Source organism: Polynucleobacter sp. JS-JIR-II-50 (assembly GCF_018687895.1).
Taxonomy (GTDB): Bacteria; Pseudomonadota; Gammaproteobacteria; order Burkholderiales; family Burkholderiaceae; genus Polynucleobacter.
This window is the reverse complement of sequence record NZ_CP061307.1, coordinates 112,146-169,356: the sequence shown is the minus strand read 5'-3', so window position 1 is coordinate 169,356 and position 57,211 is coordinate 112,146. Positions and strand designations below refer to the sequence as shown.

Annotated in this window: 58 protein-coding genes and 1 tRNA gene (2 of these 59 only partly in view); 24 read left to right on the top strand and 35 right to left on the bottom strand. The window is 45.6% G+C overall.

Annotated elements, in window-relative coordinates:
- From FD963_RS00945 to bioB, 15 genes are all read right to left on the bottom strand, one after another.
- Positions 1-122, bottom strand: partial view of a cell division protein FtsQ/DivIB gene (locus FD963_RS00945; RefSeq protein WP_215362534.1) — the 5' end (the start) only. It extends 736 nt beyond the left edge of the window; only the first 122 of its 858 coding nucleotides appear in the window; the start codon lies at positions 120-122; the stop codon falls past the left edge of the window.
- A complete protein-coding gene (locus FD963_RS00940) occupies positions 119-1,060 on the bottom strand; it encodes a D-alanine--D-alanine ligase (RefSeq protein ID WP_215363746.1) in 942 nt (313 codons plus the stop codon). Before FD963_RS00940 ends, FD963_RS00945 begins: the two co-directional genes overlap by 4 nt.
- Positions 1,061-1,124: 64 nt before the next feature.
- Entirely contained in the window at positions 1,125-2,561 is a 1,437-nt protein-coding gene (gene murC / locus FD963_RS00935; RefSeq protein ID WP_215362533.1) for a UDP-N-acetylmuramate--L-alanine ligase, read from the bottom strand.
- Entirely contained in the window at positions 2,558-3,631 is a 1,074-nt protein-coding gene (gene murG / locus FD963_RS00930) for an undecaprenyldiphospho-muramoylpentapeptide beta-N-acetylglucosaminyltransferase (RefSeq protein WP_215362532.1), read from the bottom strand. The genes murC and murG overlap by 4 nt, the downstream gene beginning before the upstream one ends.
- Positions 3,628-4,899 carry a putative lipid II flippase FtsW gene (gene ftsW, locus FD963_RS00925; protein WP_215362531.1) on the bottom strand — a complete coding sequence of 424 codons (1,272 nt, stop codon included), beginning with the start codon at positions 4,897-4,899 and terminating at the stop codon, positions 3,628-3,630. The genes murG and ftsW overlap by 4 nt, the downstream gene beginning before the upstream one ends.
- Positions 4,896-6,476 (bottom strand): UDP-N-acetylmuramoyl-L-alanine--D-glutamate ligase, encoded by a 1,581-nt coding sequence (gene murD, locus FD963_RS00920; protein WP_215363743.1) that lies wholly within the window; start codon positions 6,474-6,476, stop codon positions 4,896-4,898. The genes ftsW and murD overlap by 4 nt, the downstream gene beginning before the upstream one ends.
- A 52-nt stretch (positions 6,477-6,528) precedes the next feature.
- The gene (mraY, locus tag FD963_RS00915; RefSeq protein WP_215362530.1) at positions 6,529-7,698 is read right to left on the bottom strand and encodes a phospho-N-acetylmuramoyl-pentapeptide-transferase; all 1,170 of its coding nucleotides are present in this window, start codon (positions 7,696-7,698) and stop codon (positions 6,529-6,531) included.
- Positions 7,689-9,137 carry a UDP-N-acetylmuramoyl-tripeptide--D-alanyl-D-alanine ligase gene (gene murF / locus FD963_RS00910; protein ID WP_215362529.1) on the bottom strand — a complete coding sequence of 483 codons (1,449 nt, stop codon included), beginning with the start codon at positions 9,135-9,137 and terminating at the stop codon, positions 7,689-7,691. The genes mraY and murF overlap by 10 nt, the downstream gene beginning before the upstream one ends.
- Positions 9,137-10,687, bottom strand: a complete 1,551-nt coding sequence (locus FD963_RS00905) for a UDP-N-acetylmuramoyl-L-alanyl-D-glutamate--2,6-diaminopimelate ligase (RefSeq protein ID WP_215362528.1) — start codon at positions 10,685-10,687, stop codon at positions 9,137-9,139. Before FD963_RS00905 ends, murF begins: the two co-directional genes overlap by 1 nt.
- Positions 10,684-12,456, bottom strand: coding sequence for a penicillin-binding protein 2 (locus FD963_RS00900; RefSeq protein ID WP_215362527.1), 1,773 nt, complete (start codon positions 12,454-12,456; stop codon positions 10,684-10,686). Before FD963_RS00900 ends, FD963_RS00905 begins: the two co-directional genes overlap by 4 nt.
- Positions 12,453-12,719, bottom strand: coding sequence for a cell division protein FtsL (ftsL, locus tag FD963_RS00895; RefSeq protein WP_215362526.1), 267 nt, complete (start codon positions 12,717-12,719; stop codon positions 12,453-12,455). Before ftsL ends, FD963_RS00900 begins: the two co-directional genes overlap by 4 nt.
- On the bottom strand, positions 12,716-13,666 hold the full coding sequence (gene rsmH, locus FD963_RS00890) for a 16S rRNA (cytosine(1402)-N(4))-methyltransferase RsmH (RefSeq protein ID WP_215362525.1): 951 nt from the start codon (positions 13,664-13,666) through the stop codon (positions 12,716-12,718). The genes ftsL and rsmH overlap by 4 nt, the downstream gene beginning before the upstream one ends.
- 12 nt (positions 13,667-13,678) lie before the next feature.
- Positions 13,679-14,107 (bottom strand): division/cell wall cluster transcriptional repressor MraZ, encoded by a 429-nt coding sequence (gene mraZ / locus FD963_RS00885; protein ID WP_068320686.1) that lies wholly within the window; start codon positions 14,105-14,107, stop codon positions 13,679-13,681.
- A 304-nt stretch (positions 14,108-14,411) separates the two neighbouring features.
- Positions 14,412-15,041, bottom strand: a complete 630-nt coding sequence (gene coq7 / locus FD963_RS00880; RefSeq protein WP_215362524.1) for a 2-polyprenyl-3-methyl-6-methoxy-1,4-benzoquinone monooxygenase — start codon at positions 15,039-15,041, stop codon at positions 14,412-14,414.
- A gap of 12 nt (positions 15,042-15,053) precedes the next feature.
- Complete coding sequence (bioB, locus tag FD963_RS00875) at positions 15,054-16,103, bottom strand: biotin synthase BioB (RefSeq protein WP_215362523.1); 1,050 nt, start codon at positions 16,101-16,103, stop codon at positions 15,054-15,056.
- A gap of 89 nt (positions 16,104-16,192) precedes the next feature.
- On the opposite strand from bioB, the gene bioA reads away from it, so the two are divergent.
- From bioA to FD963_RS00855, 4 genes are read left to right on the top strand one after another with little or no spacing between them, the layout of a single operon-like run.
- Entirely contained in the window at positions 16,193-17,539 is a 1,347-nt protein-coding gene (gene bioA / locus FD963_RS00870) for an adenosylmethionine--8-amino-7-oxononanoate transaminase (protein WP_215362522.1), read from the top strand.
- Entirely contained in the window at positions 17,536-18,774 is a 1,239-nt protein-coding gene (bioF, locus tag FD963_RS00865) for an 8-amino-7-oxononanoate synthase (protein WP_215362521.1), read from the top strand. Before bioA ends, bioF begins: the two co-directional genes overlap by 4 nt.
- A complete protein-coding gene (gene bioD / locus FD963_RS00860; protein ID WP_215362520.1) occupies positions 18,767-19,486 on the top strand; it encodes a dethiobiotin synthase in 720 nt (239 codons plus the stop codon). The genes bioF and bioD overlap by 8 nt, the downstream gene beginning before the upstream one ends.
- Before the next feature lie 56 nt (positions 19,487-19,542).
- The gene (locus tag FD963_RS00855; protein ID WP_215362519.1) at positions 19,543-20,739 is read left to right on the top strand and encodes a M20 aminoacylase family protein; all 1,197 of its coding nucleotides are present in this window, start codon (positions 19,543-19,545) and stop codon (positions 20,737-20,739) included.
- A gap of 20 nt (positions 20,740-20,759) precedes the next feature.
- On the opposite strand, the gene FD963_RS00850 is transcribed toward FD963_RS00855, so the two are convergent.
- The 3 genes from FD963_RS00850 to apaG form a co-directional block, all read right to left on the bottom strand.
- Positions 20,760-21,536: an enoyl-CoA hydratase gene (locus FD963_RS00850; protein WP_215362518.1), complete on the bottom strand. Its 777-nt coding sequence runs from the start codon at positions 21,534-21,536 to the stop codon at positions 20,760-20,762.
- A 26-nt stretch (positions 21,537-21,562) separates the two neighbouring features.
- Positions 21,563-22,645 carry a murein transglycosylase A gene (locus tag FD963_RS00845; RefSeq protein ID WP_251367251.1) on the bottom strand — a complete coding sequence of 361 codons (1,083 nt, stop codon included), beginning with the start codon at positions 22,643-22,645 and terminating at the stop codon, positions 21,563-21,565.
- A 178-nt stretch (positions 22,646-22,823) separates the two neighbouring features.
- Positions 22,824-23,198, bottom strand: a complete 375-nt coding sequence (gene apaG / locus FD963_RS00840; protein WP_215362516.1) for a Co2+/Mg2+ efflux protein ApaG — start codon at positions 23,196-23,198, stop codon at positions 22,824-22,826.
- A 49-nt stretch (positions 23,199-23,247) separates the two neighbouring features.
- Here apaG and rpe point away from each other — a divergent pair, with 49 nt between their 5' ends.
- From rpe to trpC, 5 genes are read left to right on the top strand one after another with little or no spacing between them, the layout of a single operon-like run.
- Complete coding sequence (gene rpe / locus FD963_RS00835) at positions 23,248-23,973, top strand: ribulose-phosphate 3-epimerase (RefSeq protein WP_215358904.1); 726 nt, start codon at positions 23,248-23,250, stop codon at positions 23,971-23,973.
- Complete coding sequence (gene trpE, locus FD963_RS00830) at positions 23,973-25,478, top strand: anthranilate synthase component I (protein ID WP_215362515.1); 1,506 nt, start codon at positions 23,973-23,975, stop codon at positions 25,476-25,478. Before rpe ends, trpE begins: the two co-directional genes overlap by 1 nt.
- On the top strand, positions 25,462-26,028 hold the full coding sequence (locus FD963_RS00825) for an aminodeoxychorismate/anthranilate synthase component II (RefSeq protein ID WP_215362514.1): 567 nt from the start codon (positions 25,462-25,464) through the stop codon (positions 26,026-26,028). Before trpE ends, FD963_RS00825 begins: the two co-directional genes overlap by 17 nt.
- Before the next feature lie 19 nt (positions 26,029-26,047).
- Positions 26,048-27,070, top strand: a complete 1,023-nt coding sequence (trpD, locus tag FD963_RS00820) for an anthranilate phosphoribosyltransferase (RefSeq protein WP_215362513.1) — start codon at positions 26,048-26,050, stop codon at positions 27,068-27,070.
- Positions 27,071-27,083: 13 nt separating this feature from the next.
- Positions 27,084-27,887, top strand: a complete 804-nt coding sequence (gene trpC, locus FD963_RS00815) for an indole-3-glycerol phosphate synthase TrpC (protein ID WP_215362512.1) — start codon at positions 27,084-27,086, stop codon at positions 27,885-27,887.
- On the opposite strand, the gene FD963_RS00810 is transcribed toward trpC, so the two are convergent.
- Complete coding sequence (locus tag FD963_RS00810) at positions 27,868-28,437, bottom strand: hypothetical protein (protein WP_215362511.1); 570 nt, start codon at positions 28,435-28,437, stop codon at positions 27,868-27,870. The two genes, trpC and FD963_RS00810, sit on opposite strands and share 20 nt — an antisense overlap.
- Before the next feature lie 103 nt (positions 28,438-28,540).
- Here FD963_RS00810 and FD963_RS00805 point away from each other — a divergent pair, with 103 nt between their 5' ends.
- The gene (locus FD963_RS00805; protein WP_215362510.1) at positions 28,541-28,891 is read left to right on the top strand and encodes a hypothetical protein; all 351 of its coding nucleotides are present in this window, start codon (positions 28,541-28,543) and stop codon (positions 28,889-28,891) included.
- A gap of 72 nt (positions 28,892-28,963) precedes the next feature.
- Here the strand turns inward: FD963_RS00805 and ychF are convergent, their stop codons facing one another.
- Entirely contained in the window at positions 28,964-30,058 is a 1,095-nt protein-coding gene (gene ychF / locus FD963_RS00800; protein ID WP_215362509.1) for a redox-regulated ATPase YchF, read from the bottom strand.
- A gap of 40 nt (positions 30,059-30,098) precedes the next feature.
- Here ychF and FD963_RS00795 point away from each other — a divergent pair, with 40 nt between their 5' ends.
- From FD963_RS00795 to FD963_RS00780, 4 genes are read left to right on the top strand one after another with little or no spacing between them, the layout of a single operon-like run.
- A complete protein-coding gene (locus FD963_RS00795) occupies positions 30,099-31,373 on the top strand; it encodes an FAD-dependent monooxygenase (RefSeq protein ID WP_215362508.1) in 1,275 nt (424 codons plus the stop codon).
- Positions 31,366-32,082: a DsbC family protein gene (locus tag FD963_RS00790; RefSeq protein WP_215362507.1), complete on the top strand. Its 717-nt coding sequence runs from the start codon at positions 31,366-31,368 to the stop codon at positions 32,080-32,082. Before FD963_RS00795 ends, FD963_RS00790 begins: the two co-directional genes overlap by 8 nt.
- 5 nt (positions 32,083-32,087) lie before the next feature.
- On the top strand, positions 32,088-33,869 hold the full coding sequence (locus FD963_RS00785) for a M61 family metallopeptidase (protein ID WP_215362506.1): 1,782 nt from the start codon (positions 32,088-32,090) through the stop codon (positions 33,867-33,869).
- 6 nt (positions 33,870-33,875) lie between these two features.
- Complete coding sequence (locus FD963_RS00780; protein ID WP_215362505.1) at positions 33,876-34,625, top strand: uracil-DNA glycosylase; 750 nt, start codon at positions 33,876-33,878, stop codon at positions 34,623-34,625.
- On the opposite strand, the gene FD963_RS00775 is transcribed toward FD963_RS00780, so the two are convergent.
- A complete protein-coding gene (locus FD963_RS00775) occupies positions 34,614-34,910 on the bottom strand; it encodes a hypothetical protein (RefSeq protein ID WP_251367250.1) in 297 nt (98 codons plus the stop codon). The two genes, FD963_RS00780 and FD963_RS00775, sit on opposite strands and share 12 nt — an antisense overlap.
- A gap of 1 nt (position 34,911) precedes the next feature.
- Here FD963_RS00775 and hemA point away from each other — a divergent pair, with 1 nt between their 5' ends.
- The 5 genes from hemA to FD963_RS00750 all read left to right on the top strand — a co-directional run bounded on the left by hemA (position 34,912) and on the right by FD963_RS00750 (position 39,886).
- A complete protein-coding gene (hemA, locus tag FD963_RS00770) occupies positions 34,912-36,228 on the top strand; it encodes a glutamyl-tRNA reductase (protein WP_215362504.1) in 1,317 nt (438 codons plus the stop codon).
- Positions 36,229-37,308 (top strand): peptide chain release factor 1, encoded by a 1,080-nt coding sequence (gene prfA, locus FD963_RS00765; protein WP_215362503.1) that lies wholly within the window; start codon positions 36,229-36,231, stop codon positions 37,306-37,308.
- A gap of 45 nt (positions 37,309-37,353) precedes the next feature.
- Positions 37,354-38,166: a peptide chain release factor N(5)-glutamine methyltransferase gene (gene prmC, locus FD963_RS00760; protein ID WP_251367249.1), complete on the top strand. Its 813-nt coding sequence runs from the start codon at positions 37,354-37,356 to the stop codon at positions 38,164-38,166.
- 108 nt (positions 38,167-38,274) lie between these two features.
- The gene (gene grxD / locus FD963_RS00755) at positions 38,275-38,583 is read left to right on the top strand and encodes a Grx4 family monothiol glutaredoxin (RefSeq protein WP_072583421.1); all 309 of its coding nucleotides are present in this window, start codon (positions 38,275-38,277) and stop codon (positions 38,581-38,583) included.
- Positions 38,584-38,611: 28 nt separating this feature from the next.
- Positions 38,612-39,886, top strand: a complete 1,275-nt coding sequence (locus FD963_RS00750; RefSeq protein WP_215362501.1) for a DNA recombination protein RmuC — start codon at positions 38,612-38,614, stop codon at positions 39,884-39,886.
- A 90-nt stretch (positions 39,887-39,976) separates the two neighbouring features.
- On the opposite strand, the gene FD963_RS00745 is transcribed toward FD963_RS00750, so the two are convergent.
- The gene (locus FD963_RS00745; protein ID WP_215321330.1) at positions 39,977-40,561 is read right to left on the bottom strand and encodes a phasin family protein; all 585 of its coding nucleotides are present in this window, start codon (positions 40,559-40,561) and stop codon (positions 39,977-39,979) included.
- Between the two features lie 196 nt (positions 40,562-40,757).
- On the opposite strand from FD963_RS00745, the gene FD963_RS00740 reads away from it, so the two are divergent.
- Positions 40,758-42,080, top strand: coding sequence for an MFS transporter (locus tag FD963_RS00740; RefSeq protein WP_215362500.1), 1,323 nt, complete (start codon positions 40,758-40,760; stop codon positions 42,078-42,080).
- 117 nt (positions 42,081-42,197) lie between these two features.
- On the opposite strand, the gene FD963_RS00735 is transcribed toward FD963_RS00740, so the two are convergent.
- The 9 genes from FD963_RS00735 to petA form a co-directional block, all read right to left on the bottom strand.
- The gene (locus tag FD963_RS00735) at positions 42,198-42,770 is read right to left on the bottom strand and encodes a class I SAM-dependent methyltransferase (protein ID WP_215362499.1); all 573 of its coding nucleotides are present in this window, start codon (positions 42,768-42,770) and stop codon (positions 42,198-42,200) included.
- Positions 42,770-43,504 carry a glycosyltransferase gene (locus tag FD963_RS00730; protein WP_251367248.1) on the bottom strand — a complete coding sequence of 245 codons (735 nt, stop codon included), beginning with the start codon at positions 43,502-43,504 and terminating at the stop codon, positions 42,770-42,772. Before FD963_RS00730 ends, FD963_RS00735 begins: the two co-directional genes overlap by 1 nt.
- Complete coding sequence (locus FD963_RS00725; protein ID WP_251367341.1) at positions 43,467-45,314, bottom strand: tetratricopeptide repeat protein; 1,848 nt, start codon at positions 45,312-45,314, stop codon at positions 43,467-43,469. Before FD963_RS00725 ends, FD963_RS00730 begins: the two co-directional genes overlap by 38 nt.
- A 106-nt stretch (positions 45,315-45,420) precedes the next feature.
- A tRNA-Thr gene (locus tag FD963_RS00720) sits at positions 45,421-45,496 on the bottom strand.
- Positions 45,497-45,514: 18 nt separating this feature from the next.
- Positions 45,515-45,922 carry a ClpXP protease specificity-enhancing factor gene (locus tag FD963_RS00715; RefSeq protein ID WP_215321326.1) on the bottom strand — a complete coding sequence of 136 codons (408 nt, stop codon included), beginning with the start codon at positions 45,920-45,922 and terminating at the stop codon, positions 45,515-45,517.
- 29 nt (positions 45,923-45,951) lie between these two features.
- Positions 45,952-46,563 carry a glutathione S-transferase N-terminal domain-containing protein gene (locus FD963_RS00710; protein WP_028819209.1) on the bottom strand — a complete coding sequence of 204 codons (612 nt, stop codon included), beginning with the start codon at positions 46,561-46,563 and terminating at the stop codon, positions 45,952-45,954.
- Between the two features lie 99 nt (positions 46,564-46,662).
- The gene (locus FD963_RS00705) at positions 46,663-47,436 is read right to left on the bottom strand and encodes a cytochrome c1 (RefSeq protein ID WP_371818478.1); all 774 of its coding nucleotides are present in this window, start codon (positions 47,434-47,436) and stop codon (positions 46,663-46,665) included.
- 41 nt (positions 47,437-47,477) lie between these two features.
- Positions 47,478-48,878 (bottom strand): cytochrome bc complex cytochrome b subunit, encoded by a 1,401-nt coding sequence (locus tag FD963_RS00700; protein WP_215362497.1) that lies wholly within the window; start codon positions 48,876-48,878, stop codon positions 47,478-47,480.
- A gap of 10 nt (positions 48,879-48,888) precedes the next feature.
- Positions 48,889-49,491 carry a ubiquinol-cytochrome c reductase iron-sulfur subunit gene (petA, locus tag FD963_RS00695; protein ID WP_215362496.1) on the bottom strand — a complete coding sequence of 201 codons (603 nt, stop codon included), beginning with the start codon at positions 49,489-49,491 and terminating at the stop codon, positions 48,889-48,891.
- A gap of 137 nt (positions 49,492-49,628) precedes the next feature.
- On the opposite strand from petA, the gene mscL reads away from it, so the two are divergent.
- The 3 genes from mscL to FD963_RS00680 are packed head-to-tail and all read left to right on the top strand — an operon-like array spanning position 49,629 to position 53,482.
- Positions 49,629-50,051: a large conductance mechanosensitive channel protein MscL gene (gene mscL, locus FD963_RS00690; RefSeq protein ID WP_215362495.1), complete on the top strand. Its 423-nt coding sequence runs from the start codon at positions 49,629-49,631 to the stop codon at positions 50,049-50,051.
- 1 nt (position 50,052) lies between these two features.
- Positions 50,053-52,284, top strand: a complete 2,232-nt coding sequence (locus FD963_RS00685; RefSeq protein ID WP_215362494.1) for a glycosyltransferase family 41 protein — start codon at positions 50,053-50,055, stop codon at positions 52,282-52,284.
- A gap of 10 nt (positions 52,285-52,294) precedes the next feature.
- A complete protein-coding gene (locus FD963_RS00680; protein ID WP_215362493.1) occupies positions 52,295-53,482 on the top strand; it encodes a Do family serine endopeptidase in 1,188 nt (395 codons plus the stop codon).
- A gap of 17 nt (positions 53,483-53,499) precedes the next feature.
- Here the strand turns inward: FD963_RS00680 and FD963_RS00675 are convergent, their stop codons facing one another.
- From FD963_RS00675 to FD963_RS00660, 4 genes are read right to left on the bottom strand one after another with little or no spacing between them, the layout of a single operon-like run.
- Complete coding sequence (locus FD963_RS00675) at positions 53,500-54,234, bottom strand: amino acid ABC transporter ATP-binding protein (RefSeq protein WP_215362492.1); 735 nt, start codon at positions 54,232-54,234, stop codon at positions 53,500-53,502.
- A 34-nt stretch (positions 54,235-54,268) separates the two neighbouring features.
- Positions 54,269-54,937 (bottom strand): amino acid ABC transporter permease, encoded by a 669-nt coding sequence (locus FD963_RS00670; protein WP_215362491.1) that lies wholly within the window; start codon positions 54,935-54,937, stop codon positions 54,269-54,271.
- Positions 54,938-54,960: 23 nt separating this feature from the next.
- Positions 54,961-55,749 carry an amino acid ABC transporter permease gene (locus FD963_RS00665; protein WP_215362490.1) on the bottom strand — a complete coding sequence of 263 codons (789 nt, stop codon included), beginning with the start codon at positions 55,747-55,749 and terminating at the stop codon, positions 54,961-54,963.
- A gap of 59 nt (positions 55,750-55,808) precedes the next feature.
- Positions 55,809-56,744 (bottom strand): amino acid ABC transporter substrate-binding protein, encoded by a 936-nt coding sequence (locus tag FD963_RS00660; RefSeq protein WP_251367247.1) that lies wholly within the window; start codon positions 56,742-56,744, stop codon positions 55,809-55,811.
- Between the two features lie 213 nt (positions 56,745-56,957).
- On the opposite strand from FD963_RS00660, the gene FD963_RS00655 reads away from it, so the two are divergent.
- Positions 56,958-57,211: the beginning of a tetratricopeptide repeat protein gene (locus tag FD963_RS00655; RefSeq protein WP_215362489.1), read on the top strand. 1,414 nt of this gene lie beyond the right edge of the window; the window shows 254 of its 1,668 coding nt (coding positions 1-254); the start codon lies at positions 56,958-56,960; its stop codon lies off the right edge, out of view.

Sequence of the window (57,211 nt, the reverse complement as noted above, 5' to 3'; positions counted from 1 at the left end):
AGCATCACCACGAAGCCGCGCAGCAGGAAACGACTCAGCCTCTCCATGCGCTCCGCATGATTCCAAAGCGGAGACATCAACATAGAGAAAATTTCACCGAAGCGATCCATGAAATTGCTCATGCAGCAGTACCCTCTTTTTGCTGCAACGTTTGACTGAGCAACCAAAGCACTAAATCTGCATACTCAATACCAGCAGCCTTCGCAGCCATTGGCACCAAAGAGTGAGAAGTCATTCCAGGGGAGGTATTCATTTCCAATAAGTAAGGCTTGCCGGTCTTTTGATCCAGCATCACATCAGCGCGACCCCATGTACGACAACCCAAAGCCTTATATGCAGCCAAAGCTAATTCCTGAACGGCAGCATTCACCTCAGGCGCAAGCCCAGTAGGGCATAAGTACTGAGTTTCGTCAGAGAAATACTTATTATGAAAATCGTAATTTGCTTGTGGTGGAATGATTTTGATCACCGGTAAAGCTTCGGCCGTCTTGCCTTGACCAACTAGCGGACAAGTTAACTCATCGCCAATGATGCAAGTCTCTGCAATCACTTTTTTATCTAATCCAGCGGCAAGCTTGTAAGCAGCCGGCAACTCTTCTGCGGACTTCACTTTTGTTAAGCCCAAAGAGGATCCTTCATGGGCTGGCTTCACAATCATAGGCAAACCAAGATGCTTCACGACCGCATTCCAGTCGCTATCAGCAGTTAATTCCTCATACTCAGGAGTCGCGAGTCCATTACTAATCCAAACTTGCTTGGTGACAATTTTGTCGATTGCTAGAGCAGAGGCTAAAACGCCACTGCCTGTGTAAGGCAACCCTAACAACTCCAGCAACCCTTGGATGGTTCCGTCTTCACCAAAGCGGCCATGCAAGGAAATGAATACGCGATCGAAGTTTTCTTTAGCCAATTCTGTTGGGCAACGTAAGCCTGTATCAAAAGCGTGAGCGTCGACACCTTTTGATCGCAATGCTTCCAATACGCCATTACCTGACATGAGAGAAATTTCCCTCTCGCCAGATTTACCACCCAGCAAAACGCCAACGCGACCAAAAGACATCGGCTCTAAGCTAGCTAAGCCAGACTGAACGCGTTCACCCCAAGAGCTCAAATTAGCGCCTACCTTAGACATGCTTCGCCTCCGACAACGTATGTGGCAAAGCAGAAATTGATCCTGCACCCATCGTGATTAATACATCTCCATCTTTTAAAACTTGACTCAACTTTTCTGGCATTTCTGCAACATTTGCAGCATAGGCAACTGCGCACGAATCTAATAAGGCTTTGGAATGCTTATCTTCAGCGGTAGCAGCCTTCATCAAACTCTTACTATCAGCCCCCGGAATTTTTGCTTCGCCCGCTGGATACACATCAGTCAGTACTAAAGCATCAAAATTTTTGAGCACTTGAACAAACTCGCCAAAGCAATCACGCGTTCTAGTAAAGCGATGTGGCTGGAATGCCAAGACCAAGCGACGATCTGGGTAGGCACCTCTTGCCGCAGCCAAGGTTGCAGCCATTTCTACGGGGTGATGGCCATAATCATCAATCAAGGTAAAGCTACCACCAGCTGCCAGAGGAATCTCCCCATAACGTTGGAAGCGACGACCAACTCCGCTAAATTCTGAGAGAGCCTTAGTGATCGCTTCATCACCCACACCCAACTCTGTAGCGATACCAATTGCAGCCAAGGCATTACGCACGTTATGCAATCCAGGTAGGTTCAATGTGATATTGAGTGGCCCAGGCTTATTACCATGTCTGCGCACCGTGCGACGATCAACTGTGAAATGCATCTGTGTGCCATCTGCGCGTACATTGCTTGCGCGAATATCCGCATCCTCTGACAGACCATAGCGAAGTACTGGCTGAGATACAAATGGAATGATGTCGCGCACATTGGCATCATCGATACAAAGCACTGCCACACCATAGAACGGCATACGCTGAATAAACTGTACAAATGCCTGCTTTAATCTGGCCATATCGTGCTGATAGGTATCCATATGATCAGCATCAATATTCGTTACCACTTCCATAGCTGGAAATAATTGCAAGAAAGAGGCATCTGATTCATCCGCCTCAACCACAATAAAATCTCCCTGGCCCAAGCGCGCATTGGCGCCTGCGGAATTGAGTTTGCCGCCAATCACAAATGTAGGATCTAGACCACCTTCAGCTAAAACGGATGCAACTAAGCTGGTAGTAGTTGTTTTGCCATGCGTGCCAGCAATTGCAATGCCCTGCTTTAGACGCATCAACTCACCCAACATGACTGCCCGCTGAATCACCGGCACCTTTGCTGCGCGTGCAGCCAAAACCTCTGGGTTATTGCCTGCAACAGCAGTGGAAATCACTACCGCCTCCGCAGTACCAATATTTTTAGGGTCATGCCCAATATGAATGACTGCGCCCAACTCTTTTAGACGCTTTGTAACTGCTCCATCAGCTAGGTCAGATCCTGAGACTTGATACCCCAAGTTCAATAGCACTTCAGCGATGCCACTCATGCCAGCGCCACCGATACCGATGAAGTGAATTTGCTGAACGATATGTTTCATATACCTACCCCCGCGCAATCGGCGCATACCTCAGCTACACGCTGGGTAGCATGAGGCTTTGCTAAAGCATGCGCACGTAATGCCATCTCTTTTAATTCTGTGCGATTGAAGTTTTGAAGCATCACCGCTAAATCTTGGGGGTTCAGCAATAGCTGCGGCAACAAAATAGCTGCATTCGAATTTGCCAAAAACTGTGCATTCGCAGTTTGGTGATCGTCAATCGCAAATGGAAATGGAATAAGACAAGAGGCGATGCCACAAGCTGCTATTTCAGAAACTGTCATGGCGCCTGAGCGACAAATCACCAAATCGGTCTGTGCATATGCAGCAGGCATGTCATCAATAAAAGGGCGAATATCTGCGGTTACACCTAAGTCAGCATATCGCTTCTGTAGATCTGCTAAATGCTTATCGCCCGCCTGATGAATCACCTTGGGACGTGACTCAGCCGGAATCAACGCTAGAGCAGCTGGAATGTTTTCATTCAGGGCTGCGGCTCCCAAGCTGCCGCCCACGACCAAAATAGATAAGGGTCCTTGACGCTGATCATAACGAGCTGCGGGTGCAAGCATATGATCAAACTCTTCGCGGATCGGATTGCCAACCCACTCTGCCTGCGCCATCGTCTCTGGAAACCCAGTTAAAGTCCGCATGGCAATTTTACTCAGCGCACGATTAGCGCTACCAGCGACTGAATTCGCTTCATGCAAAACCAATGGACGCTTCAAAAGCTTAGTGATCAAACCACCAGGGAAAGTAATGTAGCCGCCCATACCTAAAACCACATTAGGTTTTAGGCGACGCATAATCTTCCAACTTTGATAGCAAGCGCGCATAAGATTAATAGGCAACATCAACTTTGCTTTTAATCCCTTGCCACGTAGACCACCGAACTCGACCGCCTCAAATGGGAAATCACAAGACTTCACGAGGCGATACTCCATGCCAGCTTGATTACCCAACCAAGAGACCTTCCAACCGCAAATCCGTAAATATTCAGCGACAGCAAGGCCCGGAAAGATATGTCCACCAGTACCGCCAGCCATCACCAAGATTGAGGGTTTAGTCAAAGCTTCCCTCCACGCATGAGGATGCGATTTTCAAAATCAATACGCAGCAACATTGCAACGGCAACCGCGTTCATCAAAATTCCTGAGCCGCCGTAACTTACCAATGGCAAGGTCAAGCCCTTCGTTGGAAGCAGGCCAAGGTTTACGCCCATATTAATGAAGGCTTGCCAACCAATCCAAATGGCAACCCCTTTAGCGGCAAGACCTGCAAAGCTACGATCCAACTGCAAAGCAGTGCGGCCAATTAAGAAGGCACGACGTACGATCCAATAAAACAAGAAGATCATTACCACCACACCAACAAATCCCAACTCTTCGCCAATCACAGCCATGATGAAATCGGTATGCGCTTCTGGTAAGTAGTGCAATTTTTCTACACTCCCACCAAGCCCTGTACCGAACCATTCACCGCGACCAAATGCCATCAATGAATGGGTTAACTGATAGCCTTTATTGGCGGCGTTATCTACTTGCCATGGATCCATAAAGGCCAGCATGCGTCCACGACGAAATGGAGAGAGCGCAATCATGGTTGCACCACTCATCAAACCAACGAGGATCAAGCCGCCAAATAATTTAGCATTGATGCCGCCCAAAAAGAGAATGCCGAACGCAATCAAAGCAACCACTACGAATGCACCCATGTCTGGCTCAGCCATCAACAGACCGCCAACCAGGGCAACTGCAATACCCATTGGTAGCATACCCTTCACAAAGGAGTGGAGATATTCCTGACGTTGTACGGTATAGCTTGCAGCAAATATCACAGCAGCAAATTTCATCAACTCGGATGGCTGAAAGTTCATCAAGCCCAAAGGAATCCAACGCTTTGCACCATTCACGCCCTTACCTACACCAGGAATCAAAACGGCAATCAGCAATAAAACGGTAAATCCGAAAATGACTGGTGAATAACGATCCCATACTTTGGTAGGAATCTTAAAAGCCCAGATACCGACACCAATCGCAATCACCAAAGAAATCACGTGACGAATGAGGAAGAAGTTACTACTGTAATTTGCATACTTCGGTCCATCGGCCAAAGTAATAGAGGCGGAGTACACCATTACAAGACCAATCAACATCAGAGACAGAATTGCCCATACGAGCAACTGGTCATAGTCCATCATGCGTGAACGGGTTTGCTCTACGCCTGAAACAGCATCACGCAAACCAGTGCGGAAGTTATCAATTCCACCTCTTGAAAAATTCCAGAAACGATTCAGCCCAAGTCGATTTTCAGGAAAGAATTTTTCTTTTAAGTTCATACCTGAACCCCTTCAAAACGCATGCCCAACTCTTCAACCTCTGCAGCAAATACTTGGGCACGCTCAACATAGTCACGGAACTGGTCTAAGCTTGCGCAAGCTGGAGACAACAACACCAAATCTCCGGATACGGCATGATTAGCGGCAGCTTGAACTGCAGAAGTTAAATCGCCACAATTTGTACTTTGAATTCCAGAGCCAAGAGCCTCACCAATTGCAGCGCCATCTTTGCCGATTAAGAAAGCGCCCTTTACAAAACGTAAAGCGGGTTCACGTAATGGACCGAAATCCTGACCTTTGCCATCGCCACCAGCTATTAACCAAATGCGCTTGCCAAACTCGTTACTGCCCAGGCCATTCAATGCAGCGACAGTCGCACCAACATTAGTACCCTTGCTGTCATCTACATACTCAACATCTTTAACAATCGCAATACTTTGCACACGATGCGGCTCACCATGGTAATCACGTAAGCCATGTAACAGTGCGTTCATAGGTAAATTAGCAGCACGTGCTAAGGCTAGGGCTGCAAGCGCATTTAATGCATTATGTCGGCCACGTATTCTTAAGGCGTCAGCTGGGATAAGACGCTTGAGGCGTAACGGCTCCTCTTCAATAACTGCAGATTTGCGACGACGCTTAGGCTTGGGCTCAACATCTTCATCTACCTCAGCCCATACCAGCCAATCAATTCCACCCGCACGTAAGTCATGCTCAATTCCAAAAGCGCCTTGCTCGTCTGGGCGATTAGAGCCAAAGGTCACAATGGCTCTCTCTGCTTTTTGCTCTTCAGACAGCAGCCCCATCACAAGAGAATCATCGCGATTCAAAATACAAACTGTATCAATACCAAATATCCGTGACTTAGCTTGCGCATATCCTTGCATATCGCCATGCCAATCTAAATGGTCTTGGGTAATATTCAATACTGTTGCTGCCGTAGCATTCAAAGTATGGGTATAGACCAACTGAAAGCTAGATAGCTCCAAGACCCAAACATCCGGCATATCTACGATTTGATCGGCAATATCTAAGCAGCTCATGAGCTTATCTAATGCTGCAGGACTAATATTTCCTGCAACAGCAACTTTCTTACCGGCGCGCTCACAGAGTTGTCCGGTTAATGCGGTAGTCGTTGTTTTACCGTTGGTGCCAGTGACAGCCAATACTGCAGCTGCATAACTCAACTCTTGAGCTTGCGCCATACGACTTAAAGCAGAAATTGCGCGAGCAAAAAATTCAATCTCACTCCACACATCAATTTCAGCCTGTTCAGCCTTAACCAAGAATGCATAAGTTGGGTCTTGCACCGGAGAAAGTCCCGGGCTAATACCAATTACATCAATATTGTTGAGCAAGCTCTCATCTAAAGGACCAAAACAAATATCTTTGAGGCCCGCAGTCCGAAGCTCTTCCAGCCAGGCATTTTGACGCTCAGTAAAAGAGGATTGCTCGCGCGTATCCGCTAAGCGAACTTCGGCACCATTTCGCAGGCACCACTTCGCCATAGCTACACCAGACTCACCCAATCCCAAGATAAGAAATCGGTTTGGAGCTTGGTAACCTTCATCACTCATGAAAGCTGCATTTGCAAAGGTATTTTCTAAAATCAACATATTTACTTTTGGATCACCGTAACTTCAAGCTAGATAAGCCAATTAAGACTAGGAGGATGGTAATAATCCAGAAACGCACAACCACTTGCGTCTCCTTCCAACCACCCAATTCAAAATGGTGATGTAATGGCGCCATCCGGAAAATACGACGGCCCTCTCCAAAATGTTTTTTAGTGAGCTTGAACCAAAATACTTGGAGCATTACCGAAACAGTCTCGGCAACAAAAATGCCGCCCATCACAAACAACACAATTTCTTGACGAACAATCACGGCGATAGTGCCAAGCGCTCCGCCCAAAGCGAGTGCGCCAACATCACCCATAAACACTTGTGCTGGGTGTGTGTTAAACCAAAGAAAGGCTAAGCCAGCACCGCCCATAGCACCACAGAAAATCATGAGCTCACCAGCACCTGGTATGTAAGGAAAGAGTAGATACTTTGCATAAATCGCATTACCCATCACATAAGCAAAAGCACCTAAAGCAGCGCCCACTAAGATCACCGGCATGATGACAAGACCATCAAGACCATCGGTCAAATTCACTGCGTTACTACTGCCCACGATTACTAAATAGCTCAAAATAATGAAGCCCATCACACCCAATGGATAACTCACTTCTTTCATGAAGGGCAGCAGTAAATTGGTTTTTGCAGGCAGATCTAAAGCAAATCCACTTCTTAACCATTCATAAAATAATTGCAATACTTTTAGGTTATTTACTTCAGAAACCGAGAATGCAAGATAAATAGCGGCAAATAAACCAATTAAGGTTTGCCAGAAGAACTTCTCTCTTGAAGCCATGCCTTTAGGATCTTTGTAGACCACTTTGCGATAGTCATCTACCCAGCCAACTAAACCAAAACCAAAAGTCACAATCATCACAATCCAAATAAATCGATTGCTGAGATCGGCCCACAACATGCATGAGATAAAGATGCCGATCAAAATCAAAACACCACCCATAGTTGGGGTGCCTGATTTCACTAAATGGGTTTGTGGTCCATCTGTGCGGATTGCCTGGCCCATTTTCAGAGCACTTAATTTGCGAATCACCCAAGGTCCAGCCGCCAAACCAATCAATAGTGCAGTCACCGTTGCCATCACCGCCCTGAAAGTGATGTAATTAAATACTCGGAAGAATCCGAAATCATCTTGCAACCATTGCGCCAACATTAAGAGCATGTTTTAGCCTCCTCTAACAAGGCCTGCACTACACGCTCCATGCGCATAAACCGTGAACCTTTAACCAAAATATTTAAGTGTTGATTGCTACCGCTGGACTGGGCATGCAAAGCATCTCTTACCTGCATGATGAGGCTATCCATATCGGCAAAATGCGTTGCGCTAGATGCAGCCGCACTATTACCAACAGCCCCATTAAATCCCTGAAGAGCAAATTGGCATTGCTCCCCCAAAGCAAATAGTTTTGAGATTCCTTGCTCAGCAGCATAGGCACCTACCTCACGATGGAACTCGGGGCCCTGATTGCCAACCTCACCCATATCACCCAAGATCAACCAAGATAAATTACCGGATTGTTTTAAGGCATCGATAGCGGCCCTTACAGAATCTGGATTGGCGTTATAGCTATCGTCAATTAAGGTGTGATGTGAATCAATCACCTTTGCCTGCATGCGCCCATTTACTGGCGAGAATGACTCAAGACCCTGCTTAATTTTTTCGAGGCTTATACCTGCTGCAATACCAACCGCACTCGCCGCCAAGGCATTGCGAACATTGTGACTGCCCAAAGTATTTAATTGAACCTCGATAGTCCCTTGTTCGGTTTTTATGTGAACGAGCCCATTATTTAATAAGCTTCCAGTCACTGCGGCTGCCGTTGTGGTGTGCGCAGATGACAACACAAAATCGATAACCTTGCGGCCTGCGGCAGCCTGGTGCCAAACACTTGAAAATTCTGAGTCTGCTGGGAATACTGCAATACCATCGCTTGGCAAAGCACGAATAGCATCTGAATGCTCTTCTGCAACTGCCGCCACCGTAGCCATAAACTCTTGATGCTCACGCTGGGCATTATTAATTAATGCGATATTTGCCTGCGCAATCGCAGCTAACTGCGCTGTTTCACCAGGATGATTCATGCCAAGCTCAACCACAGCAAGGCGATCCGTTGCACGCAATTTCAACAGCGTTAATGGCAAACCAATATCGTTATTCAGATTTCCCTTGGTAACTAAAGTGTGCTGCTCACCAACTGCTGCTTTAAAAATTGAAGCGATCATCTCTTTAACGGTGGTTTTACCGTTGCTACCAGTAACCAGCGCCAATGGAATGGGATGATTAGCCCGCCATGCTTTTGCTAAATTTCCCAAACCAACACGGGTGTTTGAAACGCAAATAGCAGGTAAATCCGGCGGACATTTATCTTGCGCGCTAATTAGAACAGCGCTAACTCCTGCCTTAGCGACATCGGATAAAAAGTCATGTGCATCAAAGCGCTCACCAACTAAAGCAACAAATAATTCATTACGATCGATCTGGCGACTATCAGTACCCACTCTAGAAATAGTAACTGCCCGGGCAGCTTGTGCAGAAGTATTCAGTAATTTACTTCCAGGCAACATTGCCTGTGCTTGTGCAAGGGTGGTCATGATTGACATCAGACTCCACCTCCAGCGGCTAAGCGAATATGCTCTTGATCAGAAAAATCAAATTTCTTACCATTAGTTTCTTGAGTAGTCTCATGACCCTTGCCAGCAACCAACACAATATCCCAAGCATCCGCACGACGAATTGCAGCCATGATGGCAGATGCACGATCAACAATGACTTGAACGTTCTTTGCATCCTTGCTAATACCACTGCGCACCATCTCCATAATGGCTTGTGGATCTTCTGAACGAGGATTGTCACTTGTAATCAGAATATGGTCGGCATTGCGCTCTACTACAGCACCCATTAGCGAACGCTTGCTAGCATCGCGATCACCGCCACAACCAAAGACGCACCAAATTTTTCCACCGCGCTGCTTAGCAATGGGGCGCAATGCTTGTAAGGCTTTCTCTAAAGCGTCGGGGGTATGGGCGTAATCCACAACCGCTAATAAACCCTCTGTCTTTTGAGATTTCCCCAAAGGAATTAACTCCATACGACCAAGCACTGGATTTAATTGACTCACTTTTTGAGCGGCTACTTCAAAGCTCAAACCCTGTGAAAGTAATACCGTCCAAACTGCAAGCGCATTACTTAAATTAAACTCACCGAGCAAAGGAATATGCAATTGAACACTTCCCACTCCATCAAAAATGAAGCTTGCGTTGTAACCCGCTCCACTCAGCAAAATATCTTTTGCATAGATACGAGATAAACAATCACCAAATTTTTCAAATCCTTGGAACGCAGATTGAGATAGCGCATATGCCCAGACCTTCAAGCCCTCTTTTGCCAACAAGTTCATGGCAAGCTCACGACCAAAAGCATCATCCAAATTAACCACTGCGTGCTCAAGGCCGGTTTGCTGAAATAATTTAGCCTTTGCTTCAGCGTAATCAGCCATGCTGCCGTGGTAATCCAAATGATCCTGCGTCAGATTCGTAAATACTGCACAGTGAATATCTATTCCAGCGATTCTCTCTTGATGCAAAGCATGCGAAGATACTTCCATCGCAACTTGTTTAGCTCCAGAGCTGCGCAACTCTGCTAACTGCGTTTGTAATTTAGGTGCATCTGGAGTGGTATAGCCAGTTTGAACCAATGCACCTGGGAACCCAGTGCCTAGGGTGCCTAAAACTGCAGTGCGATGACTACTTGTATCTAAGGCTTGGGCCAACCATTGCGTGATGCTAGTTTTGCCATTAGTACCAGTAACGCCAATGATTTTTAATGCTCTACTCGGATGACCATACCACTGTGCGCATAGCTCACCTGCTTTTCTAGCAAGATGTTCAACCGCAAAACATTGCGGATGATCTAAATATTGCTGATCTGCACCCGCTGGATCGAAGACCACTGCAGCTGCACCACCCTCTAATGCCGCATCAATAAATTGACGGCCATCGCGCAAGGCATTGCCATGACCTACGGGATATGCAAAAAAGATATCGCCAGACTGAATCTGGCGACTATCCACACATACTTTTGCGGAGGAGTTCGCTAGAGTATGTAAGTGGTCAATCAAATGATTGGTGTCTATTTTCAAATCCACCCTCATCGCTTCAAAACCACATGTTGAGCGTGTGCAGCTACCGGCCGAATTTCTTCTGGAGCTTTATCTTCCAACACCATTTGCTTAACTTTATTGTCTGGCAAGACATTCAATGAACGGAGCGTCTCCCCAACAATTGTCGAGAATACAGGTGCCGCAACATCACCGCCGTAGTGACTTCCGCCAGTAGGCTCATCAATCATTACTGCAACCACAATACGTGGCGCACTAATAGGAGCAAGTCCAGCAAAGTAAGCACGATAAGAATTGCCATATCCTTTGCCAACTAATTTGTGAGCAGTGCCTGTTTTTCCGCCAACCCGATAACCTTCAGCCTGCGCTTTGACTGCAGTTCCCCCAGGCTCAGTAACTGCTTCCATCATGTTGCGCATTTCAATGGCAGTTTTTGGTGAGAGCACTTTAACGCCTGGCTTGAATTCAGGACTACGCTCAATCGTAAGAGGAACTAATTCACCATCACGCGCAAAGACTGTGTATGCGCGCGCCACCTGAAAGAGTGACGCAGAAATACCATAACCAAAAGCAATACGGGCTTGATCGGTAGGCATCCATTTTTTGAAAGGATGCACTGTGCCCGCAACAGCACCAGGGAAACCAATTTTTGGTGCCTGCCCCAAGCCAACAGCAGTATAAAAATCCCACATTTCTTCAGCAGAAAGATTATTCATGGCAATCTTTGCAGTACCGATATTGCTAGACTTTTGAATAATTTGTGCGACTGTTAGATTTCCATAAGGATGGGTATCTGTAATAGGCTTAGGACCCACTAAATACTTTGCACCAATCACCATATTGGTATCAGGCTTGACTACGCCTTTTTCCAAAGCAATTGAAATGGTTAGCGGCTTCATTGTTGAGCCAGGTTCAAAGGTGTCAGTCAATACGCGATTACGTAATTGCTCGCCCGTTAAATACCTTCGATCATTTGGGTTGTAGCTTGGGTAATTTGCCAATGCCAGAATCTCGCCCGTTTGGGTATCGAGCACTACAGCGCCACCCGCTTTCGCATGGTGCTTTTCAACTGCGTCTTTAACAGCGTTATAGGCCAAGAACTGAATCTTGCTATCAATAGATAGGTTTAAATCTTTTCCATTTTGTGGCAACTGTAAGATCGCAACATCCTCAACAACACGGCCCAAGCGATCAACCACCACACGTCTTTGACCAGGATGACCAGCAAGCTCATTCTCACGGGAAAGTTCCATGCCTTCCTGACCTTTGTCATTCACATTCGTAAAGCCAACCACGTGCGCCATTGCCTCGCCTTCTGGGTAGAAGCGACGATATTCATTATTCAAACCAATGCCAGGGATCTCTAGCTGCTTAATTTGCTGCGCTACAACTGGATCTACTTGACGCTTTAAGAAAACCTGTTTCCGCTCTTCTTTCAATTTTTTGCGCAGATCGGATTCACTCATTTGCAAAAGACTTGCTAATTTCTGCACTTTATCTGTAGCCAAATCATCTGGAACGGTGTCGTTATAGGCAATCACCGACTTGGCTTCCAAGCTCGTTGCAATCACTTGTCCATTACGATCCAAAATTTTTCCGCGACTAGCGGGTAGCTCCAACTCGCGCTGAGTGCCACGCACACCCTTGGCTTCGTAGAATGCATTCCCTGGTCCCTGAATCCAAAATGCGCGTAGCAGCAACATCATGAATACAAAGAACAAAAGGAATAGCATCAAACGCGACCGCCACATTGGCAAGCGCAAGACTAAATTTGGTGTCGTAGAGAAGCCAACCGGTCTCATTTCGCCTCCTTCAGATACAAGGTGCGCTCAGGAGAAATCGGAGACATATGCAATTGATTGCGAGCAACGTCGCGAATACGTGCAGACTTTGATAAATTCCGCTGCTCATACTCTAAGCGTAACCATTCTTGGTTTAACTTGCGCTCTTCTATCTGTGCGCGCTCTTGAAGGATGAATAATTTACGTGCACGCTGTTGAGCAGCAACCAGAGATAAAGCGCAAATTAATAGCAATGCGAGCAAAGTCAAGGTAGCGCGATTCATCCTGACACTCCCATGCGCTTTTCAGCTACGCGCATGATTGCTGAGCGGGCCCGAGGATTCTCAGATACCTCAGCATCACTTGGCTTAACGCGGCCAATAATTTCTAGGGCGCTTTGTGGCAAATCTTTTTCACGCAATGGCAAACCGCGGGGCACTTCGACTTTTGCATGCGCTTGCATAAACTGCTTCACGATGCGGTCTTCTAGCGAATGAAAACTAATCACCGCAAGTCTTGCGCCGGGCTTTAATAATTTCAAAGCTGCTTTTAAGCCAAGCTCTAAATCTTCTAACTCGCGATTAATAAAAATACGCAATGCTTGAAAGGTTCTTGTGGCAGGATCTTGACCGACTTCGCGCGTGCGTACTACGCTCGCAACTAGAGTTGCTAACTGGGTGGTCGTTTTGGGGCAAAGGCCTTCTTCTCGCTTGGCCACAATAGCTTTTGCGATCTGAAATGCAAAGCGCTCTTCTCCGTAAGTCTTAATCACGTGAGTGATTTCCTCCGGTGATGCCTGCTCCAACCACTCTGCTGCAGTTAAACCATGATCGGTATTCATGCGCATATCGAGCGGGCCTTCTCGACGAAAAGAAAATCCCCGGTGCGCCTCGTCCACTTGGGGCGAACTGATTCCCAAGTCCAACAAAATTCCATCGACTGATTCCACTTCCGCGTACTGATCCATCTGCGCAAAACTGTCGTGCACGATTTTCAAACGTGGGTCGTTGATTTTTTGCGCCACTGCAATCGCATCCAAATCTTTGTCGAAAGAAATCATGCGCGCCGAAGGATTCAACCCCTTGAGCAAAGCTTGTGTATGACCGCCGCGCCCGAAGGTTCCATCGATCACCAAAATTTTGTTTTCTGTATTTTGATTCTGAATCAGTGGACCGCCAACTAGCGCCGTCACCGCCTCGGCCAGTAACACTGGGCGATGAGTTATGTTCATGGCACCCTGTCATCAAAAATTAAATTGCTTGAGCGCTTCAGGCATGCCTTGCGCAATCGCAGCCTGTTCTTTTGCAGCGTATGTAGCTGCGTCCCACAACTCCAAGTGACTTCCCATACCGAGCAAAATCACTTCTTTTTCAATTCCGGCAGCAGCACGCAACTCTGGACTCACTAGCACGCGACCTGCACTATCCAAATCCATTTCTGCTGCGTTGCCTAAAAAAATACGGCGCCACCAATGGGCATCCATCGGAAGTTGCGCAACTCTTGCTCTGAAGGTTTCCCACTCAGGCCTTGGGAAGAGAAGTAAGCAGCCATCGGGGTGTTTTGTAAGCGTGATGCGGCCCTCGCCTTGAACCAACAAGGCGTCACGATGCTTAGCCGGCACAGACATGCGGCCTTTTGCATCTAAATTGAGAGCTGACGCACCTTGAAACACCATTTACCCCACTTTTTCACACTTCCTCCCACTTTAGAGGATCGCACTAAGAGGGTCAAGTGTTTTTAGGAGTTTTTTTAGGAATTTCTCTAGTGTTTACAAACACTTAGCGTCATGTGTTGAGAAAATGGTGATACTAAAATAGCTACTTGAAACAATGGCTTGGAAAATATACTTAAGAATAGATCTTAGCTATTTAGCTAGATAATGCCCAAATATACTGTATTTAAAAACAGTAATGCTTAAGAAAATATATCAAAAATTAATCAGAAATAGATTTTGAAAATGAAATCAGATTTCCGTATTAAATTTTATAAGCAGTGGTGGTCATTACCTTGGATATCGCCTGCATTATTTTTTGAATCGGTTCAGGTAAATTTGCACCGCCAGCATTTTTTGCAGCTTGTCCGTGAGCAATTTCATCGATGCGCATTTGATCGACAATTGCACGCGATCGCTGATCTTCTTTTGGTAATTTTTCGAGATGACTTTCTAAGTGATTCTCGACTTGTTTTTCTGTTTCAGCAACAAAACCCAAGCTCCACTTATCGCCAGCTAAGCCAGCTGCCAGGCCGATCGCAAAGGATCCTGCGTACCAAAGTGGATTAAGATAACTAGTATGTGATCCTAGCTCTTGAAGACGAGTTTCACACCAAGCAAGGTGATCCATCTCTTCTTGCCCAGAGTGGTCTAACATCTCCTGAATTTCTGGATTTCGAGCAACTAATTTTTGTGATTGATAGAGTGCTTGTGCACAAACCTCACCCACATGATTGACTCGCATGAGTCCTGCTGCATGTTTGCGTTCGATAGCATCCAAACCAGAATTACCCCCAAAATCAGATCCTGGGGTGGGTCTATGGGCATGAGCACCGCCGACCACCGACCGAAGGGCGGTGTCAAACTCCAGAATGAGGCGATCTATTGGGGACATGCGCGTGGAAAACTAAACCAAAACCTCTGCTTTGCAGCTTTGTTTGGTCTTTAGGCCCAGCTCTGCCAATAGCTCACGGTCTTGTTCTGCCTCAGGATTGCCGGTAGTGAGTAGTTGCTCACCATAGAAAATCGAATTAGCTCCCGCCATGAAACACATAGCCTGGACTGCTCTACCAAGCTCCTGGCGACCAGCAGATAAACGCACACGGGCCTTAGGCATAGTGATCCTAGCAACCGCAATTGTTCTTACAAACTCGAGTGGGTCTAAGGGCTTTTGCTCAGCTAAGGGCGTACCGGCTACTGGCACTAGATGATTGATAGGAACGGATTCTGGATAAGGACTCAAATTAGCCAAGCGCGCTAAGAATGCAGCGCGTTGCTCTCTAGACTCGCCCATCCCCACGATTCCACCACAACAAACAGACATACCGGCGGCACGGACATTGGAAATTGTATCCAAACGGTCTTGGTAGCCTCTGGTTGAGATCACAGAACGGTAAAAATCTTCGCTCGTATCTAAGTTATGGTTATAAAAGTCTAGGCCAGCCTCTTGCAGTGCCTGGGCTTGATCTGCCTCCAGCATCCCTAAGGTGGCACAGGTCTCCAGACCCAAGGCTTTTACGCCCTTAATCATGGCAGTCACTTTTTCAATATCGCGGTCTTTGGGTTCGCGCCAAGCGGCACCCATACAGAAACGGTTAGAACCAGCCGCTTTAGCAGCTTTGGCAGCCTCTAAGACCTCTTCTAAGCCCATTAACTTCTCAGCCTTAACATCGGTGTCATAACGAGCAGCTTGCGGGCAATAACCACAATCCTCAGGACAGCCGCCCGTCTTAATTGACAGCAAAGTGGCTAATTCCACATCACCTTCTGGGAAATAGGCTTTATGAGTCTCTTGAGCCTTCAACATCAATTCATTCAAAGGGAGCGCAAATAAGGCTTCAATCTGAGCCACTGACCACTCGCCAGATGCCTCTACCCCTACGTTTATGCCCTGATGCAAATCCGCTTTAGATTTGAATTGGGTTAAGGGTTTTTCAATGGTTTGAGTGTCCTGCATGGGTAAATTCCAAAAAATGAGGGGATTCAAGTCATAAACATAACAGATACAGGCCTGAATTTGGAAAAACTAGTGGTCAAATATCAAACATGAAGGTTATTTCTGATTTAAATCAAGCTCCCCTCGTTGATCGCAGCCTTGCAGCCGTCTGGCACCCATGCACGCAGATGAAACAGCATGAGTCCTTTCCGCTGATTGCCATTACAAAAGGTAAGGGCGCTTGGCTCTATGACGAAAACGGAAAGGCCCTACTCGACTCCATCAGCTCTTGGTGGACCAATTTATTTGGCCACTCCAATCCAAGAATCAATCAAGCCATTACCACGCAACTCGAAAAAATTGAGCATGTGATGCTCGCTGGATTTACACATCCGCCTGTAGTGGAGTTATCTGAAAAACTCTCCGCACTTACCAACCACCATTTAGGCCATGTCTTTTACGCTTCCGATGGCGCGTCTGCAGTAGAAATAGCACTCAAGATGAGTCACCACTATTGGCAACTCAATGGCAAACCACAAAAGAAAAAATTTGTTTGCTTAGAGAATGGCTACCATGGAGAAACGCTTGGTGCATTAGCGGTAACTGATGTTGCGATTTTTCGAGAAGCCTATGGATCTCTCTTGCAAGATGTATTCACCATTGCATCGCCTGATGCACGCAAAGCAAAAACTAATGAGAGCGCAGAAGATGTAGCAAGAAATGCAGCAAAACAACTCGAAGAATTATTTGTAAAAGAACATGACAATATTGCTGCCATCATTGTCGAACCTTTGGTGCAGTGCGCAGGGCAAATGGCCATGCATTCTCCTGAATATCTTCGTTTAGTCAGGGATTTATGTGATCGCTATGAAGTACATTTGATTGCAGATGAGATTGCGGTAGGCTGTGGGCGTAGTGGTAAGTTCTTTGCCTGCGAACATGCGGGTATCTGGCCAGACTTCTTGACCCTCTCTAAGGGTATTAGCGGCGGCTATCTTCCGCTATCACTCTGCCTTACGACAGACCAGATATACCAAGCTTTTTATGGTGATCAAATCGAGCAAGGATTTTTGCATTCTCATTCTTATACTGGCAACCCACTAGCCTGTGCTGCTGCACTAGCTTGTCTAGAGATTTTCGAAACTGACAAAGTATTAGAAAAAAATATTGAGCGCTCAAAGGATTTAGCAAATGCATTTGCTTGGGCAAAAACGAATTCACGCATTGAACATTGGCGCCAACAAGGAATGATCTTGGCATTTGATATTAAGCATGAATTTCTTAAAAACCCTAAGACATTTTCGAGGTCGATGTTCTCAAACTGTTTAAGCCAAGGTGTATTGATCAGACCAATCGGCAATACTATCTACGTCATGCCGCCCTATATTTTGTCTCCACTAGAAACCATGCAACTAGGTAATGCTGTGCAAGTTGCCCTTGAGAAAACCTTGGCATGACGAACGCACATCAGGCCTTAAAGTTAGCGCAAGAGCAAATTGCAGAACTTGACTCACAATTGCTCAAACGCAAACTCAGGGCAACAGAATCTCCATGCGATACCAAAGTTTTAGTCGATGGACGCGAGCTGAAAGCGTTTTGTAGTAATGACTATCTAGGACTAGCAAACCATCCTGATTTAATTCAAGCACTTACTGAAGGCGCTCAGAAGTATGGGGTAGGCAGTGGCGCCTCCCATCTCATTAGCGGCCACAGCAGGGCTCATGAGCTGCTTGAAAACCAGTTAGCCTCTTTTCAGAAGCAGCACATTCCAAACGCGCGCGCCCTATTTTTTAGCACTGGCTATCTCTCGAACCTTACTGCCATCACAGCCCTGGCAAGACTTGCGCCACAAAAATCCACCAGCATTTATTCGGCAAAGCTAAACCATGCCTCTTTAATTGATGGGGTTCGTTTGGCGGCTGCGCAAACTCAAGCAAATGTCGCTCTGTTTGATCACACACAACTTGATTCATTAAACGAATTACTGAAAACAGATCAACATCCACTAAAGATTATTGTTACTGATGGCGTCTTTAGTATGGATGGTGATCTTGCTCCAGTAAAAGAATTATTAAAACTTGCTGAGCAATACGATGCACTGTTACTTGTGGATGATGCTCACGGTTTTGGAGTATTGGGCAAACAAGGTCATGGCATTTTGGAGCAGGAAAATATCTGCTCTGATCGCATTATTTATATTGGTACTCTTGGAAAAGCTGCAGGTGTCAGCGGCGCTTTTATTTGTGCGCAAGCGACTTTTATTGAGTGGCTTACTCAAAAGGGGCGCCCTTTTATTTACAGTACTGCAACGCCACCTGCGATAGCGCATACGGTCTCAAAGAGCTTGAAAATCATTGAGGGGGACGAGGGCAGTAATCGCCGCACTCAACTCAATAAACTCATTCGCATCTGGCAAGATGAAATGCAATTTTCTCAATGGGAAAAGGTATCCTCTTGCACTGCCATACAGCCCGTCATTTTGGGCAGTAATGCCAATGCTCTGCTCGCCGCTAAGTTACTTGATGAGGCAGGTTATTGGATTCCTGCTATTCGCCCTCCTACCGTACCCAATGGCAGTGCAAGATTACGCATTACGTTCTCTGCTAACCATGGCGAAGCAGATGTGCGTCTACTCATTGATACCTTAAAGACCATTGAGCAAACAGTCATTCAAAAGGGCTCTCATGAGTAAGGCCACAGGCTTCTTTGTCGCCGGTACAGACACCGAGGTTGGAAAAACGCTGGTGAGTGGCGCTCTCATTCTGAAATTGCGCGAACAGGGAATGAATGCGATTGGCTTTAAACCGGTTGTTGCTGGAACTTATCAAGATGCACAAGGCCACACCCTGAATGAAGATTTAGAGACACTGCGCATCGCCTCAAACCTCAGCTCCGAAGAGTTGAGTTTGTGTCCTTATGTATTGGATCGGCCGGCTGCTCCACATTTGGTAGCGGCTCATCAAGGGCTACAACTTGAAATGACTGTGATCTTGCAGAGTTTTCAAAATGTTCAAAGCCAGTCAGATTGCGTTGTGGTTGAGGGTGCCGGTGGTTTACTTATCCCACTAAATGACCGGGAAGATTTGGGAACTTTCTCCCAAGAAATTAAATTACCCATCATCCTAGTGGTGGGCATGAAATTAGGTTGCATTAATCACGCCCTCCTGACCTATGAGGCAATCAAAGCGCGCAACTTAAATATTGCAGGATGGGTAGCTAATACCCTATCCACAGAAATGCCTTTGCTTGAAGAAAATATTCAGACTCTGCAAGCCAGAATAGACACCCCATTTTTAGGCCTCATTCCAGCACTTCCAAAAGAACTCCAAAAAGCCGATAACAACCCATATTCAATTGAAGCCTTGAGTTTTGCTGCAAAGCACATTCAATTACCCAACAATTAATTTGCGGTAATTTAGCCCAAAAGGCATGTCCAAAGACTTTCGGATAAGATGAAGGGATGCATTTATCCCCAGAAATTATTGACTCCGCGGAAGCTATTCAAGAAATTCGACGCAATATTCATGCGCATCCTGAATTGCGTTTCGAAGAAAATCGCACTGCTGATCTAGTTGCAGAAGCGCTTTCTAGCTGGGGAATTACAGTCTATCGCGGCATGGGAAAAACGGGTGTCGTAGGTCGTTTAGATGGTGACTTAGGCCCCGGAAAAATGATTGGTTTGCGCGCTGATATGGATGCGCTTCCATTGCAAGAGCACAACAACTTTGCTCATGCTTCAACAAACCCCGGAAAAATGCATGCTTGTGGACATGATGGCCATACCGCAATGCTGCTTGGTGCTGCACAGTATTTATCAAATCACCGCGACTTCAAAGGCACGGTGATTTTTATTTTCCAGCCAGCAGAAGAAGGTGGCGCTGGTGCAAATGAAATGATTAAGGATGGACTTTTCAAAGAGTTTCCATGCGACGCAGTATTTGGCTTGCATAACTGGCCTGGCTTGGCAGAAGGTCACTTTGGTGTGACCTCCGGCCCAATGATGGCCTCAAGCAATACTTTTGAAATTACCATCACCGGCAAAGGCGGTCACGCCGCTCTACCCCACAATAGCGCAGATCCAGTATTTGCTGGCGCCCAAGTAGTGCTTGCATTACAAAGCATCATTACACGCAATAAGCGTCCTGTAGATGCTGCTGTTTTATCGATTACGCAATTTCATGCGGGCGAAACGAGTAATGTCATTCCGGATAGCGCCTTCATTGGCGGTACTGTACGTACATTTACTTTAGACGTCTTAGATTTAATCGAGCAACGTTTACGAGAAATCGCTCATAGCGTTGCAGGCGCATTTGATTGCCAAGCAGAAATTACGTTTTCCAGAAATTATCCGCCCCTCATTAATCATGCCAATGAAGTGGAATTCGCTACCGAGGTCATGAGTGAATTGGTTGGCAAGCAGAATGTAAATGCTTCAATTGATCCCACAATGGGCGCGGAAGACTTCGCATTTATGCTGCTAGAAAAGCCGGGCTGTTACGTATTTTTAGGCAATGGAGACGGCGATCATCGCTCGGTAGGGCATGGCATGGGCCCATGCCACTTACATAATCCCTCTTACGACTTCAATGACTCTTTAATTCCAGTCGGCGTGAGCTATTGGGTCAAACTAGCTCAACGCTTCCTAGAAAAAAATTAAATTCTTTTCAATTAGTTGAATTAAGAATTTGTAAATTTGGCTGGGCGTTTTTCCATGAATGCAGCCATACCTTCTTTCTGATCATTCGTTCCAAAGCAGGCATGAAAGAGGCGGCGCTCAAAATGAATACCTTCAGATAAAGTGGTTTCATAAGCAGTATTGATACTTTCTTTCACCATCATTGCAGTTAACAAAGGCATATCTGCAATTCCTTTGGCGATTGCTTTAACTTCTTTCAGCAACTCTGCTTGTGGGAAGATCCTGGCAACCAAACCGGAGCGCTCAGCTTCAGCGGCATCCATCATGCGGCCCGTCAAAGCTAGATCCATCGCTTTGGCTTTGGATACCGCGCGCGGTAAGCGCTGTGTACCGCCAGCGCCTGGAATAATGCCTAGCTTGATTTCAGGTTGCGAAAACTTTGCGTTATCTGCTGCCATGATCGTGTCGCACATCATGGCCAACTCACAGCCGCCGCCAAGCGCATAGCCAGAGACAGCAGCAATTACAGGCTTGCGTACTTTTTTGATCTCTTCCCAATTGCGGGTAATGAAATCGCCGCGATAAACATCCTTCAAACCATACTTAGCCATTGAAGCAATATCTGCTCCAGCAGCAAATGCCTTTTCACTGCCAGTAACGATCATGCAACCAATATTGTCGTCCGCATCAAATGCCAATAATGCAGCACCAAGCTCCTCCATGAGCTGGTCGTTCAAGGCATTTAACACCTCCGGGCGATTCAAAGTAATAGTGGCAACCTTACCATCCACTTCAGTCAAAATAGTTTTGTAGCTCATGAATTTCTTTCGGTGAAAAGTATTAATTAACGTGGCAACAACAACCACATCCTGCCATTTTGTTTCATACGACCTGCCATCTCTCCAGCAGCATCTCCGGACCCCCAATAGTAGTCGGCCCTGACGCCACCCACAATTGCTTTGCCCGTATCCTGTGCCATCACTAGCTTTAGCAACGGCTGACTACTTAATGGTTTGGTGGCTGCTAAAAAGACAGGTGCACCCAGTGGCAAGGCTTGTAAATCTACTGCAATACTGCGCTCAGCTGTGAGCGGAACACCGAGAGCGCCATTAGGGCCCAAATCAGCAGAGACGTTACCGGGTAACTCTTTAAAGAAAACAAAACGGGGATTGGCGTTCAACATTTCATTCACTTGGCCAGGATTACGTTTTGCCCATTGTGAAATTCCTTGCATCGTTGCCTCACTTCGCGTGATGTCTTTACGATCAAGCAGCCACTGAGCAAAGGATTTAAAAGGCTGATCATTGGTGCCCGCAAAACCCAGACGCAGGATGCGTCCATCCTCAAGACGAATTTTTCCAGAGCCTTGAATTTGCATGAACGCTGCTGCTACTGGATCCTGCACCCAAGCAATTTCAGAGCCCTGCAACACACCAGAACTCATTAGCTCGGCACGGCTTGGGCCTGGGTTAGGCTTAGACTTGCGCCAAGCATTAGGGTAGCCGTAGAGCGGCACTTTATAAGTGCTTGTTCGAGTTTGTGAGCCATTCATTACCGGTTCGTAATAGCCTGTGATTAAGCCCGTGTCACTACCGGAGCTATTGCGAATTTCATAAGCTTGAAAATTATTTTCAAAATATTGACGAATGGCCTGCGTATCATGGCTTGATACATTGCCAGCCTGGGTACACACTGAGCGCCAGTTCACATCACCACTTTTCTTACGTAAAGCATCACAACTTTTTAACCAAGCAGGCCAGGCCTGAGATAAGTCGTCATCTTGCCACCCCGGTAAGGCTTGCCAAGAGATAGCGCTAAAGCTTGCAATTGAGGAGCTATAGCTTGATGGCGCAGCACCAGAACCGCTTGAGCGATAGCCTGCTCCCCGAGTGGGCGGCGTAGAGCATCCAACAATCAAGCTAGCCATAAGGATAGCGAATACACTTAGCGGAACTAATTTAAATTTAGAAATCATGATTGCCAATTTACTCGATGAATACCCGATGCTACTGTTTGCTTTCGAGGGCGCCGTTGCCTTAGGACTTTTGTTATTTATTGTCCTTTGGACGGGCAAGGGTAAAAAATAGTATCCCCACTGCCCTACATTAATGCAGGGTGCGCGGCATCACCAGGACAAACTCTGGGATGGGGGCCTGAAAGAACTGGGCATCTTCAGTCACACAAAAATACTCCCCGCGCATTGTTCCCGCAGGAGTGGGCAAAGTTGCCCAGCTGGTGTACTCAAAATGCTCTCCGGAGCGCAATAGCGGTTGCTGCCCAACAACGCCTAGGCCTCGAACCTCCTGGACATCGTTATCCCCGTCTGTAATGAACCAATGGCGGGCAATCACCTGAATACTGGCCGTCCCCGTATTGCGGATGGTCACCGTATAAGCGAAGGCAAATTGGCGGTTATCGGGGTCAGATTGCTCAGGAAGGTACTGGGCTTTGACCGTAATGCTCATTTCGTGGGGATTCATGGACGAATTCTGCTCCATCCTAAGGCCAACTGCAAGCTAGAATCTAGGGATGGAAAGCCAAAAATCATCCTCAAATAGTCAATTTGTTATTGCCCCATCCATTTTGTCGGCTGACTTCGCCTGTCTTGGCAAGGAAGTTCAAGACGTTTTAGTGGCGGGCGCCGACTGGATTCACTTTGATGTGATGGATAACCACTATGTGCCCAACCTGACTATTGGCCCCTTGGTTTGCGAGGCTATTCGTCCTTATGCAAATAAAGATGGCAAACCTGCGGTGATCGATGTGCATTTAATGATCGAGCCGGTAGATCGCATCGTCCCTGACTTTGCCAAAGCAGGCGCCAATTTAATTAGCTTTCATCCCGAAGCAAGTCCTCATGTCAATCGCACATTGAACTTGATTCGCGATCAAGGATGTCAAGCAGGTCTTGTTTTGAATCCAGCTACGCCCCTGGATCATCTCGATCACACTTTGGAATTACTCGATCTGGTTTTGCTGATGTCAGTCAACCCAGGCTTCGGTGGCCAGTCATTTATTCCGAGTACCCTCAATAAGATTGCTCAAGTACGCACACGCCTCGATCGCTATCAGGCTGAGACTGGTCGACATATTCGTCTTGAGGTAGATGGTGGAATTAAAGTCGACAACATTGCAGAAGTAGCACGAGCAGGCGCCGATACTTTTGTTGCAGGCTCAGCAATTTACGCACAAGAAAATTATGCAAAAGTAATTCAAGCAATGCGCACTGAATTAGGAAAGTCAGGAAAAGCGTAATGCAGCTTGAAGAATTTAATGTCCTAGCAAATCAGGGCTTCAATCGAATTCCTCTGATCAAAGAGGTTTTGGCAGATTTAGAGACCCCCTTATCCCTCTACGTCAAGCTGACTCAAGCGTTTGGCAAGACCAATACTTACTTACTGGAGTCTGTTTTAGGTGGCGAGCGTTTCGGCCGCTTCTCCTTTATTGGCCTACCTGCCAAGACTATTGTCAGAACTGTTGGCACCCCTTCAACACCAGTCAACGAAGTAGTAACCGATGGAAAAGTAGTTGAGACAAATACTGATAATCCACTCGATTTTGTAGATGCGTATTTCAAGCGTTTTAAGGTGGCTTTACAAGCCGACATGCCCCGCTTTTGTGGTGGTCTTGCCGGCTACTTTGGTTATGACACCGTTCGTTATATCGAGTCACGTTTAGCCAAACATCAACTACCAGATGAATTAGGTGTACCCGATATTCAACTTATGTTGACTGAAGAGTTGGCAGTGATTGATAACGTTGCCGGCAAAATTTATTTGATTGTCTATGCAGATCCGAGCCTTACTAATAGTTTTGAAAAAGCGCAAGATCGCTTAAAAGAATTACTTGCCTGTCTTAGCAAGCCAGCAAATATGCCGGCATCTTTACCAAGCGCTAAAACAGATCTCATTCGTAAATTCAAAGCAGCAGATTTTGAGAAAGCAGTACTCAAAACTAAAGAATATATTTTGGCCGGCGATTGCATGCAGGTAGTTATCGGTCAGCGCATTAGCAAGCCATTTACGGACTCGCCATTAGCTCTCTATAGAGCTTTGCGCTCGCTCAACCCATCGCCATACATGTACTTCTATGACTTTGGCGATATGCAAATTGTTGGCTCATCTCCTGAGATTTTGGTGCGCCAAGAAAAACGGGCTGCCGAGAAGATTGTGACTATCAGACCACTTGCTGGCACCCGTCCTCGCGGAGCCAACCCAGAGGAAGATGAGCGCTTAGCCAAGGAGCTCTTGGCTGATCCTAAAGAAATTGCCGAGCATGTGATGTTGATTGATTTAGCCCGTAATGACGTGGGTCGCATTGCCAAAACTGGCTCAGTCAAAGTCACTGACTCCATGTCTATTGAGAAGTACTCCCACGTACAGCACATCGTGAGTTCAGTAGAGGGCCATCTTTTGGACAATATGAGCAATATGGATGTATTGCGAGCGACCTTCCCGGCTGGCACCCTATCAGGCGCGCCAAAAATTCGGGCGATGGAAATCATCGATGAGATGGAAATTGTGAAGCGTGGTGTTTATGGTGGCGCAGTAGGTTACCTGTCTTTCTCAGGTGATATGGATGTGGCCATTGCCATTCGTACCGGCGTGATCCGTGACGGCATGCTGCACTCTCAAGCAGGGGCCGGTGTAGTTGCTGACTCTGACCCCACTGCCGAATGGAAAGAAACCGAAGCTAAGGCACGTGCAGTATTGACTGCAGCAGATTTAGTACAAGGAGGACTCGATGCTCCTAATGATTGATAACTACGATTCATTTACCTACAACCTCGTTCAGTACTTTGCGGAACTTGGTGAAGAGGTCAAAGTCTTTCGCAATGATGAAATTGCTGTGGAATATATTGCCAAACTGAATCCAGCGCGCATTTGCATCTCACCTGGGCCATGCAGCCCTTCTGAGGCAGGTATTTCAGTCGAAACCATCAAGCGTTACGCCGGTCAAATTCCGATCCTCGGCGTTTGTTTGGGGCACCAAGCTATTGGTGAAGCATTTGGCGGCAAAGTCATTCGCGCCCAAAAAGTCATGCACGGCAAGACCGACAGCATTCATCACACAGGTGTGGGTGTATTTAAGAATTTGCCCGATCCATTTAAGGTGACTCGCTACCACTCACTGGCGATTGAGAAAAGTTCTTTACCTGCAATGCTAGAAGTGACTGCCACCTCGTCTGATGGCGAGATCATGGGTGTACGTCATAAAGAGCTCGCAGTTGAGGGCGTGCAATTCCATCCAGAATCCATTCTTTCCGAGCACGGCCACGCCCTACTCAAGAATTTTTTACAAAACAAATAAACAGTCTGCCAATAGCGCTATGTCCATTACTCCGCAAGAAGCCCTCCAACGCTGCATTGAACATCGTGAACTGTTTCATGATGAAATGACAGCCATGATGCGGCTCATCATGAGCGGTGAAATGGCGCCAGAGTTGGTGGCAGGATTATTGGTTGCCTTGCGCACTAAAAAAGAAACCGTTGGTGAGATCGCTGCTGCCGCACAAGTGATGCGAGAGTTTGCTACCTCAGTAAAAGTGGATGACCGCAAGCACTTGGTGGATGTGGTGGGCACAGGCGGCGATGGCGCTCACACCTTCAATATCTCAACTGCTGCCATGTTTGTTGCAGCAGGTGCTGGTGCGAAGATTGCCAAGCATGGTAATCGCAGCGTCAGCAGCAAATCAGGCAGCGCAGATGTATTAGAAGCGCTTGGCGTAAATCTGACTCTTTCCGCCGAGCAAGTCGCCACGTGCATCTCAACAGTAGGTGCAGGCTTTATGTTTGCCCCTAACCATCATCCAGCGATGAAAAATGTTGTGCCCATTCGCAAGCAACTCGGCGTCCGGACTATCTTCAACATCCTTGGCCCACTCACTAACCCCGCTGATGCCAAGCGAATTTTGATGGGCGTATTTCATGCTGACCTGGTTGGTATTCAGGCACGCGTATTACAAGCATTGGGAATGGAGCATGCTCTCGTTGTTTATGGGCGAGACGGCCTGGATGAAATTTCCTTAGAGGGCCCAACCTTAGTTGGCGAACTCAAAGATGGCGTGGTTCGTGAATATGAAATTCATCCAAAAGATTTTGGATTAAATACTGCACCCACCAACGGCTTTAAAGTAGCCAATGCTGAAGAGTCCAAGCAGATTGTCTTGGATGTGCTCGATGGCAAACTAGGACCCGCAAGCGATATCGTCTGCCTTAATGCTGGGGCCACGCTCTATGTAGCTGGAGTAGCAAAAGACATTGCTAGCGGCATTGCCCTAGCCAAAGCAGCCATTACCTCTGGAGCGGCACGTCAAAAGTTAGATGCTTTTGTTGCAGCAACCCAATCTTAATAATTGATTATTCATGAGCGATATCCTCGATAAAATTGTTGCCACCAAAAAAATTGAGGTGGCTAACTGCCTGCAGAAAATGTCGCTTGCCAATCAACGCGAGCTAGCTGAGGCCAATAATCGTGATGCTCTTGTAAAGCCAAGGGGCTTTATTCAGGCTATTGAGAACAAGATTTCTGCTGGCAAAGCAGGAGTCATTACTGAAATCAAAAAGGCAAGCCCAAGCAAAGGCATCTTGCGCGAGATTTTCGTGCCAGCAGATATTGCCCGGTCCTATGAAAAGCATGGGGCCGCATGTTTGTCAGTGTTAACGGATGTGGATTATTTCCAAGGATGCAATACGTATCTGCAAGAAGCTCGATCCGCATGCAACATCCCAGTATTACGCAAAGACTTCACCATAGACCCTTACCAAGTTTATGAAGCGCGTGCGATTGGCGCTGATGCAATCCTGTTAATCGTGGCTTGCCTAGAATTAAATCAAATGAAAGAGCTTGAGGCCTGTGCACATGAGCTCGGTTTAGATGTATTGGTTGAAGTTCACAATGCCCCAGAATTAGAACAAGCGCTAGAACTTAAAACATCATTACTTGGCATTAACAATCGAGACCTAAAAACCTTTGAGGTGACACTGCAAACCACCCTCTCTCTAATGTCTATGGTTCCGAACAATAAAACCTTAGTGACAGAGTCTGGCATCTTGAGTCGCGCTGATGTAGAACTTATGCGTAACAATCAAATCAATGCATTCTTAGTTGGGGAAGCATTTATGCGCGCCACAGATCCAGGCGCAGCCCTTAGCGAGCTGTTTGTCTAGTTTTTCGTAACAGATCTAGGCAGCATTTGATCAAAGAGATCAGCAGCAGAGAGCCCAGCACATCGCCAATAAACATCACCAAGAAGTGATTCATACTGCCCGTATCATCCAAGCTCATCGTAGCGAACCACCACTGATGCAGCCCCGCTGAAAGCAGGGAATAAATCAAAATACAGGCAATAAGTTTGGGGAAGTTGAGATTACTTAAGTCTGACTCAAGGCGAAGATTGCTAAAAACAAAAAATCTAGCCAAAAAAGGCGCAAACCCAGAAATTAATCCAACCCCAGTACATACGGTTAAGTCATGCAGAAAATCGCCGTAATAGCTAATTAAAAATGAGGCTATAGCAATTCCAATAGCGCCAGGTAAACCAAAAATCAAAGTCAAAAATAAGCGTAGGCCAGCAGGCAGATAAATCCAACTCACCCCTAAGCTAAAAGTGATATCACTTGTTAGCCAGTTGTTGAAATAAAAAAGAAATGTGTACGCCATCGCACTAATGACGCATCCAACAAACCACTCTGAAGAAATTGCAAATAATTTAACCATTGCAAGCAGTATGGATTAATTTTTATTGATGCGCATCAATTGCCAAACTCAGACTAAGAGAATACACTAGTCCCAGCCCTAGAGCTATTAAAAATAAATAAATATGTCATCTACTAAACCGTCATCCTATATCAAGTTCCTCAACTTAATTGATGCTCTCGATCGCATCAATCCAGGGAAAAAACTTGATTGCATCGAAGAGAGCTTGCTCGATAAGATTGTTTCTTGTGCCCATGCCAAGCAATCAATTTTGGTTGGTGATCTGATCTCCATTTCTGATCTTGGCTCACAAGCTACATTGCATGGTCGCCTCAAAAATCTTAGTGCCTTGGGCTATATCAAAATGGCAGCCAATGCTGATGGTCGCAAAAAAGAAGTATTGCCCACCAAGATTGCTCTGAAGCGCTATGAAGAAATTTCTAAATGTTTAGAGAAGGCAGCAAAAGCCTCGTGATCAGATAGAACCTGACTGCATAAGCAAAAAGCCCTGAAAAGGGCTTTTTTATTGGGCAAAAATAAGAATGCTTTAGACGTTAAACAGGAAGTTCAGTACATCTCCATCTTTAACAACATACTCCTTACCTTCAGCGCGCATCTTACCGGCCTCCTTAGCACCAGACTCCCCTTTGTACTGCACAAAATCTTCGTAGGAGATTGTCTGAGCACGAATAAAGCCACGCTCAAAGTCAGTATGAATCACGCCGGCAGCTTGAGGCGCTGTATCACCAACATGGATAGTCCATGCACGAACCTCTTTAACTCCTGCGGTGAAATAGGTTTGCAAGCCAAGCAATGAATAGCCCGCACGAATCACGCGATCTAAGCCTGGCTCTTCCATCCCTAAGTCTGCCAAGAACTCAATCTTGTCGGCCTCTTCTAAGTCAGCGATTTCCGCTTCAATAGCGGCGCATACAGCAACAACTGGAGCATTTTCTTTTGCCGCATGCTGCTTCACAGCCTCGAGATGTGGATTATTTGAGAAGCCATCTTCTTTGACGTTCGCAACATACATCGCAGGCTTAGCAGTAATCAAACACAACGGTTTAATCAATAATTTTTCATCATCATTGAGATTCAAACTGCGCACTGGCAGAGCAGAATCTAAATGAGTTTGCACTTTAGTCAGAACGGCAACCAAAGCAGCAGCCTCTTTATCATTGCCAGACTTAGCGGCCTTGCTTGAGCGATTCAGAGTTTTCTCAACCGTTGCCAAGTCCGATAAAGCCAATTCGGTATCAATCACACCAATGTCAGCAATAGGATCAATTTTCCCAGCAACGTGGATGACGTTGGGATCCTCGAAACACCGGACGACATGGGTAATAGCATCAGTTTCACGAATATTCGCTAAAAACTGATTGCCAAGACCTTCACCTTTTGAGGCGCCAGCCACTAAACCAGCAATATCGACAAATTCGACTGCTGCAGGCAGGATGCGCTCAGGCTTCACGATCTCAGCCAAGGCAGCTAGACGGGGGTCAGGAACCTCAACAACGCCCACATTAGGCTCAATCGTGCAGAAAGGATAGTTTTCCGCTGCGATTCCAGCCTTGGTAAGCGCATTAAAGAGGGTAGATTTGCCGACGTTAGGCAGGCCGACGATGCCACATTTCAAAGACATAGCGTTATTGTAAAGGGGCCGGTTTCGATATCATCGAGTTATGTCAGAAGTTCGCCCAAATCACGTGCCCAAGTCCACCCCCCATTCCACCCAAATCCGCACAGTAGATGTTGTCGTAGTCGGCGGAGGCATTACTGGTAAGGCTTGCGCCCTAGGTCTAGCCCAACTTGGCCTTCAAACCATTGAAATTGCCCCCGATTTAGGGCAAAACGTTCCAAGCCCGCAAGGCACTCAATGGGGCCAAAGAATCTACGCTTTTTCGCCTAGCACCCAAAAATTACTGGCTCATTTGCATATTTGGGATGCAATTGATCACAACCGCCTGCAAGCAGTCCGAGACATGCGCATCTACGGTGATCGAGGTGAAAAGAATGACCATCTCCATCTTTCTGCATTTGAAGCAGGCACTCCACAACTTGCCTGGATTGGAGAAGCCAATTTAATTGAGCACACCATTGATCAAGCTTCGCGTTTTCAGAATAAGTTAGAGCGTATCAATGATGTTGTGGAAAAAATTCAGGTAGATGCAGATGGAAGTACTCTGCATTTAAAAAACGGTGGGTGCATTCGTGCACAACTCGTAATAGCAGCTGATGGTGCCAACTCACCAATTCGCAATGAATTGGGTATTAGCGCAAGTGAAGAAAGTTATTCACAAAGTGCAGTAGTTGCCAATTGGCTTTGCGACTATCCCCATTTAGAAACTGCCTTCCAATGGTTTTTGCCGGGCGGCGATATTGTTGCCATGTTGCCCTTGCCAGGAAAACAAGTATCGATGGTTTGGTCTACTTCCCCAGAACATGCGGCTGATTTATTAAAACTAGATCAAGCGCAATGGCTAGATCAATTCTCTTCTATAGCTAATGGTGCGATTGCCAAACAATTAGGTGCGCTGACTCTGAACTCAGTGCCAGCAGCTTTCCCGTTAAGAAAGATTCGAGCCAAACGATTTATCGGGCCAGACTCCTCTCCGAAGGTTGTGCTCATTGGTGATGCCGCCCATGTCATGCATCCACTAGCTGGGCAAGGCCTGAATCTAGGGCTGCGAGATGTTGCCGTACTACTGAATATTTTGGGCAAGCGTGAATCGTTCCGCGCACCTAGTGACTTGGTATTGCTTCGACGTTATGAACGACAACGACAAGGCGACACTAGCGCTCTCTTATGGGTTACCGATAAACTCAAAAAATTATTTTCTGCAAGTAGTAGCACTGAACGCCAGCTCCGCAATTGGGGTTTAGGTCTCGCGAACAAAAGCCACTTTATAAAACAGCGCTTAATTGAACGCGCTTTAGGAGAAATTGATTTTGAATAAATTGTTATCTGCGATTGCATTCATTGGTGCCGCCCTGCTCTGCACTACCCCACTTCACGCACAACAAGAACAGCAATTAAAGACTGAGATCCAAAAGAAGTTAGGCACTAATGCCAAAGTGAAAAGTGTTTCACCAGCCCCAGTTTCTGGACTTTATGAAGTATTGGTTGGCAATGATATTTTTTATACTGATACTTCTGGGAAGTATCTGATTCAAGGGGAAATCATTGAGCTCGCATCCGGTAAAAATATTACCGAGCAAAGACAGGCGGACTTAAATCGTATTAAATGGAGTGAATTGACACCTGCTAATGCGATTAAAAATGTTCGTGGCAATGGTAGCCGCCAGCTGGCAGTCTTTTCCGATCCAAACTGTGGCTACTGCAAGCGCCTAGAAAAATCCCTACAGCAGCTTGATAACGTCACCATCTACACGTATCTAATTCCAATCTTATCGCCCGATTCTGCACAAAAGTCGAAGCAAATTTGGTGTTCTTCTGATCCCTATAAGACGTATATTGACTGGATGGTGAATGGCATATCACCAAGTGGCAAGGGAGAATGCAGTACACCACTGGATAAAAATATGGCTTTCGCAAAGACCTATGGAATCACGGGCACGCCGACTTTATTCTTTACTGATGGCAGCCGTTTCCCTGGCGCGGTACAAATTACCGATATCGAAAAGAAATTTAGCTCCCTGAAATAAATATCATGAACCACGCCGACTTACCCGCAATTCAATATACGGTCTGGCCGGCAGACCTGCATGGCCATTACTTTCGCATCAAGCTGCATATTGCCAACCCTGATCCCGATGGTCAGGTGCTACAAATGCCAGCTTGGATTCCAGGTAGTTATTTAATTCGTGATTTTAGTAAACATATCGAATCAGTTGAGGCGTTTTCAGTAGAGGATGCCAAGAGAAAAATAACCCTCGAACGGATTGATAACGACCATTGGCGCTTACCGCAATGCAATGGTCCGATAGAGGTACTCAGCACTGTTTATGCGTTTGATTCTTCAGTGCGTGCAGCCTATCTGGATACCGAACGCGCATTCTTTAACGCTACTAGCCTATGTCTAGCCGTCAAAGGGCAAGAGCATTTACCTTGCTCACTCGCTATCGCCGCGCCAGAAGTTGCCTTTGCTGATCACTGGACAGTTCAAACTACCTTGAGAGCTGCCAAGACGGATGAGCGTGGATTTGGTTTTTATCTGGCACAAAATTATGACGATCTATTGGATCATCCTGTAGCTATGGGTGAATTCCAACTGGTGCACTGGAAGTCGAATGGTGTACCTCATCGCATGGCAATACAGGGCTGCAATCATATTGTTGATGCCAAACGTCTTGCGCAAGATTTACAAGCAATCTGCGCCAGCACCATTGATCTCTTTGAGCCAAAATCCAAGCGCGCTCCTTTCAGTGAATATCTTTTCTTAGTTAACGCGGTATTAAATGGCTATGGCGGCCTTGAGCATCGTAATAGCACCGCACTACTCTGCAGGCGCGATCAAATCCCCCAAGAAAATATTCTCTTTGAAGAATCCACGTATAGAGAATTCTTAGGCTTGTGTAGTCACGAGTATTTTCATGCATGGCTAGTGAAGCGCATTCAGCCAAAAGCCTTTCAACCGTATGATCTGACCAAACGTAATCACACTCGCTTACTGTGGGTGTTTGAGGGCTTCACCAGTTACTACGATGATCTCCAACTACTGCGTAGTAAACGAATTGACCTTAAGACTTATCTAAAACTCGTTGCGGATAACTGGAACGGGATCTTGCGCGGTCCTGGGCGCCACAAGCAAAGCCTAGCTGACAGCTCTTTTGATGCCTGGACCAAGTATTACCAAGCGGATGAGAACACGCCAAATTCGGTTGTCAGCTACTACGGCAAAGGCGCCCTAGTTGCACTTGGTCTTGATCTGCAGATTCGGGCATTCACTAAAAATAAACAATCTCTAGATGACCTCATGCGCCTACTTTGGAATAAACATGGCGTCACCCTTGACGGCATTACAGAAGATGGACTAGATGCTTTGATTTTTGAATTTCTAGGTAATGGTTTTAACAAAATCTGGAATGAGATGAAGGCCCGCTATATTTTTGGCACAGAAGATATTCCGCTGCAAAAATGGATAGGCTCAAATCTCATTTCCGTAAAAACAAAATCGCAATCCACGCTGGAAAAGCTCAAGCTACAGTTTGGGATGCGCCATACAGATCTCAATGGCTGGCTTAAGGTTACCCATGTGCTGGAAGGCGGGATTGCCCAAGCAGCAGGCTTATCAGCCGGTGATTTACTGGCCAGTATTGATGGGCAGCGCGTCACCGGCGCCCGCTGGGACAGGATCTTAGGCAGCCTATCCGAAAACTCGCATACCCGCATTACTTTCTATCGCGATGATCTAGAGCACGAGCGCATGGTTTCAATGCAATCCGCCCAGCTACCTGTGCAATATGAACTAACCCCTAAGAAAGATGTCTGATCGAAATTGAAAGCACTATTTTCAAAAGACGATATCCCAAAAGATTGGCAAGAATTACTAGGGAATTACTTCGAGTCAGCAGATTGGTGCTCACTTGAAAAAAATTTACGGACCGCTCTTGATACTGAAGTTGTTCGACCAGAGCCTCAGAACTTTTTTAAAGCCCTCAAACTTTGTCCTGTGAATTCTGTAAAGGTGGTGATCTTGGGTCAAGACCCTTACCACTCGCCAGGGCTGGCGCAAGGGCTAGCCTTTTCGATACCTGCTGAGATTGCAGTCAATTCACGAGGATTTCCCAGCTCACTACGCAACATCAGTAAAGCATTGGCATTAGAAGGTTTTGGGTCTTTACCAAATGGCGATCTACATAACTGGGCCGAGCAAGGAGTGCTACTTCTCAATACAGCTTTGAGCGTCAAACTCGGCGAGGCCGGCAGTCATACGGGTCTGGGATGGAAAAGCTTCATTGATCATTTAATCAGCGCTTTATCCAAAACAAGGCCACATGTTGTCTGGATGCTATGGGGTGGTCATGCCCAATCTAAGCTACCACTCATAGAAAGCGGTCAGAATCCTTTGATCTTGCAATCTTCCCATCCATCTGGACTTGGCGTATACAAGACGAATAAGCCTTTTTTGGAGCCTGGTGGCAAGGCCAGTTGCAATCACTTCACTACAGTCAATCAATGGCTGATTGAGCAAAAGAGCGCACCTATTCAGTGGGTGGAGAACAGTCAGGCCGACTTATTTAGCTAAAGCAGTAAAAACACATCCGACTGCACAGGCAGCAAAAATAGCGCTGGCCCACTCTAAGATTTGCCCGGATTGGAAAAGCTCCCAGTATTGCCCTGCATACGAGCTAGCAACCGCTGCAATAGACCCCAGTAAGAAGGCCATCAGAATCCTGCCGGGCTTGACCCCGCCAGAAGCTCCGGGGTAAAAAATCCAGGCTGACACCCCAGAAACACCCCCAATCACCAGAAAAGCCAAAAACCCCATTGATACCCCCATTAATGCTGCCATCAAATCTATAATTGCCATTATGAAGTTGTTGACACTCGGCATCAATCATCACACAGCGCCGGTCGCCATTCGGGAAAAGGTCGCCTTTGACCCTGAATTTCTTCAAGAAGCGTTGCACGATCTTCGCCAACATTTAGTTGGCGCGAATCAGGCCGGGCTTCCCGAAGCCACAATTTTGTCAACTTGCAACCGCACTGAGGTCTACTGTGCCGCAAATGATGCCAGCGCCGCAGGTCTTCTGCATGAAGCTACTTTCGATTGGTTAGCCAAAACTCAACAGCTTGCACCAAGCAGTCTTGAGCCTCACATTTACTCATTACCGCAATCAGATGCAGTGCGACACGCCTTCAGAGTTGCGTGTGGTTTAGATTCCATGGTGATTGGTGAGACACAAATCTTAGGTCAAATGAAAGATGCGGTTCGCACTGCAAATGATGCCGGCGTATTGGGAACCTATCTCAATCAACTTTTCCAGAAAACGTTTGCAGTCGCTAAAGAAGTACGCGGCTCGACTGAAATCGGTGCGCACTCTATTTCAATGGCTGCAGCCTCTGTTCGTCTCTCAGAACGTATCTTTGAAAAAATTGCAGATCAAAAGATTTTATTCATTGGTGCCGGTGAGATGATCACTTTATGCGCAACCCATTTTGTTGCGCGCAAACCAAAGAATGTGGCGATTGCTAACCGCACTATTGAGCGCGGTCAGGAGCTTGCAGATTCTATTTCCTCGCAAGACGTTGAAGCTGAATCTTTCAAGCTCTCGGAGCTCCCGGGGCGCCTGCATGAGTTCGACATTATTGTCTCCAGCACTGCCTCATCCCTACCCATTATTGGTCTTGGTATGGTGGAGAGCGCTCTAAAACAGCGTCGCCACAAGCCGATGGTGATGATTGATTTAGCAGTGCCGCGAGATTTTGAACCTGAAATTTCTCGACTAGATGATATTTATCTCTATACCGTTGATGATTTGGGAATGATGATTCAGACTGGTGCCAACTTACGTCAAGCGGCTGTAAGCCAAGCTGAAGCGATCATCGAAGATCGTGTTGGTAACTTTATGCATTGGATGCAGGGTCGTAATGCGGTTCCAGTAATTCAGGATATTCAGCAGCAAGGTGAACGTTTGCGCCAACTCGAACTCGAACGTGCGATGAAACGCTTGATGCGTGGTGATGATCCACAAGAAGTTCTCAATGCCATGGCACAAGGCCTGACTAATAAATTTCTGCATGGCTCACTCCATGCACTGCAACACTCTAATGGCGCTGAGCGTGACGCCTTGATTAAGTTGTTACCCAAACTATTCGCCTCGCATTCCAAGCCAGAAGACCATTAGATGAAGCCCAGCATGCGGGCTAAGCTAGACCACCTAGACACGCGCTTAGCCGAACTTAACTCCTTATTAACCTCCGAAGAAGCAACCAAAGACATGGATGCTTATCGGAAGCTCACGCGTGAACATTCTGATATTGCTACCGTAGTAGAGCAGTTTGGCCTCTACAAGCAAGCTGAGGCAGATGCCCAAGCGGCAGAGGAAATGCGCAAAGATCCCGAAATGAAGGACTTTGCTGATGATGAGCAGAAGCAGGCTTTAGCTACGATGGAAGAGCTTGAGGGCACACTACAAAAGCTCTTACTTCCTAAAGATGAAAACGATGATCGTAATGTTTTCTTAGAGATTCGTGCGGGCACTGGTGGCGACGAAAGTGCACTCTTTGCTGGTGATCTGCTACGCATGTATAGCCGCTTTGCTGAACGCCAAGGCTGGAAAGTAGAAATGGTCAGTGCCGCTGAATCTGATTTAGGTGGCTATAAAGAAGTTGTTCTTCGCCTCGTTGGTCAGTCTGTTTACTCACGACTCAAGTTTGAATCTGGTGGTCATCGTGTGCAACGTGTTCCACAAACAGAAACGCAGGGTCGCATTCATACATCAGCCTGCACTGTGGCAGTTATGCCAGAAGCGGATGAACTTGAGGCAGTCAAAATTAATCCCGCAGAGTTGCGCATCGACACCTTCCGCGCTTCAGGTGCCGGTGGTCAGCATATTAATAAAACAGATTCTGCCGTGCGTATTACTCACTTACCTACCGGCACTGTAGTTGAATGCCAAGATGATCGCAGCCAACACCGCAATCGCGAACAAGCCATGAAGGTATTGGTTTCTCGCATCATGGATGCTAGAGAGCGTGAGAAACATCAGCTTGAGGCACAGACCAGGAAGTCCCTTGTTGGATCAGGGGATCGCAGCGATCGCATTCGTACCTATAACTTCCCGCAAGGTCGCATTACCGACCACCGCATCAACCTGACGCTTTATAAAATTGATGCCATGATGGATGGCGATATCGATGATCTTTGTAATGCTCTTGCATCTGAACATCAAGCAGAGTTACTTGCTGCTCTTGGTGACAATTAAGCGATCACGCAAACCGTGAATCAGGATTTGAGCCTACGCTCTCTATTGAGCGATTCAGCACTCTCCCCTGCTGAGACAAAAATTCTGATGGCTTATATCCTTGAAAAGCATTACCAACTTCCACGCTCTGCTTTGCTATCGCGTGATGATCTAGAGCTCAATGCTAGAGCGCTTGAAGAGTGGAAAATGCTTGAATCCAAGAGAATCCAGGGTGAGCCGATTGCCTACCTGATTGGTAAAAGAGGCTTTCACAATATTGAGCTCTATGTTGCTCCTGGAGTACTGATACCGCGCCCCGAAACTGAGCTCTTAGTAGAAATTGGTTTGCATGAAATCAAACGCTTGAATACTCCGACCAAAATTCTGGATTTAGGGACGGGCTCGGGTGCCATAGCTTTAGCCATTGCGCATGAAGCGCCAGACGCGCAGCTTACTGCAACCGATCAAGCCATGGAAGCCCTAGATATTGCCAAAATAAATGCCAAGCTCTTAAATATGAAGTCTCGAGTACAGTTTTTTCAGGGAAGCTGGTACGAGGCAATAGAAGCTGATAACTCTTTTGACGTCATTCTCAGTAATCCGCCATACATCACATCCCAAGATCACCACCTAAGTCAAGGCGATCTGCGTTTTGAGCCGATTTCCGCCCTAACTGATCATGGCAACGGACTCACCTGCCTAGAAAACATTATTTCAGGCGCGAAATACCATCTAAATACCAATGGCTTACTTGCCGTTGAGCATGGCTTTGACCAATCAGAAGCGGTTGTAGCCCTCATGAAGCAAGCGGACTTTCAGGATATTCAAACCCATTTGGATTTGGGCGGCCATTACCGTGTCGTCTCAGGCAGAAAATAGGTTGAAATAACCTTTTTTCACATTAAGTCTTAAAATCAATAAAACCTTATTTTCAAACCGTCTTTGCAATAAGACTGCCGCAGTAGACACTTAGTAGAAAGAATATATATGGACTCACAAGCTCAAATTAAAGAAATCGTTACTAGCCACCCAGTTGTATTGTTTATGAAGGGAACTGCGCAGTTTCCACAATGCGGTTTTTCTGGAAATGCCATCAACATCTTGCGTGCTAGTGGTGTTGAAAACCTCCATACCGTGAACGTCCTGGAAGATGCTGGCATTCGTCAAGGCATTAAAGAGTTTGCAAATTGGCCAACAATTCCCCAGCTCTATATCAATGGTGAATTTATTGGTGGCTCTGACATCATGACCGAAATGTTCCAGTCTGGCGAACTTCAAAAACTCGTTAAAGCTTAATCAAGAGTTTCGTTAAGACTTTGACTCTGTGACTTTTGATTTAAGCTCTCTTCTATTATTTGGCCTGCCATTTGGAGTTTGTGCAGGCCTTTTAGTTTATGCGTTAAACCTGCGCTCTACCCTTGCTCGTGTTGAGCTGCAAGCTCAAACAGAGCTTGCCCTAGGACTCAGCTTACGTACCGAGCGTGACCAAGCACTACAAAATGCGATTCGCCTTGAAGCAGAGCTAGACTCTGAACGCAAACAAGGTCTAGGCCGAATTGAATCACTCAATGAAGCTAAAGAAGCTTTGACAAATCAGTTCAAAAATTTAGCCAACGAGATCCTGGAAGACAAGTCTAAGCGCTTTACCGAACAAAATGCAGCGAGCCTAGACGCCCTATTAAAACCCCTGCAAACCAAACTCACTGAATTTAAAGAGCAGGTCAGCACTTCTTATAGCAATGAGGCTCGCGAGCGCCATGCCCTCAAAAGTGAAATCGAGCGCTTGGCTAATCTCAATCTGCGCATGTCAGATGAAACACGTTCTTTAACCCAGGCATTAAAAGGTGACTCCAAGGTTCAAGGTAATTGGGGTGAGCTAGTATTGGAATCCATCCTCGAATCCTCTGGCCTTCGCAAGGGCGAAGAGTATCTCGTGCAAGACAGCCACACCCAAGCTGATGGCTCGCGCCTGCAGCCTGACGTCGTAATTAAACTGCCTGAAGGCAGAAGTCTGGTTGTAGATAGCAAGGTATCGATTACAGCCTATGCCCGTCATGCTGAAACTACAGACCCTACAGTTGCTGAGCAAGAACTAGCGGCGCATATCCAATCACTGCGTCAGCATATTCAAGGCCTTTCAGGGAAGAATTACAGCTCTCTCTATGGCGTAGGCTCTGTTGATTTTGTTTTAATGTTTGTACCGATAGAACCCGCGTTCTTACTGGCATTAAAGACGGCGCCCAACCTATATCAAGAAGCTCTGGCAAAAAATATTGTGTTGGTATGCCCAAGCACTCTCATGGCGACGCTACGAACCGTTGCCCACTTATGGCGACAGGATCATCAAAATCGCAATGCATTAGAAATCGCAAAACAATGCGGCAATCTTTACGATAAGTTTGTAGGTTTTGTAGATGACTTAGAGAAACTTGGTCAACGATTAGATCAAGCGCAAACCAGCTACCACGATGCATTCAATAAACTAAAAACCGGCAAGGGCAACCTCATCCGCTCTGCTGAAAAGGTGCGGGAACTAGGCGTGAAGCCCAGTAAGAATCTATCTCCACCCCTGATTGAGTCCTCTGCAGATTTTGAATAATTTAGATAATTAAAAACCCCGCCCAGTTTGCACTAGGCGGGGTTTTTAGTTTTAAATCTATTACTTAATACTTAATTAATTCTTAATCAATTAAGCAGCTTTACGGCTACGTGATGCAGGTGTAGCAGCTTTCTTAACTTGAGCGATTTGACCTTGTACAGTTTCGATTGCTTGATCAGCAGTTTTTTCTGCGGTGGCAAAAGCTTCTTTGCTTGCAGCGCGGAATTGCTCAAAACCTTGCAATGCGCTACCGTATACAGTCTTGAATGAAGACAAGAAAGTTTCTGAACCGGCAGGTGCATTAGCGGCAACAGTATTGATCCAATCTTGGAAACCATCTTGCAACTGGTCGATGCTTGCATCAACTACGTTTACAAATTCTTTATTACTATCGCGCAATACTTTGCTAACTTTCTTTTGGTAAGCAACAGCTTGGTTGCCAGCAGATTGCAAAGTTTCAGCATTTAACATCTCAGTAACTTGCTTAGGATCTTTAGCTGTCAATACTTGTTGAATACCGTCTTGAGCGTTAACCAAAACATCTTTGGAAGCAGCGTAGTTCAGTTCAGCCAATTTTTGAGCATTTTCCAAAGCAGCTTCGCTCAAAGAAAATGTAGCCTCGAGGCCTTTGCTGTTAATTTGGGACAATTTAGCGGTGATTTGATCTTGGTTCATGTATTTCTCCAGAAATTAAGTGGTACAACTTGTCAATTAAGCACACGATTTAAGAGATGGAAAACTGTAGATACCTTAAATATTGCACTGCACCATCAAACTGTAACTGAAGGGATAGGGCAAATCAAGAAGTTTTTGCTGCTGTGCAACAAATATATTCAAGAAATAAAATAAACACAATATAATCAATAACTTAATGTCAAAACAGAATTCCCACTCCTATCGAAAAGTCGCTATAGCAGCCTGTTTTGGCACTTTTTTAGAGTGGTATGACTTCCTGACATTTGCAACGCTGGCAGTCGTTTTTGCGCCGCTCTTCTTTCCCTCAGCAAACCCCAATACAGCCCTTTTAGCGAGCCTAGCGACTTTTGGCGTTGGAATGGTAGTTAGACCTATTGGAGCAGCCCTATTTGGCTCTATGGGCGATCGGATCGGCCGTAAACCCGTTTTCATGATCACCATTGCGTTAATGGGGCTGGCAACTGTGAGCGTCGGCTTTTTACCCACTTATGCTCAGGTCGGAATTTGGGCGCCTGTCCTGTTGGTTGCCCTACGATTGCTTCAAGGGCTCTCTGCTGGCGGTGAAATTGGGGGAAGTGCCGTCTACCTCACCGAACATGCCGGTGCCAAGCACAGGGGATTTAAGACTAGCTTCCTCCAACTCATGGGCCCTCTTGGCATTCTGTTCTCCACCTTGCAAATTGCATTACTCAGAAGCCAGCTATCACCAGAAGAATTTCAATCTTGGGGTTGGCGTGTGCCATTTTGGATTTCGATTGCGCTTTTGCTAATTGCCTTTAAAGCAAGGATGGCTTTAGAAGAAACGCCTGTGTTTTTAGAGTTAATCGAAAAAGGTCATAAAACGGAATCGCAATTACTCAATAACTTTAAGGATCCAGAAATACGAAAAAGGATGTTGTTACTTTTCCTATGCGTTTCCTCAAGCGGTGCAATCTTATTTTTCTGCGTACAGGTCTACACCTCTATCTTTCTAAAAACAACAGTGCAGATTCCAGCAATACTGGTTGATCAACTCAGTATCTATGCCACCATTGCTCTCTTACCGCTGACTATTTTTGCAGGCTGGCTCTCCGATAGATTGGGCAGAAAACCGGTTGTACTGACCGGCTTGATATTAGGTGCCCTATTCATTCTTCCGGCCTTTCATTTATTGGAAGCCCTCGGCGTAGGTGTAAATGAAGGTAGCTCAGCTTCAGCAATAGCCATCGCATTTACGCTAATTGGTCTATCAGGAATACTCGCACTAGTAGTGGGCCCACAAACGGCACTACTGGCAGAGTTATTCCCCGCTAAATCTAGAAATAGCGCAGCAACTCTTCCGCATAACGTGGCAGCAGGTTGGATTGGTGGTCTTTTACCTTTTATTGTTACTTGGTTAAATCAGCAATGGGGAAATAGTATTGCTGGACTTTGGTATCCAACTATCTTTTTAGCAATTAGCGCTGTAATAGCAGTTAAGTATTTGCCAGAAACTAGATCTAAAGTCTTAAGCGACTAACAATACAAGTTAGTAGTAGCCTTTATTTTTTAATGGCCCGAATAACATATTGAAGTGGGATTGCGTCTGAAATCGCAACTTCCGGATCCGCCCCCGCCGCTTTCGCCATCTCACCTATCATAGGCAAAAACGCTCTCGCCCTAGCTCATCAAATATGCGAGGAACTCCCTCTTGAATCTCAAAGCCTGCCTGATGAAACATCTCGATAATAGTTTGCCTAGTGAACCATCTTAAATGGGTTCGATCAAGAATTCCATCATCCTCATAACGAAAATCGCCAATACTCAATCTAGCCTGAACAGACCAATGTTGTGCATTAGGAATGCAGGCCACCACTACACCACCTACGGGAAGACATTGATAGATATGCCCGAGTACTTTCCAAGGGTTAACCAAATGCTCAAGGGTATCCCCAAAAACCCAGCAATCCTTATCCCCTTGAGAATTCCAAAACACATCATCGGCTTGCTCAATATTTAAAACTAAGGCCTCATCGCAATATCGCTTAGCCAACTCAGCATAAGAAGGTTCAATTTCAACCCCTAAATAAAATGCAGATGGAGCAATTTTCTTAAATTCTCTTGCTAATGCCCCAGAACTACAACCAATCTCAATTACTCTTTTTGAGGTTATCGGAATTAATCTCAGTAAGTCGGGATTATGGGCGTCATGAATAGGTGTTTGTGACATTAAGAACCCCACTTTTCAATATACTTTTGATATAACTCGTTCCACCCTTGAGAGCCAAAGCCACCCCCACTTTCATGCACCAACGATAAAGGGATTGTCCCCATACTCACTCCAAGCAACTCTGCCTGACGACAAAAATCCATATCGTAGAAGTGAAAGTTAAATCGCTCATCAAATCGAAGATTAGATTTTTTTAGAGTATCACTAAAGGCTGCCAAAAAGAGTCCATCCAACAACTTGGCTTGCTGAAATGGGGGGCCAAATACTGCTAAATCCTCTGGGGGGAATTGCTTACCGTGGCCAACGATACCACTCAAATTTTGCGGGGCATCCCATTCAAAATCTAGATTCTTAAAAGCCCAGGATGGCTGAAAAGGTATCCTACTAATATTTCCCGCACAACCCACGATGCCAAAGTGTTGTAGCCCATTGAAGACAGAATGCATCCAATAAAAATCCGTTATGTGTAGGTCATCATGAGCAAAAACGAGAATGCACTGTTCATTAGCAAAACGCTCAATTGCCGAGTTATAAATTGCAGATAAGCTCGCTTTATTTTCTGGGAACACATGCACTACCAACTCAGCAGATTGATATAGCGCTAAAGATTTCCCCGTGGCCGTCTTTAAATAAAAATCTTCTAGGCTAACTCTAGTAGCTACAATAAATTGAACTTTTATAGCATCACCTATCTTGTTATGGATTAACGAATATATGATCTGGGGCTGTGTCACATAAAAGTCTTTCGTGCGCCTGACTTAATCCCAGCTCTAAACTTGCAGCAAATCCTCTGATATCAAATAGAGGTGTATTCAATCGATTGGCGGCTAATTTCTCTCTGATGTCAGTACATCTCGATGGATTTAGTCCAAGTGCAATTGCTAAGTCCTCATACGCTTTCTGCGAATCACAAATCAGCTCAGGCAAGCCAATGGCCCTTAATAGACTTCCACCCATTCTTGCTGAAAATGTTCTTCCGAGGAAGGTAAGTACAGGCAGACCAGCCCAAAGGGCATCACTTGCAGTAGTCCCAGCATTGTAGGGGGATGTATCCAAAAATAAGTTTGCTATGCGATAGCGAGATAGATACTCTGCTCGAGGTAGGCGCTCAGCAAAAAAGATTCGAGAGGAATCGATTCCGCGAGCTTTAAATTCAGACAATAGATTCTTTTTAACTGTATCGCTTTCTGCATGAAGGAGCATGATACCTTTACCTACCTGCAGTAGGATCTTTGACCAACTATCCAAAATAGATGGGGTAAATTTGTAATTATTGTTAAAACAACAATAAACGAATGACTCTTTTGGAATTCCAAACTCTTCTCTAGTAAATATCCGATCTGAAATCTCGCGCTTAGGATCGTTCGCTTGATAGCTTGGAAGATAGATGATTTTTTCTGAATATGCATCTCTGTATTCCGCGGGAATAATGACCTCATCAGCAATGATGTAGTCATAATATGGAGCGCCCATAGTACCCAAATAACCAAGATAGCCAATCTGAATTGGGGCTGCGCGATAAGCAAAAATACTCGGGCGCGAGTTCTGCGTAATCCCACCAAGATCAATTCCAATGTCTACTTTCATCTCTCTTACCAGCTTAGCAGCCTGAAGATCGCTTTTTGAAGATATGTCTATAAATTGATTGAAACTGCCTTTTAGGCGTTCGCGCATTTCATCAGACTCATCTGCACCCATAGAAAAGGCAATTAACTCAAATCTATCCTTATCATGCGCCTCAATTAATCCAGCGATCAAAAATGAGACGGCATGATTTCTAAAATCTGGCGAAAAGTATCCAATACGAATTTTTTCATTTTTTATGGCTTTATCAAACTCACGCAGTTCTCTTTTGTCTGGATATTGAGACCTCATATAGCACTCGGTAACATCTTTGAGCACATCAGGGGAATTGCAGATGGACAAGGCATGAAATGGGTAAAATAAATCTTTACGCGCAATATCGCCATTCTCTATTTTTTGAAGTTGCTCCTGAATTCCACCCCAATCGCATAGTTGCATCTTGCAGCTTATATAGGCAGCTACATTATCTCCACCTAAATGCATTGCTTTTTCATGCGCATTTAAAGATAAATCAAGTAAATTTAATTTATTAAGGACGTTACCTGCATTGCTATATGCCTCAGCATAATTTGGCTGCAAAGCAATTGCCTGATCATAGCTTCTGATCGCCTCTTCATATCGTTTCAGATCTTGGTAAAGATTGCCTTTATTGTTGTAAGCCTCGGCATAGCTTGGCTGCAAAGCAATAGTCCTGTCATAGCTTTTTAATGCCGCATCAAATTGATTAAGATCCTTTAGAACATTACCGCGATTGCTATGGGCTAGCCAATTGTTAGGATCGATCTTGATTGCCTTATCTAGCGCTTTTAATGCCTCCTGCAAATCCTTTTTGAAGGCATACGTCACTCCCAACAAGCGCAATGCCTCTGAATTTCTGGGGGCTACAGTCAGAGACTGTTTTAATAATTTTTCCGCACCAACTAAATCCCCATTTTGGAGATAGCCAACAGCCAGGGTCATCAAATTATTAATCAGTGCATGCATATGAAAATTCTAATTGATTAACCAAAAGAGCCAATGCAAATGAAAAAAGCTTCTAAGTGTTTGCCTAGAAGCTTTTAGAATTTGGTGCCCCTTGTCCGACTCGAACAGACCACCTACTGATTACAAATCAGTTGCTCTACCAGATGAGCTAAAGGGGCAACGGTTGATATTTTATCCTATTTCACAATCGTCAAGGATGGTCTTGTGGTTTTGGGCTTTTCAGGGGCGCCATCGGTCGAGTCAGCAATATGTAGATCTCGGGCCTGGGCAGGATCAAACGGGAAAGACATCCCTTGACCATTTTCCCTGGCGTAGATTGCTAGAACATGGGTGACTGGGACCATGATCTTTCTTGGAATACCGCCAAATCGCGCTTGGAAGCTGATCCAATCGTTTTCTATCGCAAGCTGATGGCATGCCTCCAGGGAAAGATTCAGAACAATCTCATCGTTCTTCACAAATTCCATGGGCACTTCTACCCTAGCATCCACAAAAACCGCTATGAAAGGCGTAAAACCAAAATCCGTGCACCACTGATGTAGGGCACGGATTAGATACGGTTTATTACTTGGAATGTCAGACATGCCGACGAGTCATGTACCGCTAAAAATGCTTAGCGGCGCATTACCTTCTCAGAAGGAGTCAAAGCCTCGATGTACGCAGGTCTGCTAAAAATGCGCTCAGCATATTTCAGCAAAGCCGCTGCATTGCGAGACAGATCAATGCCGTAATGCTCAAGACGCCACAACAATGGCGCAATCGCTACGTCCAGCATAGAGAACTCATCGCCCAACATGTATTTGTTTTTAACAAAAATCGGTGCCAACTGAGTCAAACGATCACGAATCGCTAAACGCGCTTTTTCATGAGTCTTTTCAGCCGCTTTACCTTTTTCATTTTCCAGAGCAGCTACGTGCACAAACAATTCTTTCTCAAAATTGAAGAGAAAGAGGCGTGCGCGTGCGCGTGCTACTGGATCAGGTGGCATTAATTGTGGATGAGGAAAACGCTCATCAATATATTCATTGATGATGTTGGACTCATACAAAATTAGGTCACGCTCAACCAAGATAGGCACTTGGCCGTAAGGGTTCATTACCGAAATGTCTTCAGGCTTGTTGAACAAGTCGACATCGCGGATTTCAAAATCCATGCCTTTTTCAAAAAGCACCAAACGGCAGCGTTGCGAGAATGGGCAGTTAGTACCCGAGTACAACACCATCATAAATTTATTTCCTTAAATTTCTACTTCAATACAACAAACGCACATCAGCGTTAAATCTTTTCACCAATGGGTCCTAGCCTCAGGACCCATCAAATTCTATTAGTGAATATCTTTCCAATAGGCTTTATTCAAGCGCCAAGCCAACAGGGTAAAGATTGCCAAGAATAAGAGCACTATTACACCAAGGCGCTTACGCTCTAACTGCACAGGCTCAGCCATCCATGACATGAAAGCAACTAAGTCGGCGATATTGTCGTCATACTCTTGTGTGCTCATTTTGCCGGGAGTTAACTGCTCAAAGCCAACAAAGACTTCTTCTGTTCTGCTTGGGTCATGTGGGTCTTTGTGCTCTTCAAACTTGGCAGCACGCTCACCTTGCAACTGCCAGAGAACGTGTGGCATACCGACTTTAGGGTAGACCAAATTATTCCAACCAGTTTGGGTCGTGTCATCTTTATAAAAGGTACGGAAGTAGGTGTAAAGCCAGTCCGTTCCACGAGCACGCGCCTCAACTGATAAGTCAGGCGGCGTCTTACCAAACCAAGCTTTAGCTTCTTTTGGCGTCATTGAGATGGTCATCAAATCACCTACTTTGGCATCAGTCAAAATGAGGTTGTCTTTGATTTGTTGATCGGTCAAGCCAATGTCGCGCAAACGGTTGTAACGCATGCTTGCGGCTGCATGGCAGTTCAAGCAGTAGTTCACAAATAACTTTGCACCATTTTGCAATGAAGCATTGTTACTAACGCGATTAGGGGCTTGATCTAAAGGAAAGCCTCCTTCATTTGCATTGGCGCTAACGCCAAAGCCCAGGGCCGCAACCAATACTGTTGCTTGGCAGACGCCCATCAAAGTTTGCAGAATTTGTTTCATGCTAATTCCTAATTTCTCTTTGCCAGTATCTCAGGCGTGAATTAATGGGACTTAAAAGTAACGCGTGTTGGAACCGGCTTAAATTTACCAAGCGTGCTCCAGAACGGCATTCCTAAGAAGAAGCCCAGATAATAAATAGTGCATACCTGAGAAATCTTTTCAAACACTGGTGATGGTGGTTGAATACCTAAGTAACCCAAGATCACAAAGCTCACCACAAATACGCCATAAATATATTTATGGAAATGTGGGCGATAGCGAATGGACTTCACTGGTGAGTTATCAAGCCAAGGTAAGAAGAACATGATCACAACAGAACCGCCCATGATCACAACACCCCAGAACTTAGCATCAAATAAGTAGAAGCCAGCTGCTAACACGAGAGCGATTGCAGCGCATGCGCCCTTCACCTTAAGGTTTTTACTCTTCAGAGCAAACATTCCCAGAATGACTGCCAGGAAGATCCATAAAGGCAATAAGAAGTTCGTTGTAGTTGCACGCAACATTGAGTAGAACGGCGTGAAATACCAAACCGGAGCAATATGCGGAGGCGTTTGTAATGGATTTGCAGGGATGAAGTTATTGGCTTCGAGGAAGTAACCACCCATCTCTGGTGCAAAGAACACGATACATGCAAACACCATCAGGAAGCCGCCCAAGTACATCACATCATGCACGCTGTAGTAAGGGTGGAATGGAATGCCGTCCACTGGGTGGCCATTTGCATCCAAGTTTTCTTTAATTTCAACGCCATCTGGATTGTTTGAACCCACTTCATGCAGAGCCAAAATATGGGCTGCAACCAAGCCAACCAATACCAATGGAATTGCAATCACATGGAATGCGAAGAAACGATTGAGGGTTGCATCACCCACAACATAGTCGCCACGCAACCATAAGGATAGATCTGGGCCAACGAATGGAATTGCGGAGAACAAGTTCACAATCACTTGAGCGCCCCAATAGGACATTTGACCCCATGGGAGCAAGTAACCGAAGAATGCTTCACCCATTAAACATAAGAAAATTGCGCAACCGAAGATCCAAATGAGTTCACGCGGCTTGCGATAAGAGCCGTAGATCAAGCCACGGAACATATGCATATAAACCACCACAAAGAACATAGATGCGCCAGTGGAGTGCATATAGCGAATCATCCAGCCCCATGGAACTTCACGCATGATGTATTCAACTGACTCAAAAGCCTTTGCAGCATCAGGCTTGTAGTTCATGGTCAAGAAAATACCGGTAAGTATTTGGTTTACCAATACTACGATAGCTAATGCGCCAAAAATGTAGAAGAAATTTAAATTCTTCGGCGCGTAATACTCGCTCATGTGACGCTTAAATGCTTCTGTTACAGGTAGACGTGAGTCAACCCAAGCCATTAACTTTTGGGCCGCGGAGGCGTCTGCTGGGACTTGTTTTTCTTGGAATGCCATTTATCTCTCCTTAGGCCTTCTTATCGTCGCCAATCAGAATCTTGGTGTCGCTCAAATACATATGCGGCGGCACTTCAAGATTATCTGGGGCTGGTTTGTTCTTAAATACACGGCCTGCCATATCAAATGTGGAACCATGACATGGGCAGAGGAAACCACCTGGCCAAGTGTTTGGCAGGGATGGCTGAGCACCGGATTCAAATTTTGGTGTTGGAGAGCAGCCCAAATGGGTGCAAATACCAACCACTACGAGGTACTCAGGCTTAATCGAGCGCCATTGATTCTGCGCATAAGGAGGAGTGAATTGGGATGGGTCACGCAATGAATTCGGATCAGCTAATTCGCTATCAATTTTGGACAACTCAGCAACTTGCTCAGGTGTACGACGAACTACCCAAACAGGCTTACCGCGCCACTCCACCATTCTCATTTCATCTGGCTGCATGCCAGAGATATCGATTTCAACAGCAGCTCCAGCGGCTTTTGCACGCTCAGAAGGCTCAAAACTGTCTACAAAAGGGTAAAGGGCTGCGGCTGCACCTACGCCACCAACCGCCGATGTGGCGATCAACCAGTTACGGCGATCCTTGTCCATACAGGGCTTGTCACTCATTTACAAAATTCCTAGAAAGGGTATTTATGGGTGGAAATTGCTTAAAGGTAGGATTTTAAAGTAAAAAGTGGGGTAAGCAAGAAAGTTATGGGGTTAATCTCGGGTTAATCGGGATCTAAACAAAAAGGAGGGCATTTATGAGCGTTTTAAAGGAGTTTCGGGACTTTGCCGTAAAGGGCAATGTGATCGATTTGGCGGTGGGTGTCATTATTGGCGGCGCCTTCGGGAAAATCGTGGATTCCCTGGTAAATGACATCGTTATGCCTGTTATTTCGACCCTTTTGGGAGGTCATATCGACTTTACCAACCTATTTATTGTCCTAGGACATGTTCCAGATGGCGTACCCAGAACCTTTGATGCGCTCAAAAAAGCGGGGGTGCCCATCTTTGCCTATGGCAATTTCATCACTATTTCCATCAATTTCATCCTTTTAGCCTTTGTCATCTTCCAGATGGTCAAAGTAGTTAATAAGATCCGTCTCATGGATGCCCCTCCCCCTCCCCCTGTTCCAGAGGATGTGGTTTTGCTTCGTGAAATTCGCGACAGTCTAAAAAAATAATTTGTCTAATTACTCTCCTCAAGAAGCGCAGGAGCAATCGCAACTCATTTTTCAGAATGGTTTGCGATTGCTACAACAAGGAAAGTCTGAAGAAGCAGACAGACTTTTTTTACAAGCGCACTTACTTGATGTAAAGAACGTTGATGCCCTAAATATTTTAGGCATCCGCGCATATCAAAAAAATGAATGCCAAAATGCATTACGCTTTCTCAAGAGCGCGAATGAACTGGCACCTAACTCAGCACAAACATTAAGCAATCTTGGGCTTGTACACAATGCAATATTTAATTTTCAATCAGCGCTTGAGTGTTTTGATTTAGCCATTAGTAGCAATCCCAACATTCCCGAGGCGCACAATAATCGTGGCAATGCTTTAAAGGGTTTAGATAGAAATCTAGAAGCCATTGACGCTTATCAACAAGCTCTTTTACTGCGCCCCGATTATGCCGAAGCCTTTAGCAATCAAGGCGTCATCATCCTGGAAGAGGGAGGCCCCCAAAAGGCGATACCTCTTTTTGAAAAAGCCTTGGCAGTCAATCCCAATCTAGCAGCTGCATGGAATAGCCTAGGGAATGCGCTTACTCAATTAGATCTGTATCAAGATGCATTTCAATGTTTTGAGCGCGCCCTGCAAATTAATAGTAGCTATTTAGATGCGTGTTTAAATTTTGGCACCAGTCTTAAGAAGGCAAAACAGTTCAGCACAGCTATCGATTGTTATCAGCATGCATTGAAGATCAATTCAAATCATCCGCAAACCTACTATTTATTAGGTGAAATCTATTACGACACCGGCGATGCTGATCTTGCAAAAACTTATCTGGCCAAATCACTAGAGCTCAATCCCCAAAACATCGAAGCACAATTTGCATTAGCTATTGCCCAAATACCTAAGGTCTACAAAAGCAAAGAAGAATTGCAAAAATCAAGGAAAGCTTTTACAAGACAGCTGGATATATTGGAGGGGACAACCTCTAAAAGAGCGGCGACAGAAAAAATAGAGGGCATTCTTGGCAAGCATCCTTTTTATTTAGCCTATCAAGATGAAAATAACGCTTCCCTATTGAGCCAGTATGGAAAAGTTTGCGTAGAGCACGCAAAGATTATTCAAAATAACCTTGTTAAGCCTGCCGCAACAGCGAAAGACGTTCAAAAAATCAAGATTGGGATAGTGAGTAAATATTTTTGCAAACATCCCGTATGGGATGCCATCACCAAGGGCTGGGTGATGTCCTTAAACCCAGATCAATTTGAGATACAAATCTTCAATACCAACGGCGTAGAAGATAGCGAGACAGAATTAGCCAAAGAGAAGACTGCGAACTACATCAACTGCGGTAACTCTGCTCAAAGGGCAGCTCAAGTGATCGCAAAACAGAATCTAGATGTACTGCTCTATCCAGAAATTGGTATGGATACCACCAGCAAGGGGCTCGCCTGCCTACGCTTAGCCCCGGTCCAAATTGCCAGTTGGGGTCATCCTGAATCTACTGGCCTCCCCACAATAGACTTCTATTTATCAGCCGAGCTACTCGAACCTGAGAATGCAAACAGTTTCTATAGTGAAGCATTAATTCAGCTACCAAACTTAGGTACCCATATTCAACAGGAGGAAGTAGCCGCTATAGCACCGGATCTTGCCAGCCTTGGAATTAACCCCTCGTTACCAATACTGCTATGTGCGGGCTCGCCATCAAAGTACAACCCAAACCATGACTCTATATTTGTGGAAATTGCCAAGAAACTAGGTCAATGTCAATTTGTCTTCTTTGACTTTGATGAAAATCTCACATCCATCTTGAGAGAGCGCCTTCAGACTGCCTTTGCTCATGCAAAACTCGATGCCAGTCAGTTTCTGCGCTTTATTCCCTTTCTTCGAAAGGAAGAGTTTTATGGGCTTATGCAAAAAGCAGACTTATATTTAGACACTATAGGATTTTCAGGATTCAATACAGCGATGCAAGCTTTAATATGCGACTTGCCCATAGTCACTATTGAGGGCAGCAGAATGCGGGGTCGGCTTGCAAGTGCAATCCTCAATCGCATTGGGCTTGAAGACCTTGTGTGTCAATCGGATAGTGCTTATGTTGATTTGGTAGTAGAGTTAATTCAAAATCACCATTTACTAAATTCCTATAAAGAAAAGATTACGGAATCTAAAACAATCTTATTTGATGACTTAGAGCCTATTAGGGCTTTGGAAGATTTCCTCATTCAACAAATTCGCCAATAAAACGATCCAGATGCATTCTTCCCTCCAAAAATATTGGCTCTTATTTGCACAAGCAGTTACTGTGATGTTGGCAGCTTTGTTTATTGTTGCCACATTAAAACCTGAGTGGCTTTCAGAGTCTAGGGTAGGTTCTTTGGTTGATACGGTCTCGCTAAAAGAAAGCAACTATGACGGGCAACTGAGCCCTGGTTCGTATCACGAGGCTGTGAAGCGCTCAATGCCAGCGGTCGTCAACATTTTTACAAGCAAAGCCTCCGCTAAGCCAAAGACTCGAAAGGGTGGAAACCCAAATTCTGCAGATCCTTTATTTAAATTCTTTTTTGGTGATCAGCCACCAGAGGAAGAGCCTAGCTCAAGCCTGGGTTCAGGGGTCTTAGTCAGCCCCGAAGGCTACATCCTCACCAATCATCATGTCATTAGCGATGCGGATGACATTGATGTGGCTTTATCAGATGGTCGAAAAGTAAAAGCGCAAGTGATTGGTAGCGACCCAGAAACTGACATTGCCGTATTGAAAATTGAAGCCAAAAAATTACCTACCCCAATTACACTGGGCAAAGTGGAGTCTGTGCATGTGGGTGATGTGGTTCTAGCTATTGGCAATCCATTTGGCGTTGGACAAACAGTCACCTCCGGGATTGTTTCCGCTTTAGGCCGCGATCACGTAGGCATCAATACCTTTGAAAACTTTATTCAAACCGATGCAGCAATTAACCCCGGAAACTCAGGTGGCGCACTGATTGACACCCGCGGAAATCTGATTGGCATAAACACTGCGATCTACTCAAATAATGGCGGGTCTATGGGCATTGGCTTTGCGATCCCCGTCAATCTTGCCAAGCAAGTTATGGAGTCCATCCTAGCCAATGGCAGCGTTACTAGGGGATGGATAGGAGTCGAGCCTCAGAACCTCTCCAAAGAGCTCTCAGAGTCCTTAGGGCTGCCTGCCAATGCTGAGGGCGTTCTCATATCTGGTGTGCTTGAGGGTGGCCCTGCAGCAAAGGGTGGCGTCAAGCCGGGAGATGTTTTAATCGCCGTAAATGACAAGCCCACTAAAGATGTGCGCAGCTTGCTCAATCAAATCGCTCAAATTACCCCCGGAAACCAGGCTAAGCTGACCATCTTGCGTAAAGGCAAGGAGATGGAGTTAACCGCTCAAACCGGAAAGCGTCCAAAGCCTAAGCAGCAAGCCAACTAGACCAGGGTATCTCAAACTTAGTTAGCCAGAATTTTCGATAAGAACTCTTTCGCCCTTGGTGAGCGAGCTTCGGGTCTATCAAAGAATTCAGCCTTACTGCAGTCTTCTACGATACGACCTTGATCCATAAAGATCACGCGATGACTCACTTTTCTTGCAAAGCCCATCTCGTGGGTAACACAACACATTGTCATACCTTCATTAGCAAGCTTGATCATCACATCCAAAACTTCCCCGACCATCTCTGGGTCTAGCGCAGAAGTAGGCTCATCAAAAAGCATCACAATAGGATCCATACTCAGTGCTCTAGCAATGGCAACCCGCTGTTGTTGTCCTCCTGATAACTGACCGGGAAATTTATCTTTTTGAGCGATCAGACCAACACGCTCTAAGTACTTTAAGCCATGCGCCTTGGCATCACTGGCGGAGCGGCCCAATACCTTCATTTGTGAAAGAGTGAGGTTTTCAGTGATGCTGAGGTGTGGGAAAAGCTCAAAGTGCTGAAATACCATGCCAACCCTTGAACGCAATTTAGGTAAATTGGTTTTAGGATCATGTAAATCAATGCCATCAACCGAAATCTCTCCAGCCTGAAAAGGCTCAAGCGCATTAATGGTTTTAATCAGGGTGGATTTTCCAGAGCCAGAAGGTCCACAAATAACAACCACCTCACCCTTTTTAATTGAGGTAGAGCAATCCGTTAGCACCTGGAAAGAGCCGTACCATTTAGAAACGTTTCTAAGTTCTATCATGATGAATTATTTGTTTAGCATTCGATTAACAAGATTAGCGAATGATCGCCACCTTGGCCTGAATAAGACGCACTACTTTTGACAGCGAGAAGCAAATCAGGAAATAAGTTACAGCCGCCAGTAAATACGTCTCTATCGGGCGTCCATAGTTCTTACCTGCAATTTCAAAGCCTTTCAATAAGTCGTAGGCTCCAATTGCATAAACTAAGGAAGTATCTTGGAACAAAATGATGGTCTGGGTCATAAAGACTGGGATCATGTTGCGGAAAGCTTGAGGAAGAACTACTAGCCTCATATTTTGACCGTAAGTCATACCGAGCGCTTCGCCTGCATAAGTTTGACCTTTAGGCACAGACTGAATGCCCGCTCTCACAATCTCCGAGAAAAAGGCTGCCTCAAAGGCAATAAAAGTAATGGTTGCCGACAAATCTGCCCCGATCGGCCTGCCTATCAGCATCGGAATAAGCAAGAAGAACCATAGAATGACCATTACCAGCGGAATAGATCGCATGACGTTGACATAAAAAGTGGCGGGATAAACTAACGCCGGCTTTCCAGAAAGTCGCATTAAAGCCAGAAATGTTCCCGCTATGATTCCGCCGACAGTTGCAATTACTGTCAATTGAACACTAAAGAGAAGGCCCTTCAGAATGTAATTGGTAAAGAGTTCCCAATTGTAAAAACTCAAATCTAAACTCAGCATATTGCCACCCATATTAGAAGCATTTAATGAGCTCCCGTATCGTTACTCGGGGCAATAAAACCCGGAATTCTGGTGCGTTTTTCAATATAAGACATCACTCTATTTACTGAGAAGGCTGAAAGGGCATACAAAACCGTTACCGCCAAGTAAATCTCAACGCCATGTGATGTTTCTTCTTGTGCCTGCATCGCAAATAAGGTGAGCTCAGGCACAGACACCGCAAAAGCGACTGAAGAATTTTTAATAATATTCATGCTCTCCGAGGTAAGCGGAGGCAGCACGATACGTAATGCCATCGGCAAAATAACGTACCGATAGGTTTGCGGTGTAGTCAGTCCTAACGCTATAGCGGCTGCACGTTGCCCACTGGGAAGAGAATGAATTCCCGCTCTTACCTGCTCAGCGATACGTGCCGAAGTAAAAAATCCAAGTGCAATACTAACGAGCCAATAAGAAGGCAGCGCCTTCAAAGGCAAAACAAAGGCAGGAATGACGTGGTACCAAAGAAATACTTGCACTAAGACGGGAATATTTCTAAATAACTCAACCCAGGCCGTTGATAGCGCCACAAGTGATCTACTGAGTCTGCCTGTATCCGGCAAGGTGCGTAGCGTCCCCATTACAGCTCCGAGGACCATGGCGATAACCAATGCCAAGCTCGAGACTGCTAATGTCCAGCCCCATGCCTTAAAAAGCCAGTCTAAATAACTTGGGTCGGCGTTTTGTCCAAGCCCCAATAAAGCGGAGAAGCAGTGGTCCACCGCCTCTCCGTCCAGAGTGCTTTTACAAAATATATCAAGGTCTAAAGCCATTACTTCAACCCAACAGAAAAAGAAGAGTTACGGATATGCTGGGCAATAAAATCAGCTAATTATTTTTTCTGCTGATAATCTTCTGCTGGTTTGTCATTCAAGTTCGCCCAAGCATTTTTAGTTGCTGGAGAAAGCTCGAGACCAACCACAATATTCTTAGGTGGAATTGGTGACAAGAACCACTTATTCCACAGACCAGGCATTTTGCCATTGGCAACAATCTTAGCGATTGCAGTATTTACAGCGGCTTTAAATTCTGGGTCATCCTTGCGGACCATGATTGCAATTGGCTCAGTACTAAGTACTTCACCAACAATTTTGAAATCTTTTGGATTTTTTGAGTTAGCGATATTACCCGCCAAAATTGAGCCATCCATCACAAAAGCATCGGCGCGACCAGATTCTAAGAGCAAGAAGCTGTCAGCATGATCCTTACCAAATACTTCATCAAAATTGACGCCAGTCGCCTTTTCATTTTTGCGCAACAGCTGCACAGAAGTAGTACCGGTAGTAGTTGCTACCTTCTTGCCATTCAGTTGAGCGATTGAAGTAATTCCAGAGTTCGCCTTCACTGCAATGCGAACCTCTTCCACGTAAAGAGTATTAGCAAAACCAACATCTTTAGCTCGGCTTGTGTTGTTGGTTGTTGTTCCGCACTCAATATCAACAGTACCATTTTGTACTAAAGGGACGCGATTTTGAGATGTCACCGGCTGGTAATTAATGCGAAGGGTGCTCATGCCCAACTTGTCTTTAATATCACCCAGAATCATGCGGCAAATTTCAACATGGTAGCCATCAAAGCGGCTATCACCAGTGGTATAGGACATGGGAATGGAAGATTCGCGCACGCCCATTGTCACCGCACCACTTGATTTAATTTTGTCCAGCGTTGGGCTAGCCGCCAACGCGCCGGTTGAAGCCACCAATAAGGAAAGAGATAACAAGCATGTCAATTTACTTAATGGCGGGATATTAATAAACATTTTTTTCATAATTCTCTTCACCTATGGTTGATCTTAATTACTAATAAGGGGTTATCTAAGACGACTAAACTAGGCCATACTCTCACGTAACATGTATTTTTAGCAGATATTTCCAGTTTAATCTAGATTAATCCCTTAATTTCATACATTTAGGCGCCCTAACTCCAATCTGACTTTTTAGTAATAAAAGTTGTTGGAATATATCCTAGTCGAATATTAAAAATGAATTTTAAAATCTTAAACAAATTAATTACTCTTGGGGAAATTGATTTTAGAGAAAATCGTCTTGAAGACGCATGTGCCAAGCTTAAACAAGCTATCCTTTTGGATCCCAAAAATTCAAAAGCCCACGAATTACTAGCCTACATATATTCCAGAAAGGGCGACCAGCAAAGGGCTTTTGAGCTCCTAAAAATTGCATGCGCTCAATCCACGGCCTCAGTAGGAGCGCTATATGAGTTAGGGTCTTTGTATTT

What these genes read in the sequence shown, in the direction of transcription:
- FD963_RS00715 (WP_215321326.1), bottom strand. Translation starts at nt 45,922, where the DNA reads ATGTCTGACATTCCAAGTAATAAACCGTATCTAATCCGTGCCCTACAT.
- FD963_RS00675 (WP_215362492.1), bottom strand. Translation starts at nt 54,234, where the DNA reads ATGATAGAACTTAGAAACGTTTCTAAATGGTACGGCTCTTTCCAGGTG.
- FD963_RS00940 (WP_215363746.1), bottom strand. Translation starts at nt 1,060, where the DNA reads ATGTCTTTTGGTCGCGTTGGCGTTTTGCTGGGTGGTAAATCTGGCGAG.
- FD963_RS00700 (WP_215362497.1), bottom strand. Translation starts at nt 48,878, where the DNA reads ATGGCATTCCAAGAAAAACAAGTCCCAGCAGACGCCTCCGCGGCCCAA.
- FD963_RS00745 (WP_215321330.1), bottom strand. Translation starts at nt 40,561, where the DNA reads ATGAACCAAGATCAAATCACCGCTAAATTGTCCCAAATTAACAGCAAA.
- ychF (WP_215362509.1), bottom strand. Translation starts at nt 30,058, where the DNA reads ATGTCTTTGAAATGTGGCATCGTCGGCCTGCCTAACGTCGGCAAATCT.
- ftsW (WP_215362531.1), bottom strand. Translation starts at nt 4,899, where the DNA reads ATGAACTTAAAAGAAAAATTCTTTCCTGAAAATCGACTTGGGCTGAAT.
- FD963_RS00680 (WP_215362493.1), top strand. Translation starts at nt 52,295, where the DNA reads ATGCATTCTTCCCTCCAAAAATATTGGCTCTTATTTGCACAAGCAGTT.
- FD963_RS00795 (WP_215362508.1), top strand. Translation starts at nt 30,099, where the DNA reads ATGTCAGAAGTTCGCCCAAATCACGTGCCCAAGTCCACCCCCCATTCC.
- rsmH (WP_215362525.1), bottom strand. Translation starts at nt 13,666, where the DNA reads ATGAACATAACTCATCGCCCAGTGTTACTGGCCGAGGCGGTGACGGCG.
- FD963_RS00805 (WP_215362510.1), top strand. Translation starts at nt 28,541, where the DNA reads ATGTCATCTACTAAACCGTCATCCTATATCAAGTTCCTCAACTTAATT.
- murC (WP_215362533.1), bottom strand. Translation starts at nt 2,561, where the DNA reads ATGAAACATATCGTTCAGCAAATTCACTTCATCGGTATCGGTGGCGCT.
- FD963_RS00670 (WP_215362491.1), bottom strand. Translation starts at nt 54,937, where the DNA reads ATGCTGAGTTTAGATTTGAGTTTTTACAATTGGGAACTCTTTACCAAT.
- FD963_RS00705 (WP_371818478.1), bottom strand. Translation starts at nt 47,436, where the DNA reads ATGAAACAAATTCTGCAAACTTTGATGGGCGTCTGCCAAGCAACAGTA.
- FD963_RS00845 (WP_251367251.1), bottom strand. Translation starts at nt 22,645, where the DNA reads ATGGCTAGCTTGATTGTTGGATGCTCTACGCCGCCCACTCGGGGAGCA.
- FD963_RS00665 (WP_215362490.1), bottom strand. Translation starts at nt 55,749, where the DNA reads ATGGCTTTAGACCTTGATATATTTTGTAAAAGCACTCTGGACGGAGAG.
- trpC (WP_215362512.1), top strand. Translation starts at nt 27,084, where the DNA reads ATGAGCGATATCCTCGATAAAATTGTTGCCACCAAAAAAATTGAGGTG.
- FD963_RS00825 (WP_215362514.1), top strand. Translation starts at nt 25,462, where the DNA reads ATGCTCCTAATGATTGATAACTACGATTCATTTACCTACAACCTCGTT.
- coq7 (WP_215362524.1), bottom strand. Translation starts at nt 15,041, where the DNA reads ATGTCCCCAATAGATCGCCTCATTCTGGAGTTTGACACCGCCCTTCGG.
- bioA (WP_215362522.1), top strand. Translation starts at nt 16,193, where the DNA reads ATGAAGGTTATTTCTGATTTAAATCAAGCTCCCCTCGTTGATCGCAGC.
- FD963_RS00725 (WP_251367341.1), bottom strand. Translation starts at nt 45,314, where the DNA reads ATGACCCTGGCTGTTGGCTATCTCCAAAATGGGGATTTAGTTGGTGCG.
- petA (WP_215362496.1), bottom strand. Translation starts at nt 49,491, where the DNA reads ATGAGTGACAAGCCCTGTATGGACAAGGATCGCCGTAACTGGTTGATC.
- mscL (WP_215362495.1), top strand. Translation starts at nt 49,629, where the DNA reads ATGAGCGTTTTAAAGGAGTTTCGGGACTTTGCCGTAAAGGGCAATGTG.
- prfA (WP_215362503.1), top strand. Translation starts at nt 36,229, where the DNA reads ATGAAGCCCAGCATGCGGGCTAAGCTAGACCACCTAGACACGCGCTTA.
- FD963_RS00740 (WP_215362500.1), top strand. Translation starts at nt 40,758, where the DNA reads ATGTCAAAACAGAATTCCCACTCCTATCGAAAAGTCGCTATAGCAGCC.
- mraY (WP_215362530.1), bottom strand. Translation starts at nt 7,698, where the DNA reads ATGCTCTTAATGTTGGCGCAATGGTTGCAAGATGATTTCGGATTCTTC.
- murD (WP_215363743.1), bottom strand. Translation starts at nt 6,476, where the DNA reads ATGAGTGATGAAGGTTACCAAGCTCCAAACCGATTTCTTATCTTGGGA.
- FD963_RS00775 (WP_251367250.1), bottom strand. Translation starts at nt 34,910, where the DNA reads ATGGCAATTATAGATTTGATGGCAGCATTAATGGGGGTATCAATGGGG.
- rpe (WP_215358904.1), top strand. Translation starts at nt 23,248, where the DNA reads ATGGAAAGCCAAAAATCATCCTCAAATAGTCAATTTGTTATTGCCCCA.
- FD963_RS00810 (WP_215362511.1), bottom strand. Translation starts at nt 28,437, where the DNA reads ATGGTTAAATTATTTGCAATTTCTTCAGAGTGGTTTGTTGGATGCGTC.
- FD963_RS00850 (WP_215362518.1), bottom strand. Translation starts at nt 21,536, where the DNA reads ATGAGCTACAAAACTATTTTGACTGAAGTGGATGGTAAGGTTGCCACT.
- ftsL (WP_215362526.1), bottom strand. Translation starts at nt 12,719, where the DNA reads ATGAATCGCGCTACCTTGACTTTGCTCGCATTGCTATTAATTTGCGCT.
- FD963_RS00785 (WP_215362506.1), top strand. Translation starts at nt 32,088, where the DNA reads ATGAACCACGCCGACTTACCCGCAATTCAATATACGGTCTGGCCGGCA.
- bioB (WP_215362523.1), bottom strand. Translation starts at nt 16,103, where the DNA reads ATGCAGGACACTCAAACCATTGAAAAACCCTTAACCCAATTCAAATCT.
- trpE (WP_215362515.1), top strand. Translation starts at nt 23,973, where the DNA reads ATGCAGCTTGAAGAATTTAATGTCCTAGCAAATCAGGGCTTCAATCGA.
- FD963_RS00855 (WP_215362519.1), top strand. Translation starts at nt 19,543, where the DNA reads ATGCATTTATCCCCAGAAATTATTGACTCCGCGGAAGCTATTCAAGAA.
- bioD (WP_215362520.1), top strand. Translation starts at nt 18,767, where the DNA reads ATGAGTAAGGCCACAGGCTTCTTTGTCGCCGGTACAGACACCGAGGTT.
- apaG (WP_215362516.1), bottom strand. Translation starts at nt 23,198, where the DNA reads ATGAATCCCCACGAAATGAGCATTACGGTCAAAGCCCAGTACCTTCCT.
- grxD (WP_072583421.1), top strand. Translation starts at nt 38,275, where the DNA reads ATGGACTCACAAGCTCAAATTAAAGAAATCGTTACTAGCCACCCAGTT.
- trpD (WP_215362513.1), top strand. Translation starts at nt 26,048, where the DNA reads ATGTCCATTACTCCGCAAGAAGCCCTCCAACGCTGCATTGAACATCGT.
- FD963_RS00735 (WP_215362499.1), bottom strand. Translation starts at nt 42,770, where the DNA reads ATGTCACAAACACCTATTCATGACGCCCATAATCCCGACTTACTGAGA.
- FD963_RS00900 (WP_215362527.1), bottom strand. Translation starts at nt 12,456, where the DNA reads ATGAGACCGGTTGGCTTCTCTACGACACCAAATTTAGTCTTGCGCTTG.
- FD963_RS00660 (WP_251367247.1), bottom strand. Translation starts at nt 56,744, where the DNA reads ATGAAAAAAATGTTTATTAATATCCCGCCATTAAGTAAATTGACATGC.
- hemA (WP_215362504.1), top strand. Translation starts at nt 34,912, where the DNA reads ATGAAGTTGTTGACACTCGGCATCAATCATCACACAGCGCCGGTCGCC.
- murF (WP_215362529.1), bottom strand. Translation starts at nt 9,137, where the DNA reads ATGTCAATCATGACCACCCTTGCACAAGCACAGGCAATGTTGCCTGGA.
- FD963_RS00905 (WP_215362528.1), bottom strand. Translation starts at nt 10,687, where the DNA reads ATGAGGGTGGATTTGAAAATAGACACCAATCATTTGATTGACCACTTA.
- bioF (WP_215362521.1), top strand. Translation starts at nt 17,536, where the DNA reads ATGACGAACGCACATCAGGCCTTAAAGTTAGCGCAAGAGCAAATTGCA.
- FD963_RS00710 (WP_028819209.1), bottom strand. Translation starts at nt 46,563, where the DNA reads ATGATGGTGTTGTACTCGGGTACTAACTGCCCATTCTCGCAACGCTGC.